At 66.2% G+C, this 56,288-nt stretch carries 56 protein-coding genes (2 of these 56 cut by a window edge); 42 read left to right on the forward strand and 14 right to left on the reverse strand.

Annotation, left to right across the window (positions count from 1 at the left end; genetic code table 11):
* From F3J14_RS03005 to F3J14_RS03035, 7 genes are all read left to right on the forward strand, one after another.
* Positions 1–209, forward strand: the 3' end of a protein-coding gene (locus F3J14_RS03005) for an ABC transporter permease subunit (protein ID WP_166721706.1). It extends 775 nt beyond the left edge of the window; only the last 209 of its 984 coding nucleotides appear in the window; its start codon lies off the left edge, out of view; the stop codon is at positions 207–209.
* A complete protein-coding gene (locus F3J14_RS03010) occupies positions 206–1,138 on the forward strand; it encodes an ABC transporter permease subunit (RefSeq protein WP_166721707.1) in 933 nt (310 codons plus the stop codon). Before F3J14_RS03005 ends, F3J14_RS03010 begins: the two co-directional genes overlap by 4 nt.
* Before the next feature lie 21 nt (positions 1,139–1,159).
* The gene (locus F3J14_RS03015; RefSeq protein ID WP_166721708.1) at positions 1,160–2,734 is read left to right on the forward strand and encodes a DUF3138 family protein; all 1,575 of its coding nucleotides are present in this window, start codon (positions 1,160–1,162) and stop codon (positions 2,732–2,734) included.
* A gap of 26 nt (positions 2,735–2,760) precedes the next feature.
* Positions 2,761–4,053 (forward strand): FAD-binding oxidoreductase, encoded by a 1,293-nt coding sequence (locus tag F3J14_RS03020; RefSeq protein WP_166721709.1) that lies wholly within the window; start codon positions 2,761–2,763, stop codon positions 4,051–4,053.
* Positions 4,054–4,128: 75 nt separating this feature from the next.
* Entirely contained in the window at positions 4,129–4,509 is a 381-nt protein-coding gene (locus F3J14_RS03025) for a cupin domain-containing protein (protein ID WP_166721710.1), read from the forward strand.
* A gap of 46 nt (positions 4,510–4,555) precedes the next feature.
* Positions 4,556–5,971 (forward strand): amidase family protein, encoded by a 1,416-nt coding sequence (locus F3J14_RS03030; RefSeq protein ID WP_166721711.1) that lies wholly within the window; start codon positions 4,556–4,558, stop codon positions 5,969–5,971.
* A 30-nt stretch (positions 5,972–6,001) separates the two neighbouring features.
* Entirely contained in the window at positions 6,002–7,492 is a 1,491-nt protein-coding gene (locus tag F3J14_RS03035; RefSeq protein ID WP_166721712.1) for an aldehyde dehydrogenase, read from the forward strand.
* Between the two features lie 45 nt (positions 7,493–7,537).
* Here the strand turns inward: F3J14_RS03035 and F3J14_RS03040 are convergent, their stop codons facing one another.
* Positions 7,538–9,391 carry an ABC transporter ATP-binding protein gene (locus F3J14_RS03040; RefSeq protein WP_166721713.1) on the reverse strand — a complete coding sequence of 618 codons (1,854 nt, stop codon included), beginning with the start codon at positions 9,389–9,391 and terminating at the stop codon, positions 7,538–7,540.
* Positions 9,392–9,597: 206 nt separating this feature from the next.
* Between F3J14_RS03040 and F3J14_RS03045 the strand changes: the two genes are divergently transcribed.
* From F3J14_RS03045 to F3J14_RS03070, 6 genes are all read left to right on the forward strand, one after another.
* The gene (locus tag F3J14_RS03045) at positions 9,598–10,164 is read left to right on the forward strand and encodes a TetR/AcrR family transcriptional regulator (protein WP_166721714.1); all 567 of its coding nucleotides are present in this window, start codon (positions 9,598–9,600) and stop codon (positions 10,162–10,164) included.
* 226 nt (positions 10,165–10,390) lie between these two features.
* Positions 10,391–10,816, forward strand: a complete 426-nt coding sequence (locus tag F3J14_RS03050; protein WP_166721715.1) for an organic hydroperoxide resistance protein — start codon at positions 10,391–10,393, stop codon at positions 10,814–10,816.
* Positions 10,817–10,872: 56 nt separating this feature from the next.
* Positions 10,873–11,907: an alpha/beta hydrolase gene (locus F3J14_RS03055; protein WP_166721716.1), complete on the forward strand. Its 1,035-nt coding sequence runs from the start codon at positions 10,873–10,875 to the stop codon at positions 11,905–11,907.
* Between the two features lie 272 nt (positions 11,908–12,179).
* Entirely contained in the window at positions 12,180–12,551 is a 372-nt protein-coding gene (locus F3J14_RS03060; protein ID WP_166721717.1) for a CidA/LrgA family protein, read from the forward strand.
* Positions 12,548–13,282: an LrgB family protein gene (locus tag F3J14_RS03065; RefSeq protein WP_166721718.1), complete on the forward strand. Its 735-nt coding sequence runs from the start codon at positions 12,548–12,550 to the stop codon at positions 13,280–13,282. Before F3J14_RS03060 ends, F3J14_RS03065 begins: the two co-directional genes overlap by 4 nt.
* A gap of 244 nt (positions 13,283–13,526) precedes the next feature.
* On the forward strand, positions 13,527–13,844 hold the full coding sequence (locus F3J14_RS03070; protein ID WP_166721719.1) for a hypothetical protein: 318 nt from the start codon (positions 13,527–13,529) through the stop codon (positions 13,842–13,844).
* 120 nt (positions 13,845–13,964) lie between these two features.
* Here F3J14_RS03070 and wrbA read toward each other — a convergent pair whose 3' ends face one another.
* Together wrbA and F3J14_RS03080 are read right to left on the reverse strand one after the other, a co-directional pair.
* On the reverse strand, positions 13,965–14,567 hold the full coding sequence (gene wrbA, locus F3J14_RS03075; RefSeq protein ID WP_011660955.1) for an NAD(P)H:quinone oxidoreductase: 603 nt from the start codon (positions 14,565–14,567) through the stop codon (positions 13,965–13,967).
* 66 nt (positions 14,568–14,633) lie between these two features.
* Entirely contained in the window at positions 14,634–15,359 is a 726-nt protein-coding gene (locus F3J14_RS03080) for a pirin family protein (protein WP_166721720.1), read from the reverse strand.
* Positions 15,360–15,486: 127 nt separating this feature from the next.
* Between F3J14_RS03080 and F3J14_RS03085 the strand changes: the two genes are divergently transcribed.
* The 12 genes from F3J14_RS03085 (at position 15,487) to F3J14_RS03140 (ending at position 29,015) form a co-directional block, all read left to right on the forward strand.
* Positions 15,487–16,371, forward strand: coding sequence for a LysR family transcriptional regulator (locus F3J14_RS03085; protein ID WP_166721721.1), 885 nt, complete (start codon positions 15,487–15,489; stop codon positions 16,369–16,371).
* Between the two features lie 208 nt (positions 16,372–16,579).
* Complete coding sequence (locus tag F3J14_RS03090) at positions 16,580–17,605, forward strand: lysozyme inhibitor LprI family protein (RefSeq protein ID WP_166721762.1); 1,026 nt, start codon at positions 16,580–16,582, stop codon at positions 17,603–17,605.
* A gap of 248 nt (positions 17,606–17,853) precedes the next feature.
* The gene (locus tag F3J14_RS03095; RefSeq protein WP_166721722.1) at positions 17,854–18,312 is read left to right on the forward strand and encodes an MEKHLA domain-containing protein; all 459 of its coding nucleotides are present in this window, start codon (positions 17,854–17,856) and stop codon (positions 18,310–18,312) included.
* Positions 18,313–19,129: 817 nt separating this feature from the next.
* Positions 19,130–19,543 (forward strand): DoxX family protein, encoded by a 414-nt coding sequence (locus tag F3J14_RS03100; protein WP_012372199.1) that lies wholly within the window; start codon positions 19,130–19,132, stop codon positions 19,541–19,543.
* 162 nt (positions 19,544–19,705) lie between these two features.
* Positions 19,706–20,650: an SDR family oxidoreductase gene (locus tag F3J14_RS03105; protein ID WP_166721723.1), complete on the forward strand. Its 945-nt coding sequence runs from the start codon at positions 19,706–19,708 to the stop codon at positions 20,648–20,650.
* A gap of 424 nt (positions 20,651–21,074) precedes the next feature.
* A complete protein-coding gene (locus F3J14_RS03110; RefSeq protein ID WP_166721724.1) occupies positions 21,075–22,424 on the forward strand; it encodes a reverse transcriptase family protein in 1,350 nt (449 codons plus the stop codon).
* Positions 22,425–22,789: 365 nt separating this feature from the next.
* Entirely contained in the window at positions 22,790–23,119 is a 330-nt protein-coding gene (locus F3J14_RS03115; protein ID WP_006750598.1) for an H-NS histone family protein, read from the forward strand.
* A gap of 265 nt (positions 23,120–23,384) precedes the next feature.
* Positions 23,385–24,632, forward strand: coding sequence for an MFS transporter (locus F3J14_RS03120; protein WP_166721725.1), 1,248 nt, complete (start codon positions 23,385–23,387; stop codon positions 24,630–24,632).
* A 153-nt stretch (positions 24,633–24,785) separates the two neighbouring features.
* Entirely contained in the window at positions 24,786–25,205 is a 420-nt protein-coding gene (locus F3J14_RS03125; protein ID WP_166721726.1) for a hypothetical protein, read from the forward strand.
* Positions 25,206–25,422: 217 nt separating this feature from the next.
* On the forward strand, positions 25,423–26,337 hold the full coding sequence (locus F3J14_RS03130; protein WP_166721727.1) for an acetoacetate decarboxylase family protein: 915 nt from the start codon (positions 25,423–25,425) through the stop codon (positions 26,335–26,337).
* A gap of 25 nt (positions 26,338–26,362) precedes the next feature.
* Positions 26,363–27,622 carry a saccharopine dehydrogenase NADP-binding domain-containing protein gene (locus tag F3J14_RS03135; RefSeq protein WP_166721728.1) on the forward strand — a complete coding sequence of 420 codons (1,260 nt, stop codon included), beginning with the start codon at positions 26,363–26,365 and terminating at the stop codon, positions 27,620–27,622.
* Between the two features lie 205 nt (positions 27,623–27,827).
* Positions 27,828–29,015 (forward strand): beta-propeller fold lactonase family protein, encoded by a 1,188-nt coding sequence (locus F3J14_RS03140; RefSeq protein ID WP_166721729.1) that lies wholly within the window; start codon positions 27,828–27,830, stop codon positions 29,013–29,015.
* A gap of 127 nt (positions 29,016–29,142) precedes the next feature.
* Here the strand turns inward: F3J14_RS03140 and F3J14_RS36060 are convergent, their stop codons facing one another.
* The gene (locus tag F3J14_RS36060; RefSeq protein ID WP_006750603.1) at positions 29,143–29,277 is read right to left on the reverse strand and encodes a hypothetical protein; all 135 of its coding nucleotides are present in this window, start codon (positions 29,275–29,277) and stop codon (positions 29,143–29,145) included.
* A 407-nt stretch (positions 29,278–29,684) separates the two neighbouring features.
* Here F3J14_RS36060 and F3J14_RS03145 point away from each other — a divergent pair, with 407 nt between their 5' ends.
* The 3 genes from F3J14_RS03145 to ampC all read left to right on the forward strand — a co-directional run bounded on the left by F3J14_RS03145 (position 29,685) and on the right by ampC (position 32,405).
* Positions 29,685–30,140, forward strand: coding sequence for a hypothetical protein (locus F3J14_RS03145; RefSeq protein ID WP_166721730.1), 456 nt, complete (start codon positions 29,685–29,687; stop codon positions 30,138–30,140).
* A gap of 97 nt (positions 30,141–30,237) precedes the next feature.
* Entirely contained in the window at positions 30,238–31,050 is an 813-nt protein-coding gene (locus F3J14_RS03150) for an alpha/beta hydrolase (protein ID WP_166721731.1), read from the forward strand.
* A gap of 185 nt (positions 31,051–31,235) precedes the next feature.
* Positions 31,236–32,405: a class C beta-lactamase gene (gene ampC / locus F3J14_RS03155; RefSeq protein WP_166721732.1), complete on the forward strand. Its 1,170-nt coding sequence runs from the start codon at positions 31,236–31,238 to the stop codon at positions 32,403–32,405.
* 24 nt (positions 32,406–32,429) lie between these two features.
* On the opposite strand, the gene shc is transcribed toward ampC, so the two are convergent.
* Positions 32,430–34,478, reverse strand: a complete 2,049-nt coding sequence (shc, locus tag F3J14_RS03160; RefSeq protein ID WP_166721733.1) for a squalene--hopene cyclase — start codon at positions 34,476–34,478, stop codon at positions 32,430–32,432.
* 52 nt (positions 34,479–34,530) lie between these two features.
* Between shc and F3J14_RS03165 the strand changes: the two genes are divergently transcribed.
* The 3 genes from F3J14_RS03165 to F3J14_RS03175 all read left to right on the forward strand — a co-directional run bounded on the left by F3J14_RS03165 (position 34,531) and on the right by F3J14_RS03175 (position 37,069).
* Positions 34,531–35,241 (forward strand): TetR/AcrR family transcriptional regulator, encoded by a 711-nt coding sequence (locus F3J14_RS03165; protein ID WP_166721734.1) that lies wholly within the window; start codon positions 34,531–34,533, stop codon positions 35,239–35,241.
* A 256-nt stretch (positions 35,242–35,497) separates the two neighbouring features.
* Entirely contained in the window at positions 35,498–35,752 is a 255-nt protein-coding gene (locus F3J14_RS36155) for a hypothetical protein (protein WP_166721763.1), read from the forward strand.
* Between the two features lie 144 nt (positions 35,753–35,896).
* On the forward strand, positions 35,897–37,069 hold the full coding sequence (locus F3J14_RS03175) for a 4-hydroxybenzoate 3-monooxygenase (protein WP_166721735.1): 1,173 nt from the start codon (positions 35,897–35,899) through the stop codon (positions 37,067–37,069).
* Between the two features lie 78 nt (positions 37,070–37,147).
* Here F3J14_RS03175 and F3J14_RS03180 read toward each other — a convergent pair whose 3' ends face one another.
* Complete coding sequence (locus tag F3J14_RS03180; protein WP_166721736.1) at positions 37,148–38,047, reverse strand: helix-turn-helix domain-containing protein; 900 nt, start codon at positions 38,045–38,047, stop codon at positions 37,148–37,150.
* A 187-nt stretch (positions 38,048–38,234) separates the two neighbouring features.
* On the opposite strand from F3J14_RS03180, the gene F3J14_RS03185 reads away from it, so the two are divergent.
* From F3J14_RS03185 to F3J14_RS03205, 5 genes are all read left to right on the forward strand, one after another.
* A complete protein-coding gene (locus tag F3J14_RS03185; protein ID WP_334044561.1) occupies positions 38,235–39,068 on the forward strand; it encodes an SDR family oxidoreductase in 834 nt (277 codons plus the stop codon).
* 85 nt (positions 39,069–39,153) lie between these two features.
* On the forward strand, positions 39,154–40,935 hold the full coding sequence (locus tag F3J14_RS03190) for an FAD-dependent oxidoreductase (protein WP_211080319.1): 1,782 nt from the start codon (positions 39,154–39,156) through the stop codon (positions 40,933–40,935).
* 14 nt (positions 40,936–40,949) lie between these two features.
* Positions 40,950–41,291, forward strand: a complete 342-nt coding sequence (locus F3J14_RS03195) for an NIPSNAP family protein (protein WP_166721739.1) — start codon at positions 40,950–40,952, stop codon at positions 41,289–41,291.
* A 28-nt stretch (positions 41,292–41,319) separates the two neighbouring features.
* A complete protein-coding gene (locus F3J14_RS03200) occupies positions 41,320–42,096 on the forward strand; it encodes a glucose 1-dehydrogenase (RefSeq protein WP_166721740.1) in 777 nt (258 codons plus the stop codon).
* A gap of 110 nt (positions 42,097–42,206) precedes the next feature.
* A complete protein-coding gene (locus F3J14_RS03205; protein ID WP_166721741.1) occupies positions 42,207–43,580 on the forward strand; it encodes an MFS transporter in 1,374 nt (457 codons plus the stop codon).
* Between the two features lie 109 nt (positions 43,581–43,689).
* Here the strand turns inward: F3J14_RS03205 and F3J14_RS03210 are convergent, their stop codons facing one another.
* Positions 43,690–44,631: a dihydrodipicolinate synthase family protein gene (locus F3J14_RS03210; protein ID WP_012372215.1), complete on the reverse strand. Its 942-nt coding sequence runs from the start codon at positions 44,629–44,631 to the stop codon at positions 43,690–43,692.
* Positions 44,632–45,221: 590 nt separating this feature from the next.
* On the opposite strand from F3J14_RS03210, the gene abaF reads away from it, so the two are divergent.
* Entirely contained in the window at positions 45,222–46,601 is a 1,380-nt protein-coding gene (gene abaF / locus F3J14_RS03215; protein WP_166721742.1) for a fosfomycin efflux MFS transporter AbaF, read from the forward strand.
* A gap of 288 nt (positions 46,602–46,889) precedes the next feature.
* On the opposite strand, the gene F3J14_RS03220 is transcribed toward abaF, so the two are convergent.
* From F3J14_RS03220 to F3J14_RS03245, 6 genes are all read right to left on the reverse strand, one after another.
* Positions 46,890–47,216, reverse strand: coding sequence for a hypothetical protein (locus F3J14_RS03220; protein WP_008923908.1), 327 nt, complete (start codon positions 47,214–47,216; stop codon positions 46,890–46,892).
* Positions 47,217–47,763: 547 nt separating this feature from the next.
* On the reverse strand, positions 47,764–48,510 hold the full coding sequence (locus F3J14_RS03225; protein ID WP_166721764.1) for a MipA/OmpV family protein: 747 nt from the start codon (positions 48,508–48,510) through the stop codon (positions 47,764–47,766).
* Between the two features lie 185 nt (positions 48,511–48,695).
* Positions 48,696–49,553, reverse strand: a complete 858-nt coding sequence (locus tag F3J14_RS03230) for an alpha/beta hydrolase (RefSeq protein WP_166721743.1) — start codon at positions 49,551–49,553, stop codon at positions 48,696–48,698.
* A gap of 53 nt (positions 49,554–49,606) precedes the next feature.
* Positions 49,607–50,629, reverse strand: coding sequence for a MerR family transcriptional regulator (locus F3J14_RS03235; protein ID WP_166721744.1), 1,023 nt, complete (start codon positions 50,627–50,629; stop codon positions 49,607–49,609).
* 123 nt (positions 50,630–50,752) lie between these two features.
* Positions 50,753–50,992 (reverse strand): hypothetical protein, encoded by a 240-nt coding sequence (locus tag F3J14_RS03240; protein WP_166721745.1) that lies wholly within the window; start codon positions 50,990–50,992, stop codon positions 50,753–50,755.
* Positions 50,993–51,008: 16 nt separating this feature from the next.
* On the reverse strand, positions 51,009–51,302 hold the full coding sequence (locus F3J14_RS03245) for a hypothetical protein (RefSeq protein ID WP_166721746.1): 294 nt from the start codon (positions 51,300–51,302) through the stop codon (positions 51,009–51,011).
* A gap of 95 nt (positions 51,303–51,397) precedes the next feature.
* Between F3J14_RS03245 and F3J14_RS03250 the strand changes: the two genes are divergently transcribed.
* Both F3J14_RS03250 and F3J14_RS03260 read left to right on the forward strand, forming a co-directional pair.
* On the forward strand, positions 51,398–52,357 hold the full coding sequence (locus F3J14_RS03250) for a helix-turn-helix domain-containing protein (protein ID WP_166721747.1): 960 nt from the start codon (positions 51,398–51,400) through the stop codon (positions 52,355–52,357).
* Positions 52,358–52,733: 376 nt separating this feature from the next.
* Positions 52,734–53,120 carry an MAPEG family protein gene (locus tag F3J14_RS03260; protein WP_166721748.1) on the forward strand — a complete coding sequence of 129 codons (387 nt, stop codon included), beginning with the start codon at positions 52,734–52,736 and terminating at the stop codon, positions 53,118–53,120.
* A 29-nt stretch (positions 53,121–53,149) separates the two neighbouring features.
* Here F3J14_RS03260 and F3J14_RS03265 read toward each other — a convergent pair whose 3' ends face one another.
* The gene (locus tag F3J14_RS03265) at positions 53,150–54,082 is read right to left on the reverse strand and encodes a LysR family transcriptional regulator (protein ID WP_166721749.1); all 933 of its coding nucleotides are present in this window, start codon (positions 54,080–54,082) and stop codon (positions 53,150–53,152) included.
* 223 nt (positions 54,083–54,305) lie between these two features.
* Between F3J14_RS03265 and F3J14_RS03270 the strand changes: the two genes are divergently transcribed.
* The 3 genes from F3J14_RS03270 to F3J14_RS03280 all read left to right on the forward strand — a co-directional run.
* Complete coding sequence (locus F3J14_RS03270; protein ID WP_166721750.1) at positions 54,306–55,172, forward strand: NmrA family NAD(P)-binding protein; 867 nt, start codon at positions 54,306–54,308, stop codon at positions 55,170–55,172.
* Between the two features lie 93 nt (positions 55,173–55,265).
* On the forward strand, positions 55,266–56,069 hold the full coding sequence (locus F3J14_RS03275; RefSeq protein ID WP_166721751.1) for a hypothetical protein: 804 nt from the start codon (positions 55,266–55,268) through the stop codon (positions 56,067–56,069).
* Positions 56,070–56,199: 130 nt separating this feature from the next.
* Positions 56,200–56,288: the 5' end (the start) of a LysR family transcriptional regulator gene (locus F3J14_RS03280; protein ID WP_166721752.1), read on the forward strand. 853 nt of this gene lie beyond the right edge of the window; the window shows 89 of its 942 coding nt (coding positions 1–89); the start codon lies at positions 56,200–56,202; the stop codon falls past the right edge of the window.

Consider the following 56,288-nt stretch of genomic DNA (forward strand, 5'->3'; position numbering starts at 1 on the left):
TCTTCATCCCGGCCGTCGGCGAATACGTGATCCCGGAACTGCTCGGCGGCGCGAACACGCTGATGCTCGGCCGCGTCATGTGGGACGAGTTCTTCAACAACATGGACTGGCCGATGGCGTCCGCCGTGACGGTGACGATGGTGGCGCTGCTGCTCGTGCCGATGGCGCTGCTCCATTACAGCCAGGCCGAAGCGGAGGGGCGCTCATGACCCGCGCGAATCGCCTGTTGTCCGCCTGCGTGCTGGGCGTGGGCTTCCTGTTCCTGTACGTGCCGATCGCGAGCCTCGTCGTCTATTCGTTCAACGCGTCGAAGCTCGTGACGGTATGGTCCGGCTTCTCGTTTCGCTGGTACGGCGCGCTGTTGCACGACGGCGAACTGCTGACGGCCGCATGGCTGTCGCTGAAGATCGCGGTGCTGACGGCGACCGCGTCGGTCGCGATCGGCACCTGGGCCGGCTTCGTGCTGGCCCGCATGGGGCGCTTTCGCGGCTTCACGCTCTATGCGGCAATGATCAACGCGCCGCTGGTGATTCCCGAAGTGATCCAGGGCATCTCGCTGCTGCTGCTGTTCGTCGCGATGCAGCAGACCTTCGGCTGGCCCGCCGGACGCGGCTGGCTGACGATCTGGATCGGCCACGTGATGCTGTGCCTGTCGTTCGTCGCGGTGATCGTGCAGTCGCGCGTGAAGGAGCTCGATCGCTCGATCGAGGAAGCCGCGCTCGACCTCGGTGCCCGGCCGCTGAAAGTGTTCTTCGTGATCACGCTGCCGCTGATTGCGCAGGCGTTGGTGTCCGGCTGGCTGCTCGCGTTCACCGTGTCGATCGACGACGTCATTCTTTCCGCCTTCCTGTCGGGCCCCGGTTCGACGACGCTGCCGCTCGTCGTGTTCTCGCGCGTGCGGCTCGGATTGAACCCGGAGATGAACGCGCTCGCGACGGTGTTCATCACGGTCGTGACGATCGGCGTCGTCGTCGTGAACCGCTCGATGCTGGCCCGCGAACGACGGCAAGCCCGCGATGCCCGTGCGTGGCACGCGGCCTGCGCGCCGGACGCACCGGCTGCACCGACGGTCTTGCCGCCCGCTCGCGCGTCAACCATGCACGCGCGCCGCGACCCCGCACCGCATCCCGTGAAGTGAAGAACGACAAGGAGACGTTGGATGAAAAAGAAGATGCTGTGCGCGCTGATTGCCGGTGCGTTGCCGGGGTTGGCCGTCGCGAGTTCGAGCGCCGAGCAGATCAGGGTGCTGCAACAGCAGCTCGCCGTGCTGCAGCGGCAGATGAGCGCGCTGCAATCGCAACTCGCCGCGAAACCGGCGGCCGCGCAGCCTTCGTCGGCTGCTGCGGCCGCGGCGACGAGTACGCCCGCGGCCGACCCGTCGGCTTCCGGCTACGGGCACGCGCCTGCGGTGCTGACCAACGACGACGTGACCGAGATCCGTCAGCAGGTCGCGAACCAGCAGCTGAAGGTCGACTCGCTCACCGACGCCGCGCGCACCGGCCCGATCGCCGGGTTGTCGGTGACCGGCTACGTCGATCCGACCTACGTGTATAACCGGGGCGCCGGCACGTCGTCGTTCCAGTTCGCGAACCACGAGAGCGCGTACACCTACTACAACAGCACGTTCGGCGACGTATTCCTCGACATCAAGAAGACGTTCGGCGTCGGGCCGAGCGCGCCGTCCGCCGAAATCACGCTGATGCCGAACCGCGGCGCCGGCCTGTCGATGATGACGGGCAGCGGCGCGAGCGGTCTCGACATCGTGAACACGGCCGTCGTCACGGTGCCGCTGTCGGGCACGACCGCGTTCATCGGCGGGCTGGTGCTCGGCTTCGGCGGCTACGAGTACCAGCAGTCGAACCAGATGCTCACGCTCACGCACAACCTGCTGTACGACTTCTCGGATCCGGGTTCGTCGATCGGCGCGGGCATCAACTACCTGAGCCCGAGCGGGCAGTGGGCGTGGAAGTTCTTCGTCGGCAACGAGCAGTTCCGCAGCGCGGGCGCGGTCACGCAGACCGGCGTGAACGCACTCGGCGATCCGATCACGACGAGCAACAAGGTGCCCACCTTCACCGCGCGCGTCGACTACATGCGCGGCAGCGCGCTCGACATCGGCGGGTCGATCAACATCGGCCGCCAGACGCTGCCGAGCGCGATCGACCCGGCCACCGGCAACGTGCATTACGGCGTGGGCGGCAATGCGCCCAGCGCATACGGTGCGTTTTTCTTCGCGGAAGCCGACGCGACCTACACGCTCGCCGACGCGCAGTACAACGCGGAGTTCGACTACGGCCAGCAGCAGCACGGCGCGTTCAACGGCGGGCTTGCGCAGTGGTTCGGGTTGTCGCTGCTCGCGCATCGCAAGTTCAACGTGCCGGTGGTCGGCCGCATGGGCGCGACGTTGCGCTATGACCTGCTCGTCAACCGCAGGAACGGCGGCGGCGGATCGTCGATCGGCCTGAACGGCAACGGGATGGATCCGTACAACGGCTTCGGCATCGACGCGGACTGCCTCGCGATGTCGAAGGCGAACGGCGGCGTCGGCTTCGAGTGCAAGGGCGCGACGCGGCAGGCGGCCGCATTCGACCTGCTGTTCTATCCGACCCAGCAAGTGACGGTCAAGGTCGAGTATCGGCACGACTGGGCGAGCAACAAGGTATTCCTGCGTCACGACGGGTCGTACGCGAAGTCGAACGACCTGCTCGCGACCCAACTCATCTACGCGTTCTGATGCGACGCCGTTAGCGATTGTCACTCATGCTCAAGTTCGAAAATCAGCAACATATTCAGTCGTACTACGCAGATACCGCCAACGACCGAACCCGCCATCCGTCGCTGGACGGCGCCGTGTCGGCCGACGTGTGCGTGATCGGCGGCGGGCTCACCGGCCTGAGCGCGGCGCTCGATCTCGCCGAGCGCGGCCATTCGGTCGCGCTCGTCGAGGCGTCGCGGATCGGCTGGGGCGCCAGCGGTCGCAACGGCGGCCAGTTGATCGCCGGGTACTCGTGCGACATCGATACGTTCTCGGCCCATCTGCCGGACGACGACGTGCGGCAGATATGGGCGATGGGGCTCGAATCGGTCGATCTCGTCCGGCAGCGGGTCGAGCGCCACGGCATCGATTGCGACCTGACCGTTGGCTATCTGACGGCCGCGAACAAGAAGCGCCACATCGACGCGCTCCGCAAATGGCGCGACACCGCCGCGAGCCGCTTCGGCTATCGCGGCTACGACATCGTCGAACGTGCCGACATGCGGCGCTTCGTCGCTTCGGACCGCTACGTCGGCGGCCTGCGTCATGAAGGCAGCGGCCACCTGCATCCGCTGAACTACACGCTCGGCCTCGCACGCGCGGCGCGCGCGGCCGGCGTGACGATCCACGAGGACACGCCGGCGCTCGCGCTCGAGCGCGCCGCGCCGTACCACCGCGTCAGGTGCGCGCGCGGCCACGTGGACGCCCGCTACGTCGTGCTGGCCGGCAATGCGTACCTCGGGCAGCTGGCGCCGGCGCTCGCACGCAAGATCATCCCGGTGGCGACCTACGTGATCGCGACGGAGCCGCTCGGCGACGCACGCGCGGCCGAAACGATGCCGGCCGACGCGGCGATCAGCGACTGCAATTCGGCGCTCGACTATTTCCGGCTGACGCGCGATCGCCGGTTGCTGTGGGGCGGCAAGGCGAGCAGCTCGACGCGCACCCCGCGCGATCTCGCGACGGCGATGCGGCACGACATGCTGAAGACGTTTCCGCAACTCGCCGACGTGCGAATCGACTACGCGTGGGGCGGCCTGATCGACGCAACGATGAATCGCGCGCCGCATTTCGGGCGGCTCGAGCCGACCGTGTATTTCGCACAGGGCTTCTCCGGGCACGGCGTGAACGTGACCGGTCTCGCGGGGCGGCTGATCGCGGAAGCGATCGACGCGCAGGCTGCGCGTTTCGACCTGTTCGGCCGCATTCGCCATCGCGATTTTCCGGGCGGCCGCGCGCTGCGCACGCCGATGCTGGCGCTCGCGATGGCGTGGCATCGGACGATGGATCTGCTTTGACCCGTGCGGTGCGGCTTGCCCGACCGTGCGGCAACGAATCGTTTTGAACCATTCACTCATGTGCTGGAGGCATTCATGACCCACGTCACCCGTCTCGTCGACCTGATGCAGGCGCCGGCCCGGCTCACGCAAAGCCGCGTGCCGGCCGGGCTGCTGCTCGACGGCAATCCGATGCAGACACTGTCGCATCACTACATCAGCCCGTGCGGGCAGTTCAGTTGCGGGATCTGGGAATGCACGCCCGGACGCTGGACGATCGACTACGACGAGTCGGAGTACTGCGAGATGCTGAGCGGCGTCGCGATCGTGCGCGGTGCGCACGGCGGCGAGCGCGTGCTGCGCGCCGGCGACCGCTTCGTGATTCCGCCGGGTTTTCGCGGCACGTGGGAGGTTGTCGAGACGTGCCGGAAGATCTACGCGTCGCATGTGCCGCAGGCCGAGCCGTCGCGTGCGTAGCGCGAGGCTGATTCCATTCGATCGAAACATCAACGAGGAGCATCCCATGACCCAGGAATTGTGGCGTCTGAGCGCGGCCGAGATGGCCGCGTACGTCGCGCGGCGCGACGTGTCGTCGACCGAACTCGTGCACAGCTGCCTGCAGCGGCTCGAGCAGGTGAACCCCGTCATCAACGCGATCGTCGACGTGCTGGCCGACAGCGCGTTGCAGGCGGCATCCGAAGCCGATGCCGCGATCGCGCGCGGCGCGCCGGTCGGCCCGCTGCACGGCGTGCCGGTCACTGTGAAGATCAACGTCGACACGGCCGGCCGCGCGACGACGAACGGGGTGCGTGCATTTGCCGGTCTGCTCGCGCAGGAAGACAGCCCGGTGACCGCGAACTTGCGCAACGCCGGTGCGATCGTGATCGGGCGCAGCAATGCGCCGGCGTTTTCGTATCGGTGGTTCACCGACAACGACCTGCACGGCCGCACGTCGAATCCGTGGAATCCGTCGCTGACGCCGGGCGGCTCCAGCGGCGGCGCGGCCGCCGCGGTCGCCGCCGGCATCGGCGCGATCGCGCACGGCAACGATCTCGGCGGTTCGATCCGCTACCCGGCCTACGCATGCGGCGTCGCGGGGTTGCGGCCGAGCACCGGCCGCGTTCCGGCCTACAACCCGACGCAATCGAAGGACCGTACGCTCGCCGTGCAGCTCGCGTCCGTGCAAGGGCCGCTGGCGCGCACGATCGGCGACCTGCGCCTCGCGCTCGACGCGATGGCGGTGGGCGACGCGCGCGATGCGTGGTGGATGCCGGTCGCGCCGGCCGGTCGCGACGCGACGTTCCCCGTACGGGTTGCCGTGTGTCCGGCGCTGCCGGGCGTGCCCTCCGACCCGGTGGTCGTCGAAGCGGTCCGGCAGGCCGCGCGCTGGCTGGAAGAGGCGGGCTGCGTCGTCGAGGAAGCGCAACCGCCGCGGATCGCCGAAGCGTGCGCGCTATGGCTCGACCTCGTGACGAACGAAGCGCGCGGCGGGCTCGGCGACGTGATCATGCAGCATGGCGACGCGGCGATCCGGACCGCGTTCGCGAGCCAGCGCAGCCTCGCGTCGCCGCTCGACCTCGCCGGCTACATGAACGGCCTGGCGCGGCGGACCGCGCTGCTGCGCGACTGGCAGCAGTTCTTCACGCGTTACCCGCTGCTGCTGATGCCGGTGTCGTGTGCGCAGCCGTTCGCGATCGATGCCGATCAACACGGCGATGACGCGATGCGCCACATCGTCGACATGCAGGGGCCGCTGCTGGCGACCGCGCTGCTCGGGCTGCCGGGGCTGTCGGTGCCGACCGGCGTGCGGGACGGCGTGCCGACGGGCGTCCAACTCGTCGCCGGGCGCTTCCAGGAGGCGCTGTGCCTTGCCGCCGGTGAGGCGATCGAGGCGCGCGCCGGCACGTTCACGCCGATCGATCCGGTGACCGGATCGTGATGACCGACCTTTGACCGGAAACGAACACCCATGAATCCATTCACATTCGAAGACTGGCAGGCCCGTGCGGCCGTGCTGCGGATCGAAGCGCGCGCGTTCATCGACGGCGACCCGTGCCACGCGCACACCGGGGCGACGTTCGCGTGCGTGAGTCCGATCGACGGCCGCGTGCTCGCGCACGTGGCCGACTGCGGCGCCGACGACGTCGATGCGGCCGTGGCGGCCGCGCGCCGCGCGTTCGACGCGCAGGCGTGGGCCGGCATGAATCCGCGTGCCCGCAAGGCTGTGCTGCAGCGCTGGGCGGCGCTGATGCGCGAGCATCGCGACGAACTTGCGCTGCTCGAGACGCTCGACACCGGCAAGCCGATTGCCGACACCACGGCCATCGACGTGCCGGCCGCCGCGCATTGCGTCGACTGGTACGCCGAGGCGATCGACAAGGTCGGCGGCGAGGTCGTGCCGGCCGACCGTCATCTCGTCGGACTCGTCACGCGCGAGCCGATCGGCGTCGTCGCGGCGGTCGTGCCGTGGAATTTTCCGCTGTTGATGGCCGCTTGGAAATTCGCGCCGGCGCTCGCGGCCGGCAACAGCGTCGTGCTCAAGCCGTCCGAGAAGTCGCCGCTGACCGCGATCCGCGTCGCGCAGCTCGCCTGCGACGCCGGTGTGCCGCCCGGCGTGTTCAGCGTCGTGCCCGGCGGCGCCGAGCCGGGACGGCTGCTGGCGCTGCATCGCGACGTCGACTGCATCGCGTTCACCGGCTCGGCGCGCACCGGGCAGCAGATCATGGCGTGCGCCGCGCAATCGAACCTGAAGCGCGTGTGGCTCGAACTGGGCGGCAAGTCGCCGAACATCGTGCTGCCCGATTGCCCGGATCTCGATCGCGCCGCGCAGGCGGCGGCCGATGCGATCTTCTTCAACATGGGAGAAGTGTGCACGGCGGGCTCGCGTCTGCTCGTGCATCGCGACATCAAGGATGCGTTCGTCGACAGGCTGGTCGCCGCGTCGCGGCGCTTCGCACCGGGGCATCCGCTCGATCCCGCGGTGGCGATGGGCGCGATCGTCGATCGCGTGCAGCTCGAGCGCGTGATGCGCTACATCGGCATCGGACGGGAGGAAGGGCGCCTCGTGACGGGCGGTGCGCGTGTGCGCGAGGACACGGGCGGGTTCTATGTCGAGCCGACCGTGTTCGAGGTCGACGCGCAGGCGACGATCGCGCGCGAGGAGATCTTCGGGCCTGTGTTGTCGGTGATCGCGTTCGACGACGTCGATACGGCCGTACGCATCGCCAACGATACCGAGTACGGGCTCGCGGCGGCCGTGTGGTCAGCCGACCTCGCGACGGCACACACGGTCGCGCGGCGCCTGCGTGCCGGCACGGTATGGGTCAACTGCTACGGCGACGGCGGCGACGACATGAACTTCCCGTTCGGTGGCTACAAGCAGTCGGGAAACGGTCGCGACAAGTCGCTGCACGCGCTCGACAAATACACTGAGTTGAAATCGACGATCGTGCGGTTGTAACGGCGGGGGCGGCACACGGACGAACACCCGACTGCCGCCCATGCGTTATTGCGCCGCCCCTTCCGCATCCGCCGTCTCGCCGAGGAACCCGCCGCTCTGGTGCGCCCACAGCGCCGCATAGATGCCGCCTGCCTGCAGCAGTTCGGCGTGGGTGCCTTCCTCGACGATGCGCCCTTCGTCGAGCACGATCAGCCGGTCCATCGCCGCGATCGTCGACAGCCGGTGCGCGATCGCGATCACCGTCTTGCCGCTCATCAGGCTGTCGAGGCTCCGCTGGATCGCCACTTCGACCTCGGAGTCGAGCGCACTGGTCGCTTCGTCGAGCACGAGGATCGGCGCGTCCTTGAGCATCACGCGCGCGATCGCGACGCGCTGCCGCTGGCCGCCCGACAGCTTCACGCCGCGCTCGCCGACCTCGACGTCGTAGCCGCTGCGCCCGTGCCGGTCGCGCAGCCGGTCGATGAAGTCGGACGCCTCCGCGCGCACCGCTGCGTCGTGCATCTCGCGTTCGGTCGCGTCGGGGCGGCCGTACAGGATGTTCTCGCGCATCGTCCGGTGCAGCAGCGACGTATCCTGCGTGACCATCCCGATCGCGGCGCGCAGGCTGTCCTGCGTCACGTGCGCGATGTCCTGCCCGTCGATCCGGATCGTGCCGCCGTCCACGTCGTAAAAGCGCAGCAGCAGGTTCACGAGCGTCGACTTGCCGGCGCCCGAGCGGCCGATCAGGCCGATCCGCTCGCCCGGCCGGATCGTGAGGTTCAGCCCGTCGAACACCGGCGTGTCGTTGTCGTCGTGCGCGAAGCGCACGTTGTCGAACACGATGCCGCCGCGTTGCACGGCGAGCGCCTTCGCGTCCGGCGCATCGACCACGCTGCGCCGCTTCGTCAGCGTGTTGATGCCGTCCTGGATCGTGCCGACGTTCTCGAACAGCTCGGTCATCTCCCACATGATCCAGTGCGAATAACTCGACAGGCGCAGCGCCATCGCGATCACGGCCGCGACCACGCCCGCGCTCGCCTCGCCGTGCATCCACAGGTAGAGCGCGAGGCCGCTCGAGCCGACCAGCAGCAGCGTCGACAGCACGTGGTTGACGACCTCGAACGCGCTGACGAGCCGCATCTGCGCATCGCCGGTCGCCTTGAACGCCTCCATCGCGCGCCGCGCGTGATCGGCTTCCCGGCGCGTGTGCGAGAACAGCTTCACGGTCGTGATGTTGGAATAGGCGTCGGTGATGCGGCCGGTCATCAGCGCGCGCGCGTCCGCCTGCTGGCTGCCGACGCGCCCGAGGCGCGGCACGAAGAACGCACAGGCGGCGCCATAGCCGAGCGCCCACAACACCAGCGGAATCATCAGCCGCCAGTCGAAGCTGGCCGCGAGCGCGAGAATGCCGATCAGGTACGCGGCGACGCCGATCACGACGTCGACCGACATGAACAGCGCGTCGCGCACCGCGAGCGCGGTCTGCATGATCTTGGTCGTCACGCGGCCCGCGAATTCGTTCGCGTAGAACGACAGGCTCTGGTCGAGCATCAGGCGGTGAAACAGCCAGCGCAGCCGCATCGGGAAGTTGATCGCGAGCACCTGGTGCTTGACCATCGTATGCAGCGCGATCAGCAGCGCGCTGCCCGCGAGGATCGCCGCGAAGCCGGCGAGCGTGCCGACATGGCGGCCGCCGAAGTCGGCCGGCGTCGCGGATGAAAGCCAGTCGACCACGCGCCCCATCATCGCGAACAGCGCGGCTTCGTACGCGGCGAGCGCGGCGGAGGTCAGCGCGATCAGCAGGATCCAGCCGCGCGCGCCTTTCGTGCATGCCCAGACGAACGAGAAGAACCCCTTCGGCGGCGTGGCGGGATCCTCGAGCGGGAATGTCGGCAAACGCCGTTCAAACCACGAAAACATCGATCTTTCTCCTTGTGCGATCCGACCAAACGCTCGGATGGCGATCGCGTTGCGGCTGCGTCGCCCGGCTGCGAGTGTCGCATTGATCCGCTTGGGCTGCAGGCCGGTTGTAAGCGGTCACGGCGATGCCTGGGGTCGCCGGGTCTTTCCTCGAACTCCACAGAAATATCTTGACTATCTATCTACCGGTAGATAAAGTTCGTTCCATGGAAACGAAACCGACCGTCCGCGAACAGATTCTCGACCACGCGATCACGCTGATGATGCTGCGCGGTTACAACGGCTTCAGCTATCGAGACCTGTCCGACCTGGTGGGCGTGAAGACGTCGAGCATCCACTACTACTTCCCGTCGAAGGACGACCTCGTGCTGGAAGCAGTCGCGGCATACAGCGACGAGGTGCTTGCGGCCATGCGGGCGATCGATCCGGCGTTGCCGGCCGACGTGAAGCTGAGCCTGTATACGAAGCTGTTCGGCCGAACGCTCGGCGACGGCAACCAGATCTGCCTGTGCGGAATGCTGGCGGCCGATATTGAATCGTTGCCGGAGCAGGTGCGGCAGGCGGTACAGGCGTTCTTCGGGGCCAACGAGAACTGGCTCGCCGAATTGCTGGCGCAGGGCGCGAAGGAAGGCACGCTGCAGTTCAGCGGCAAGCCCGAAGCGGCCGCGCGTACGTTGTACGCGGCGTTCCAGGGTAGCGTGCTGGCGAGTCGGCTGTTTCACACGCGGGCGCGCCTCGAGGATGTCGAGGCTGTCTGGAAAACCCGCTCCTGAGGGGCGGGGCAAGCGGTCAGGCGGTTCGCCGCCTTTTGTCGAGATCTGTTGTCTATCTTTGAGTAGATAGATGGCTGAGGCGGATGGGTTTGACCATCCGCGTTTTTGGGGATGTTTGTCTATCTATGAGTAGATAAGCGTGCGTGAGGGCGGGGGCAAATCCGTCAGTGCGCAATCCCGGATTGGAAAGCTGTTTCATTCACTCAACGTTGAAAGGGAGTCTGTCATGTCGATCGAAAAAGTGCTGTACCGCGCCCATGCAAAAGCCACCGGCGGCCGTGACGGCCGTGCCACGGTGCCCGAAAGCGGCCTGGACTTGAAGCTGACCACGCCGCGCGAGCTCGGCGGCGCGGGCGGTGCCGGCGCGAACCCCGAGCAACTGTTTGCGGCCGGCTATAGCGCATGCTTCATCGGCGCGATGAAGTTCGTCGCGGCCCGCGACAAGATCGCGATCCCCGCGGACGCCGCGATCGAAGGCAGCGTCGGCATCGGCGCGATTCCGAACGGCTTCGGCATCGAAGTCGAACTGAAGATTTCGCTTCCGGGCCTCGACCGCGAGATCGCGCAAACGCTGATCGACCGCGCGCACGTCGTCTGCCCGTACTCGAACGCAACGCGCGGCAACATCGCCGTGACGCTGACGCTCGTCTGATCGCACGCACCACAGCCATTCATCGCCATTCAACGTTCAAGCCAAGGAGTTGCATCATGAAGATCGTCAAGCCGCTGCTGGTCGCCGCCGCCGTTGCAGCCGCGTTGTCCATCGCGTCCACAGCCTTTGCCACCGGTGCCGAAGCCATTCGGCCCGATGCGGCGACGAGCGGGTTCCTCGCCGCGCTGAACGGCCAGAAGGGGCCCGGCCTCGAAACGCTGAGCCCCGCGAAGGCGCGCCAGGTGCTGGTCGACGCGCAGAACGGTGCGAAGCTCGACCTGTCCGGCATCGACGTCTCGAGCCGCACGATCGAACAGGACGGCGTGTCGGTGCCGATCACGATCGTCCGTCCGCAGGGTGCGACTGGCACGCCACCGGTGTTCATGTACTTCCACGGAGGCGGCTGGATTCTCGGTGATTTCCCGACGCATGAACGTCTCGTGCGCGATCTCGTCGTGCAGTCAGGTGCCGTCGCGGTGTTCGTGAACTACACGCCGTCGCCGGAAGCGCATTACCCGGTCGCGATCAACCAGGCATATGCAGCGACGAAGTGGGTCGCCGCACATGGCGCGGAAATCGGCGTCGACGGCAGCCGCCTCGCGGTGGTCGGCAACAGCGTCGGCGGGAACATGGCGGCCGTCGTGGCGCTGATGGCGAAAGACAAGGGCGGCCCCGCGATTCGCTTCCAGGGCCTCTTGTGGCCGGTCACGGACCACAACTTCAACACGGGCTCGTACAACGCGTATCAGCAAGGGCACTTCCTGACGCGGCCGATGATGAAGTGGTTCTGGGACGCCTATACGAAGAACGAAGCGCAACGCAACGAGATCTACGCGTCGCCGCTGCGGGCCAGTACCGCGCAGTTGAAAGGGCTGCCGCCCGCGCTAATCCAGGTCGCGCAGTTCGATGTGTTGCGCGACGAAGGCGAAGCATACGGCCGCAAGCTCGACGCGGCAGGCGTCGATGCAACGACCACGCGTTATGACGGCACGATTCATGATTTCGGTCTGTTGAACGCGCTGGCCGCGGATGCGCCGACGAAGGCCGCGATGAAGGCGATGGCGAACGAAATCGCGACGCGGCTGAAGTAAGTCTGCGGGTCGCATTCGAACGGGCTCGCATGCGAACGACGAAGCGGCGGGCTTGTGTCCGCCGCTTTGCATGCGAACGACAGGCGCGATGAAGCGCGACATCGCCCACCCGACTCGATCGCTCGAATCGCGATCGTGCGATCGCAGGTTCGCGACCGGCTGCCTGCATTGTTGATACGATCGCCCGTATCGTCCACGCCGGCGTCGCTCGCCGCCGGCTCATCGGCCGCGCGGCTGCACGATCGCGCGGCCACGTTCGGGAGAAGCGGTTCATGCTGCAGGCGTTCGCGGTCTTGCTGACCTTCCAGTGTCTCGGGGAAGGTGTGTCCTATCTGTTCGGCCTGCCGGTTCCGGGCCCCGTGATCGGCATGCTGCTGCTGTTCGGCTTCGTGATGCTGCGCCCGCGGGTGGCCGACGCGATCGAGCCGACCGCGCTGGAGCTGCTGCGCCATCTGTCGCTGCTGTTCGTGCCGGCCGGCGTCGGCATCATGGTGTCGGCCGACCGCTTGCGTGGCGATGCGCTCGCGGTCGTCGTCGCGCTGGCGGTGAGCACGTCGCTCGCGATCGCCGTGACGGCGCTCGTCACGCGCGCATTGCTGCGCCGCCAGCGGCGCGGGCACGGCGCGGCGGAGGGCACGCCATGACGGCCTTCCCGAAACTCGGCGCGATCTGGGTCTACCTCGCCGCGACCCCGCTGCTCGGCCTGACGATCACGCTGATCGCCTACCTGATTGCACAGGCCGTCTATGCGCGCGCACGCTTCAACCCGCTCGCGAACCCGGTGCTGATCGCGGTCGCGCTGATCGTCGTGCTGCTGACGATCACGCACACGCCGTATCCGACGTATTTCGAGGGCGCGCAGTTCGTCCACTTCCTGCTCGGCCCGGCGACCGTCGCGCTGGCGCTGCCGCTGTACCGCCAGTGGTCGAAGCTGCGGCGCACCGCGGTGCCGCTGCTCGTCGGGCTGCTGGCGGGCTCGCTGACCGCGATCGTGTCGGCGGTCGGCATCGCCGCGCTGTTCGGCGCGTCGCACCAGACGATCGCGTCGCTCGCGCCGAAATCGGCGACTACACCGATCGCGATGGCCGTCGCGCAGGCGATCGGCGGGATTCCGTCGCTGACCGCGGTGCTGGTGATCTCGACCGGGATTTTCGGCGCCGTGTGCGCACGCGGGATCCTGAACGCGCTGCGTATCGAGGAGCCGGCCGTGCGCGGTTTCGCGCTCGGCGTCGCGTCGCACGGGATCGGCACCGCGCGCGCGTTCCAGGTCAGCGAGGAGGCCGGCGCGTTCGCCGGGCTCGGGATGGGGCTGAACGGCGTGCTGACCGCGTTCGTCGTACCGATCCTGCTGCCGGTGCTGTCGCGCTGGATCTGAGCGGCGGCGCGCGCCGGCCGCGCGCGAGGCTATCGGTTTCCCTGATGGCCGCGTGCGCCGCGCCGGCCGGCCGGGCGCCTGCCGCGCACGTATCGCTGCCGTTATCAGGAGAATTCAGGAACCGGCACGGACATTCGTGCGGCGATCGGCTAACGTTGCATCGGCGCCCTCGTCGCATGCCGACATTCGTCGCGTGCGTGCCGGCGTTCGACCCACATCCAACAATCGACAAGGAGAACCGGCGATGACGAAGTTTCGCGTGGTTTCGGTGGCAGTGGCAGTAACGGCGTCGTTCGGTCTGCTGTTGACCGCGGCGCCGGCGGCATACGCGCAGGATCCGGCGTCCGCGCCGACGCAGAAGCAGCTCGACAAGGCGCAGAAGAAGGCCGCCCGCAAGGCCGCCCGCGCGCGCCATGCGAAGGACCTGAACGCGATCGGCACGGGCACCGGCTACCGGCTGACCAACGACCAGAGCAACTACCCGCAGAACGCGGTGGAAAAGGCGCCCGCGGCGAAGGCGGCGCCGGCTCCCGCTCCTGCCGCGCCGGCATCGGGCCAGTAACGGCCGGCGTTCGCGCAATGACGAACGGCGCCGGTTCGACCGGCGCCGTTCGTTCGTGTGCGTCCCGCGCAGGCGGCACGCGCCGCGGTCCCGGGCTTGCCGGGGCCGGCGGCACCCGCGTTACGACGCGAGCTTCACGGCCAGTTCCGCGACGTGCTTGCCCTGGTAGCGCGCGATGTCGAGCTCGTTCGCGCTCGGCTGACGGCTGCCGTCCGCGCCCGCGAGCGTGGTCGCGCCGTACGGCGTGCCGCCCGTGATCTCGCTCATGTTGACGAGCCCGCTGCATGCGTAGGGCACGCCCACGATCACCATCCCCTGGTGCAGCAGCGTCGTGTGGAACGACGTGATGGTCGTTTCCTGGCCGCCGTGCTGCGTGCCGGTCGACGCGAACACGCTGCCGATCTTGCCGACGAGCGCGCCCTTCATCCACAGGCCGCCGGTCTGGTCGAGGAACGTGCGCATCTGGCCGGCCATGTTGCCAAAGCGGGTCGGCGTGCCGAAGATGATCGCGTCGTAGTTCGGGAGCTCGTCCACGGTGGCGACGGGCGCGGCCTGGTCGACCTTCACGCCGATGGCCTTCGCCTGGTCGGCGGGGATGGTTTCCGGCACGCGCTTGAGCGTGACCTCGACGCCGGGCACCGATTTCGCGCCTTCCGCGATGTGCTGCGCCATCGTTTCGACGTGCCCGTAGGACGAGTAGTAAAGAACGAGTACCTTGGCCATGATGCGAATCTCCGATTGATAAGGTAAGGCCCCGCGGTCAGCGGGGCCTGGTTTTCCGAACGGGCGTTACGCCCACTCGGCCGTCACTTCGACCGGACGCAGGTCGAATACCAGCACCTCTGCATCCTTGCCGTCGGCGAACGTCAGCGCCTGTTCGTCGCGGATGCGTGCGCCGTCACCTTCGCCGAGCGTCACGCCGTTGACCGTCACGCTGCCACGTGCGACATGCACGTAGGCGAAGCGGCCCGGTGCCAGTTCGAGCGTGGCGCGCTCGTCGCCGTCGAACAGGCCCGCGTAGATCCGCGTGTCCTGGCGGATCTTCAGCGAACCGCCGGCACCGTCGGGCGATACGATCGGCGTGAGCCTGCCGCGCTTGTCGGCCTCCGCGACATTCGTCTGCTGATAGCGCGGCTCGGCACCCTTCTCGGACGGTCCGACCCAGATCTGCAGGAAATGGACGGGCGTTTCGTGCGAGTGGTTGAACTCGCTGTGACGCACGCCGGTACCCGCGCTCATCAACTGGACGTCGCCCGGCACGATCACCGACCCGGTGCCCATCGAATCCTTGTGCTCCAGCGCACCGTCGAGCACGTACGACAGGATTTCCATGTCGCGGTGCGGGTGCGTGCCGAAGCCGCGGCCCGGTGCGACGCGGTCGTCGTTGATCACCAGCAGGTCCGAGAAGCCGACTTGCTTCGGATCGTAGTAGTTCGCGAACGAAAACGTGTGACGGGAGCTGAGCCAGCCATGCTCGGCGTGGCCACGTTGGTTTGCTGCACGAGTCTCGATCATGATTTTGTCCTGGAAGTTGCCGGACCTCGAAAGTGGGCCCGGCCGTTCGTTGAGATGAATCTTAGGTCAATCGATTTGACAAATAAATGGTTGTATAGATAATGACTGTCACTTTCAGGTGGACAATATGGAACTCAACGACCTCAGGATCTTCGTGTCGACCGTCGATGCGGGCAGCTTCACGGCGGCGGCCGATCAACTGATGCTCTCCAAGCAGTTCGTGAGCCGGCGCACGATGGCGCTGGAGGCGTCGCTCGGCGTGCGCCTCCTGCATCGCAACACGCGCAATCTCGCGGTCACGGAATCGGGGCAGGAGTTCTATGCGCGCGCGCAGCGGATCCTCGCCGAGGTCGCCGACGCCGAGCAGGCGATGTCGGTGCGCAGCACCGAACTGCATGGCTCGCTGAAGATCAGCGCGCCGCTGTCGTTCGGGATCACGCACGTGTCGCCGCTGATCGCCGAATTCCTGGCCGCGCATCCGGCCGTGCGGCTGAACCTCGACCTGACCGACCGGCGCGTCGATCTCATCGGCGAGGGCTTCGACCTCGTGCTACGGATCGGCGCACTCGAGGATTCGACGCTGATCGCGCGCCCGCTCGGTGCGTGGAAGATGATCGCGTGCGCAAGCCCCGCTTACCTGAAGCGGCAGGGCACGCCCGAAACGCCGGCCGATCTCGCCGGGCACACGTGCCTGCTGTACGGCCGCGAGCGGCGCGTCGGCTGGGAATTCCGGATCGACGGGGCGGCGCGCACGTTCGACGTGCAGGGGCCGCTCGTCGCGAACAACGGCGAAGTCGTGCGCGATGCGGCGATCGCGGGGCTCGGCATCGCGCTGCTGCCGCATTTCATCGTCGGCGCGGCGCTCGACAGCGGCGCGCTCGTGCCGGTGCTCGACGCGTATGCGCCGTCGCCGATCACGCTGAACGCGGTGTTTCCGCAGCATCGGGAAGGGTTCGTCACGCTGCGCACGTTCATCGGATTTCTGGCGGAGCGGCTGGGCGTGCGGAGGTAGAGGGCGGGGGGGGCGGGCGCGATTGATCGGCGGCGCGCATTCGCGTTAGGCTTCGACGGGGCCGACGGTCCGCAGTGCATGCCGGGCCGGGCGTTTTTACCTCACATCGCATCGAGCACGTAGCTTCTACTCACTGCGATCCACGACGAGTCCAATGACAATGAAAAACCGATCGAATGCTCGCGCCGCCGAGCGAGGGCAAACCGTGATGCATGGCCGGCATGCGCGGCGCGCGAACCTGCGATCCGCCATGATCCTGGCAGTACTAACGATAGCGCCGATTGCCGCGCGCGCGGCCAGCTTCGACTGCACGAAAGCCGCTTCTCCGACCGAGAAGGCGATCTGCGCGGATCCCGGGCTGTCGTCACTCGACGGCCAGCTGGCCGCGGCGTGGAAGAAGGCGCTCGCGAAAGGCGGCGATACGGCCGCGCTGAAGGCTGCGCAGCTGCAATGGCTCAAGCAGCGCGACCGCTGCGGCACCGACGCGTCGTGCATCGGCGATCGCTATCGCGAGCGGCTCGCGAGCCTGAACGGCGCTTCGCTTGCAGCCGACCGCTGGCAGCAGACGTGGTATCGCGACAGCGACAACCCGTCGTTCGGCAGTGTACTGACGTTCACCGGCACGGCGCCGCGCCTTCACTTCGAACTGAGCGGCAACAACGGCGCGAATACCGGCGGACTCAGCGGCGATATCGAGTTGCACGGCGACCGCGGCACGTTTCGCCAGGATCGATGCCGGCTCGATTTCAGCCGCAAGGGTTCACGCATGCAGGTCGCGCAGCAGGGCAGCGATGTCGATTGCGGCGCCGGTTCCGGCGTCACGTATTCAGGTGACTACGTGACGGCATCGAAGGCGCAGGCGAGTCCGCCGGCAGATCTCGTGACCCTGAAGGTGCTGACCGACGCGCGGCAGAACGCGGTCGCGCACAAGCTGCTCGGCGCCGACTATCAGACGCTCGTCGACATGATCAACACCAGCGCGGACGAGAAGGATCTCGACGGCCTGAACGCCAGCGCGACGGCGTACTGGGTGCGCGGCATCGCGACGACGAACGCCGCGATCGTGATGCATCGGGGCACCGACCTGTGGATCGGGCTGCTCGTGTTCGATGCGCATGACCAGGTGCGAATGCGCTACTACTCGAACGTGCCGGCGTGGAAAAAGACGGTGCCGAAGACCATTCGCGCGTGGCACGACAATCTCGACAAGACGCTTCCGATCGACCTGATGTGATCCCGGCGGACGGCCGGCCGACAGGCGTGTCGGCTGTCTGTTGGTCAATCGAGCTTTTGTTTTTTTATGGCTTTCTTGTCCATTCGGTTTTTCCGAGTGGCAATTGAATTTGTCCCGCGAAAACATGTCGCCGGCACCGGCAGAGGGCATTCTGACCAGGCGACGGTGGGGGGCACGGGCAATATGATGGCGCGCCCAAAATCGTCATACCATTAGCGTTCGAAATCCTTTTCTGGAGCTTTTCTGCAATGTCATCGCCCATCGACGTTCATTTCTTCCGCGTCCTTGCGGACAGCTACCAGCGACTGCTCGACAAGTCGCTCGTTCCTGCCGGGATGGGCACGTCCGAAGCTGCGACATGGCTGTACGAGGAAGCGCCTTTCGGGATTCTCGCGCACGGTGTAGCGGTCGATCCCGTGTTCGTCTACGGCAACAAGCGCGCGCAGGCCATTTTCGGATATGACTGGGATGAACTGACCGCACTGCCTTCACGGTTCTCGGCGGAGCCGATGGAACGAAGTGAACGCCAGTCGTTTCTCGAGCAAGTCGCGCGAGACGGCTTCGTATCGGGATATCGCGGGATACGCATCACCAAGTCCGGCACACGCTTCTGGATCGATCACGCGACCGTGTGGCAACTCACCGATTCCGCCGGGAATCACTGCGGTCAGGCAGCGATGATTCCGGAGGTGCGTGCCATTGGGTAGTTTCCGCGACGCTGACGCGAGTCCCGAACCTTGCCAGTGTGACGCCTTGATCGACATCGTGGGCGACTTCGCTGCGCTTCAACATCACGATCTGTACGCGGATTGCCGCTGCAGCGTGCACGCCAACATCATGGCCCCGCCCGCCCGATGAACCCTTGAGGGCGCGGATATTCGGCGTTTCCGACAACTTCAGCGCCACCTCGAACGAATGGGCGGTTCGTCTCGCCTCGGCGCCACCCGCCCCGCGTAGGGCGTCGGCGTGATCGTCCATTCTCCGCCGTGGGTCAGCCACGGGTTCGCATCCTGGGATCGCCGTTCAAGCTCGATCCACGGCTCTTCGGATAACCGTGCGGCACATCGGTCGCATAGCAAGTGCGGCCGGTAGCACGCTTCAAGCGCATCACGAATTTCCTTTTGCAGCACCCGGACACCCCTTGAGAGCGTAGATACCGACCGGAACAATTCTCTTTGCTTAAAAAAGCGAGAAGAGGTTTGTTTGCTCCAGTCTAGGTTTCGTTTGCGATGCCCGATCGGCGCATGTGACGCGTTTGTTACGTGACAATTGTCCACTCAAGCGAGACAACGAATCTTGTTTCGATGGATTGATGATTTTCGGTGAGACAGTAGACTGCACCCGTGCTTCGCCAGAACCGATCCGCAGCGTGCCAAGACGGCAGGACCGGACGGGTTCTTCGGCAGCGGGCCGACCGGCCCGCGGTTCGATCGTGCGAGGCGGGTTCGTTGTCGATCCGTAGGTTCGCCGTTGCGGCGGACGTCGGCACCGAATGCGTCAAACCATCCATTCAAGGTGATTGCTATGCGTTACGTTTCGCTGGATTCGAAGAAGGACGAACTGCTGCTGGCGGGTCGCGTGCTGATGATGATCCTGTTCGTGCTGTTCGGCTGGCAGAAGCTGAACGGCTTCTCGGGCACGGTCGCGTACATGGCGTCGACGGGGGCGCCGTCGCCCGAGCTGTCGGCCGTGATCGCGGTGGCGGTCGAGCTGGTCGGCGGCGCGCTGATCGCGGTCGGGTTCTACACGCGTCCGCTCGCGCTGGTGTTCGCGGTCTATACGCTCGCGACCGCGTTGATCGGGCATCGCTACTGGGCACTGCAGGGCATGGACCAGTACCTCGCGATGATCAACTTCTACAAGAACATCAGCATCATCGGCGGGCTGCTGTTGCTCGCGGTCAGCGGGCCGGGGCGGTATTCGTTCGACCGGAAGTAAGCGAGCGCGAGACTTTGTTCCACACGACGGGCCCGGTGCGCGCAATCGCGCACCGGGCCTTGTTTCATCATGCGCACGTCGTCGATGTGCGACCGAAATCGACATCGGTTGCCGGTTCTCGTATAGATTGGGGCCCCTCATCCCCTTTCGTCGTTGGCTACCGTGTCGCACCTGACCATCCTTCTCATCGGCGCGTCCGGCCTGCTCGGCCGTGCGGTCGCCGCTTCGCTGTCCCGCGAATCGTCGCTGACGCAGGTCGCCACCGTCCGGAACCCGGACACCGCGGGCGCACGCCGCCTCGCGTTGCCGCCGGACAACGTCGCGCGGCTCGACGTCCTCGATCAGCCGGCGCTTGAACACCTGTTCGACACCCGGCGACCGGCCGCCGTGATCATCTGCGCCGCCGAGCGGCGCCCGGACGTCTGCGAACGCGACCCCGCGGCCGCACGCGCGATCAACGTCGACGCGCCGGCCCGCATCGGCGCACTCGCCGCGCGCTACGGCGCGTGGACGCTCGGCATTTCCACCGACTACGTGTTCGATGGCAAGGCCGCGCCGTACCGCGAAGACGCCGCGCCGAACCCGCTGAACATCTACGGCCGCACCAAGCTGGAAGGCGAGGCCGCGTTGCTTGCCGCGTCGCCGCTTGCCTGCGTGCTGCGCCTGCCGTTGCTCTACGGTCCGATCGTCGACTGGCGCGAGTCGGCCGTCACGAGCCTCGTGCCGGCGATCGTCGCGTCCGCACGACCGGGCGCGGACCCGGTCGGCATGGACGCGTGGGCGATCCGCTATCCGACCTACACGCCCGACGTCGCGGCGGTCATCCGCGACCTGACGCTGCGCCATCTCGCGGGTTCGCCCGTCACCGGCATCCGGCATTGGTCGGGCGAGGAGCCGATGACGAAGTACGACATCGCGCAGCGGATCGCGGCCGCGCTCGGCATCGACGCAGCGCTCGCGCGAATCGACACGCCGGCCGATGCGACGCCGCGTCCGTACGATTGCCATCTGGATGCGGCGCGTGTGCGCGCACTCGGGATCGAGCATGCGACGCCGTTCGCGACCGGGCTGCAAACCGTGTTGCGCGACGCGCCGCCGCTGCCGTAAATACGGCGCGTCAGGCTCGCCGATGCGCTGACGCATTCGAACAACGCACTAGAGCCAGAGCGGGCCCACGCCGACACGTCTTCGTACCGGACTCGATCGCGCACGCGACCTGCGCGACGATGCTGAACGACATGGCCGGCGTCCGCGTGCCGCCGATACCGTTCGGCGAGTTTTTCGCGCGACGGGCATGAGCGCCGCGCGACCCGCCATTTGACACCCCGCGCGCGCGGCCATTAAAGTCGCGTCGCGGGGCGGTGGGTCAAGCATACCCCCGGAACAGGCAGCCGATGTTCCAGGACCACGGGGCTACCCCGTGGATGAGATCGACAACCCGATGCGTCGCAAGAGCGCAGGTTGCGCGTTGCGCAACGACGGCTCTCGCAGCACCTGTCACGTTGACTCATCGTCCCGCCCATTCCTTGCCATGCACGCATCCCGGTTCGATACAGCCCGCATGATTGCCGAAGCGATGCTGGCCGGCCCACCCGAACGTGGCGGCATGCTCGAGCGCATCGCGACCGTGCTCGGCGCCGCACCGTCGTGGTCGCATGAGCTCGTGGATCACGCGATCGCGCACTTCGGCACGCACTGGGCCGACGTCGATACCGATCTGCTCGCCAGCGCGCTGGCCGATACGTCGGCGTTCATGATCGCGTGGTACGGCCGTGATCGGCCGGTCGTGATGCGCATCGTGCGCCGGCCGCCGGTGCAGCGGCCATTGCCGGCGCGGCTCGCCGGCGCCGACGTGCCGCAATGGCCGACGTGCGGCGACCTGGCACGCTGGCTCTGCGTGAGTGCGCCCGAGCTCGACTGGCTGTCCGAGCGCTGGCGCGTCGACGCGCGCGGCAGCGACTCGCCGCTGCATCACTACACGTACACGGGCTACGACAAGCGTCGCGGCGGCTGCCGCCTGATCGAGATCCCGAAGGGCCGGTTGCGTGAAGCGCAGCGCCGCATCCTGCACGGGCTGCTCGATCGCATCCCGCCGCACGACGCGGCGCACGGCTTTCGCAAGGGACGCGGGATCGTGTCGTTCGCGGCGCCGCATGCGGATCGCGACGTCGTCGTCCGCTTCGATCTCGCGGATTTCTTCGTGTCGGTGCGCGCGGCGCGGGTTCATGCGTTGTTCGTGACGCTCGGCTATCCGGCGGAAGTCGCGCGCACGCTCACCGCGCTGTGCACCAACCGCGTGCCGTCGGCGCGGCTGCTCGAGCCCGACCTGCGCGACCGGTTCGACTGGACCGGCCGCCAGCGCTACCGCAACCGCCACCTGCCGCAGGGCGCGCCGACCTCGCCGGCGCTGGCGAACCTGTGCGCGTTCCGCCTCGACATGCGGCTCGCCGCGCTCGCGCGCTCACTCGACGCCACCTACACGCGCTATGCGGACGATCTCGCATTCTCGGGCGGCGGCGCCCTTGCCCGCGAGGCCGGGCGGCTGCAGGCGCGGGTCGCCGCGATCGCGCTCGAGGAGGGCTTCGCGCTGCAGTTGCGCAAGACGCGCGTGATGCGGCGCGGCGTGCGGCAGCAACTGGCCGGCGTGGTCGTCAATCGTCATCCGAATCTCGCGCGCGACGAGTTCGATGTCCTGAAGGCCATCCTGACCAACTGCATCCGCCACGGACCGGCGTCGCAGAATCGTGCCGCGCACCCGGATTTCCGTGCATACCTGGGCGGACGCGTCGCCCATGCACGCGCGCTGAACGCCGCGCGCGGCGCGAAGCTGCATGCGCTGTTCGCACGGATCGCGTGGGACGGGTGCAGCTTCGGCGCGTAAATCGCCGCGCCGGCGTCGACGCTCGCGGGCCGGCGAAGCCCGGGGTGCGCCGGCCCGCAAAAGTCCTCAAACACGAGGGATGTGCACTGCTATCATTCGCGCCATGCCGCGCCCGTGCAAGGGTGCGGCGCCCGGTGGCGAGGAGGTCGCCACCGAGACGGCGCGCCGCGCGTTCGAACGCGACGCGCCCCGTGTTGCGTGCCTATGCCATGCGGCTTTCGACGATCGCGTTGCCTGCGGCATACTGCGAAAGCCTTGCAGGTCCGGGCGAATTCACACATCGCAACACAGATTGGCGGAACTTCGTGATAGGTTCGGCCATCGGAGGTTTTTTGAATAAAAACATACCCAAAGAGGATGAATACATGACCCAGGCCCTGCAGGAACTCGAAGCACAACTTCGGGACCTGAACATCAAGTTGTCGGACGCCAAGCAGAAGGAGAAGCAAGCCGCACTCGCGGCATTCAAGGAGCAGGTCGAGTTGTTGGGCATCACGCAGCAGGAAGTGCTGAGCGCCCTCGGCTACATCGTCCAGCGAAAACGCAAGGCGCCTGCCAAGTATTACGATCCGACGACCGGCCGTTCATGGTCGGGCCGCGGCCCGCGACCCAAATGGCTCGAAGGCAAGGATCTCGACACGCTGCTCGTCGACCGCGAGGCCAGGACCTGGTGGCCCGGGGACGATCAGGGCTGATGCCGCACCGGCACCGCCGAGGTGCCGTTCGACCCGCGCCGGCGGTGACGCCGGCCGCGCCACACCCGCTTCATCCCGTTTCTTCGGTGTCCCGCCTGATTGCGGGATCTCCGGCTCCGATATCTTTCAAATTCATTACCGCCGCCGCCCGTTTCCGCACCCGGAAGCGGGCGCGCGCGGCGCTTTCTGCGTGCGCACGTAGGCCGGCACGTCCTGCCCGGGAACAGGCTTTAGAATGCCGCCCGGACATTTCCGGCAGGACACCATGGCGGCAAACATGAAATCTTCGGCGCTCGGCGATCCGGCGGCGGCGCGCGCGGAGCAGGTCGGGTCGTACGCGTGGAAGGCGCTGGCCGGCTCGGCGATCGGCTACGCAATGGACGGCTTCGACCTGCTGATCCTCGGCTTCATGCTGCCCGCGATCACGGCGGCGCTGCAGCTCACACCCGGGCAGGGCGGCGCGCTTGTCACGTGGACGCTGATCGGCGCCGTCGCGGGCGGCATTCTGTTCGGTGCCCTGAGCGACCGCTACGGCCGCGTGCGGGTGCTGACCTGGACGATCATGCTGTTCGCGGTCTTCACCGGCCTGTGCGCGTTCGCGCAAGGCTTCCACGATCTGCTCGTCTACCGGACCATCGCGGGCATCGGCCTCGGCGGCGAGTTCGGGATCGGCATGGCGCTCGCGGCCGAAGCATGGCCGGCGAGCAAGCGGGCGCGCGTGTCGTGCTACGTCGCGCTCGGCTGGCAGGCCGGCGTGCTGCTGGCCGCGCTGCTGACGCCGCTGCTGCTGCTCCATATCGGCTGGCGCGGGATGTTCGTGGTCGGCGTGCTGCCCGCGCTGCTCGCATGGGTGCTGCGCAACCGGCTGCACGAGCCGGAAGTCTTCGTGCAGCGCGCGACGCAGCCGCGCGCCAATGCGTTCCGGATGCTCGTCGCCGACGCCCGCACCGCGCGCACGAGTCTCGGCATCGTGATCCTGTGCTCGGTCCAGAACTTCGGCTACTACGGGATCATGATCTGGCTGCCGACCTTCCTGTCGAAACAGATGGGCTTTTCGCTGACGAAGTCGGGGCTGTGGACGGCGGCGACCGTCGTCGGGATGATGATCGGCGTCTGGACGTTCGGACAACTCGCCGATCGGTTTGGCCGCAAGCCGACGTTCCTGCTGTACCAGCTCGGCTCGGTCGTGACGGTCGTCGCGTATGCGCGGCTGTCGGACCCGACGGCGATGCTATGGGCCGGCGCGCTGATGGGGATGTTCGTCAACGGGATGGTTGGCGGCTACGGGACGCTGATGTCCGAGGGCTATCCGACCGCCGCGCGCGCGACCGCGCAGAACGTGCTGTGGAATATCGGCCGCGCGGTCGGCGGCTTCGGGCCGGTGGCGGTCGGCGCGCTGGCCGCGCGCTACTCGTTCCAGACGGCGATCGCGCTGCTCGCCGGCCTCTACGTGCTCGACATGGTCGCGACGCTGTTCCTGATCCCGGAGCTCAAGGGCGTCGAACTCGAATGACGATGGGCGGCGGTCGGCCGAACGCACGGTCATCGTTACGCGACCCGGCTCCCGAGATTCCCGATGATCCTCGCGGCCGGGTCATACGCAGCGGATAGAGGCCTGTGCATCCGCTCGAGCGCTCACTCCTGCTGGCAACGCTCGGAGGTCAGTTTGCATGGCATCCAGACCGAAGGCCGGATCTTCGTGCCCGCGGGAACCGCGAAGGGAAGCTTTATCGACACGCGCGATGTCGCGGCGGTGGCTGCCCGGTTGCTGAGTAGCGACGACTTCTTGAACACGGCGCACGACCTGACCGGTGCCGAGGCCCTGGATCATGCGCAGGTGGCCGCGATTCTCTCGAAGGTGACGGGGCGCACGATCGCCTATACCGATATCGCCGAAGACGAGATGCGTGATGGGCTGCTGAACGCGGGCCTGTCGGCGGACTACACGGAACTGCTTCTGGTCCTCCTGCAGGAATTCAAGGCCGGTCATGCCGCGCACATCACGGACGAGGTGCGGCGTATCACGGGGAAGGCGCCCATTCGTTTCGAGCAGTATGCGCGGGAGTTCAAGTCGCACTGGGCCTGAAGCATGCGTCGTTGTGCGATTGCTCCGCGAGATGTGCCGATGGCCGGGGAACAACGGGTCATGCGGCAGGGCGCGCCCGCTTCGATAGTGTGTCCATGAACGAGTCGGGGCCTTGACCTTGAAGTCGGGTTGAATCTTAGAGTGCCTGTTGACGGCAGGAACCGGCAAGCCGCGAAGGTTGCCTGCCACGACCCATCTTCGACGAGAGGCAACACACATGGACAGGCGCTTTACACAGGTCGAATTCGGGCCGCACACGGTCGACGTGCCCGAAGGCGGGTACTACGACCGGTTCCGGATGAATCCGGATCTCGACGAGGTGGCCCGCGATCCCGCCGCGGGCAACATCGATTTTTTCCGTCGGATTCCGAAGCGTCAGGTCGCGTCGCGCGTGGGGCCGACCTGGGCGCCGAATTTCTACTATCGTTCCAGCAGCATCCAGCTGCTGTTTCTCGCGCCGCTCGAACGCCTGCGCACCATGCTGCCGGTGCCGCTCGAACCGCTGCGGGCGGTTCCCGGCTACGGCCTGGTCGCGCTGACGTTCTTTTCGTATTCGGTCTGCGACAACGATCCGTATGACGAGGTGTCCGTCGCGGTGGTGATTCGCCGGCCGGGCGCGCGCGGCTCGCACGCGCTCGAACTCCTTGACGCGATGCGGCGCCGCAGCTTCTTCGCGCACGTGCTGGCGCTGCCCGTCACGACGGAAATCGCGCGGGTGCGCGGCGTGCACGGCTATCAGCTGCCCAAATGGCTCGCCGATATCGACATGAGCATCGGCGCGCGCGTCAGCGCGCGAATTGCCGGGCCCGACGGTCGGCCCGACCTGACGCTGAACGCGCCGACCCCGGCGCTGACCGATGTGCCTTCCCAGTCGCGCATGGGCACGAATATCATGATCAATCTCGTCGACGGCGTATGGCACCAGAGTTCGGTGCAGACCAATACGCTATCGTTCGCGCAGCGTGTGTTGCCGCGCGGCGTCGAACTGGTGCGGCACGGCGGCCCGCTGAGCCAGCTGCTCGACGGGCTGGGCGTGTCCACCATCGTGCGGTTCGACGTGGTCAAGGATGCGCAGCTCGTGCTGAACCTGCCGACGCCATTGAATGTGTTCGATGAGCCCGGCTGCCGTTAGCCCACCCCTTTCAGAGGAAGCGTCGATGACCCAGCCGACCCATGATTTCGATCTCGTCGTATTCGGCGCCACCAGCTTCGTCGGGCAGATCCTGACGCGCTACCTGTCCGAATACCTGTCGGGCAGCGGCGAAACGCTGCGCTGGGCGATTGCCGGCCGCTCCGAAGCGAAGCTCCGGCACGTCAGGGATGCACTCGGCGCCGCCGGGCAGACGCTGCCGATCATCGTCGCCGATGCGGCTGATGACACGCAATTGCAGGCGTTGTGCGCGCGCACGCGCGTCGTCGTGTCGACCGTCGGTCCGTACGCGCTGTATGGCGAACCGCTGGTCCGGATCTGCGCGAAAACCGGCACGGACTACTGCGATCTCACCGGCGAGACGCAGTGGATCAAGCGGATGATCGAACGGTACGAGCCGGCAGCCCGGCAATCGGGCGCGCGCATCGTGCATTGCTGCGGTTTCGATTCGGTGCCGTCGGATATCGGCGTGCTGTTCCTGCAGCAGCACGCACGGCGGCAGTGGGGCGTGCCGGCCACGCAGGTGAAGATGCGCGTGAAGACGCTGAAGGGCGGCGCGTCGGGCGGAACGGTCGCGAGCGTGATCAACGTCGTGCGCGAAGCCGCGGCCGATCCGGCGTTGCGCCGCGAACTGCTCGATCCGTATGCGCTGTGCCCGGCGGATCATCGTTTTACGGTGCGGCAGCACGCGGTCCGCTCGGCGGAATTCGATCGCGACGGCGGCACGTGGATCGCGCCGTTCGTGATGGCGGCCGTCAACGAGCGCGTCGTGCATCGCTCGAACGCGCTCGCGGACGACGCATACGGCAGCCGGTTCGCCTATGACGAGGCGGTCATCACGGGCACGGGCCTGAAGGGCCGCCTCGCCGCGCTGACGATGGTGGCCGGCCTCGGCGCGTTCATGGCGGGCGTGCTCATCCCCCCGGTGCGCGGCCTGATGGAGCGCTTCCTGCTGCCGAAGCCCGGCGAGGGGCCGAGCGTCGCGGCGCAGCTGGCCGGCCGCTACGATCTGCGCTTCTTCGGGCGCGCCGACGACGGACGGACGCTGCGCGTGAAAGTCACCGGCGATCGCGATCCCGGTTACGGCTCGACCGGCAAGATGCTCGGTCAGGCGGCGCTCAGCCTCGCGCTGGATTGCACCCGCGACGGCGCGAAGACCGGGCGCGGCGGCGGTTTCTGGACGCCCGCGACGATGTTCGACGCGCGCTTCATCGAACGTCTCGAGCGGCATGCCGGGTTGCGTTTCGAACTGCTGCCGGATGCGTGAGCCGAGCGTGCGTCGGATGCGCGGTGTGGGCATTGCGATCGGTCGCGATCGATGCAGAACGCATCCGTGCTTGGGCGGATTGTCCGCGGCTGGCGCAAAACGCCGATTTCGCGCGCTTTAGTGCATGATGCGATGGCATCGACCCGTCGAGCAGCGGGGTCGTGCGATTCCTTGCGTCCGCAACCGATCCGGAGAACCGTCCGTCATGCATTCGAATCCTTTTCGCCTTCGTCGCGCCCGTCTGCTCGCCGCGCTGACGCTTGCCACCACCGCCGTCGCCGCGCACGCGGCCGACTGGATCGTGTCCGGCAACGACGGCAAGTACCAGCGCGTCGAAGGGCGCGACACCTTTCTCGCATCGCCGCCCGCCGACACGCTGACGCTGCTCGATGCGAGCGTGTTCCCGCCGAAGGTCGCGCTTCAGGTCGACGTCGAGAACGGCATCCAGGGGCCGCCGCAGGCCGTCGCGATCACGCCCGATGCGAAACTCGCGCTGGTCGGCGCGCCGACGCGTTACGACCCGGGCGCGAAGCAGCTCGTGTACGACACGTTCCTGCAGGTCGTGAATCTCGATGCGTCGCCGGCGGCGATCACGCGCATCGAACTCGGCACGCACCCGCAGGGGATCGCGATCGACCGGTCGGGTCGCCTCGCGCTGGTGGCGAACGTCGACGGCAGCGTATCGATCCTGCGGATCGATGGCACGCAGGTGACGCTCGACGGCAACCTGAAGATCGGCAAGAAGCGGCTCGCCGGGATCAGCTTCACGCACGACGGCAAGCATGCACTCGTGTCGCTGCGCGACGAGCAGGGCATCGCGGTGCTGAACGTCGACGACGGCAAGGTGACCGACAGCGGCGCGCGGTTGAGCACGGGCGTCGCGCCTTACACGATCGACGTGTCGAGCGACAATCACTGGGCCGTCGTCAGCAATGTCGGGCTCGCGGGGCTGCCGGGCTATACGGGCACGCTCGCGGGCGATGCCGATTCGGTCGCGCTGATCGACGTGTCGCGCACGCCGTTCCGCACGGTCCAGTACCTGAATGTACCGTCGCTGCCGGAAGGCGTCGCGATCTCGCCGAACGGCAAGTGGATCGCCGTGCAGGCGATGGACGGCTCGAACCTCACGCCCGACAACCCGGGCCGCCACAAGCTCGGCAAGGTCGTGCTGTTCGAGATCCGCAACGGCCGCGCGGTGCAGACGGGTGAAGTGCCGGGCGGCGAAGCCGCGCAGGGCATCGCATTCACCGCCGACAGCCGGCACGTGATCGTGCAGTTCAATGTCGAGCGGCAGCTCGCGCTGTATGCGGTGGAAGGCGGCCAACTGCGCGACACAGGCAAGCGCATCGCGCTGTCGGGCGGGCCTTCGTCGTTGCGAACGTTGCCGCGCTGACGTGCGGCGCCGGTGAGCCGGCCGCGGTTCGCCGTCGACGATGCGGATGGGGCGGCCTGAGGGTGTGCGAGGGGCGGCGCCGGCGCTCGTGACGGGCCGGTCGCGCCTGCGATGAACCAGCGCTCTGCTACGGACGCAGCAGATCGAACCCGCCGAACACGACCACGCCGCTGAGTGCAATCATCGCGACCGAATGCTGGCCGAAATAGAGAATCGCGGCCGCGAGCCACGTGGTCAGGCAGAAGGCGCCGATGCGGGCCATCGTAATTTCCTCGAAATGCGTGATGAAGGGGGTGCGCCGAAGCCGTCGCGTCGTCGTGTCGCTTCGGGCGCGGGGCTCGCGCAGCGACGGCGCCGGACGGCGTCGCGTGTCGCGCCCGATCGGGCGGGCGCCGGTGCGGGGCAGCCCGCAAGTCTGCCGAAAGCAGCCGGTGTGCTGCAGCGGCAGGCCAGCGCGCGATTTTACCAGCGTGGACGGCCGGTCATTCTGGCCCCTTCGCGACCATCGGCAGCCTGCCCACGAGATGGCGCGCGGCACCGGCTGCGCGGCCGCGTCGGCGCCGCGTCGAGGGCGAGACTAAAGTTTTGTCCGACGAATACCGTAAACCGGTTGCAAGGAATCCCTGTTCAACCGACCCGAGTCGCACACACTCATTACGGACCGACACGATGCAGATCGATCTCTCTTCCGCCGCGCAGACCCCGCTCGCCACCACCAACGCGGCCGCCAACTCGTCTGGCACGGGCGCCGCGGCGACGGCCACGGCGGCCGCGTCATCGCCGACCGGCGGCGCAACGAAGACGTCGGCGAGCGGCGCCGCGCCGTCCGGCGGCGCGGGCGAGACGCTGGGCGCGTCGGGATCGTCGGCCGACGATCCCGCGGTCACGCAGCTCAAACAGCTCATCGAGCGCTTGCAGAAGCAACTCGCGCAACTGCAGCAGCAAATGGCGGCCGCCGCGCAGCGCGCGAAGGATGATCCGGCCGCCGCGGTCGAGCAGCAGACGCTGAGCGCGGAAGCGAGCACGATCTCGGGTGCGCTGTCGACGGCGATCGCGCAACTCGCGCAGGCCATCCAGAAGTCGGGTGGCTCGACGTCCGGCGGCCTGGTGTCGACGCAGGCCTGACGGCACGGCGCCGCACGGCAGCACGCCAACGCGTCGCGGCACGTCACTCCGCGCATTACAATCGCAAGCTCGTCTCCCTCGACAGGACGGCAGAACGATGGCTGCGGAATTCGCCGACGACGACCTCGTCCGCTTCGACGCGCAAGGCGGCACGCCGCTGCCCGCGGCCGATGCCGAAGGATGGCTGGACCACGACGGCGCGCGTATCTGGCACGCGTCGTTCGGCCACGGCCCGCCGGTCGTGCTGCTGCATGGCGGCCTCGGCCACGGCGGCAACTGGGGCAACCAGGTGCCCGCGCTGCTCGCGTCCGGCTACCGCGCGATCGTGATCGACAGCCGCGGCCACGGCCGCAGCACGCGCGACGATCGCCCCTATTCGTACGAACGCATGGCCTCGGACGTGCTCGCGGTACTCGATGCGCTGCACATCGGGCGCGCGCGCTTCGTCGGCTGGAGCGACGGCGCGTGCGTGTCGCTCGTGCTGGCCGCCCGCGCGCCGCAGCGTGCGGCGGGCGTGTTCTTCTTCGCGTGCAACATGGATTCGGGCGGCACGAAGGAGATGGTGCCGAGCCCGCTGATCGACCGCTGCTTCGCGCGGCACCGCAAGGACTACGCGCGACTGTCCGCGACGCCCGACCAGTTCGATGCGTTCGTCGCGGCCGTCAGCGAAATGATGCGCACGCAACCGGATTACAGCGCGGCCGACCTCGCGGCGATTGCGGTGCCGGTCGCGATCGTGCAGGGCGAGCACGACGAGTTCATCCGCCCCGAGCATGCGGCATATCTCGCGCGCACGATTCCGGGCGCGACGCTGACGATCCTGCCCGGCGTGAGCCACTTCGCGCCGCTGCAGCGGCCGGCGCGCTTCAACGCCGCGATGCTGGCCTTCCTCGACCGGTTGCCTGACTGACATCGGCGTGGCCGGTGCATGCGTTGCATAAGATTTTCTTTAGGCTCGCGCAAAATATCCTCGATTGTTGGACGGCGGCCGGTGGCGGATAGTCCTGCTTCGACCGGCCGGCTGCCGCAGTCTCCGCGCGGCGCGACCGGGCCTGTTGTCCACACAACCATCCGAAAATCGAAGGAACCGCAACCATGCGATTCAACGCGATACGCATCGCCGCGACCCTGTTCGTCGCCGCGTGCGCCGCCGTCACGGCCGGCCGCACGGCCGCCGCCACGCCCGACGAGATTCACGACACCGTGACCCGCAACGTCGCGCCGCTGATGAAGCAGTTCGCCATTCCCGGCATGGCGATCGGCATCGTCGCCGACGGCAAGCCCTACGTGTTCGACTACGGCGTGATGTCGACGCAAACCGGCAAGCCGGTGACCGGCGACACGCTGTTCGAGATCGGCTCCGTCAGCAAGACGCTGACCGCGACGCTCGCGTCCGACGCGCAGGAGGGCGGCGAGCTGTCGCTGTCGGATCCTGCGGCCAAGTACCTGCCCGCGCTGCAGGGCACGCCGTTCGGCGGCGTGACGCTGCTCGAGCTCGGCACGCACACGCCGGGCGGGATGCCGCTGCAGGTGCCCGACAGCATCCGCGACGACGCGGGCCTGATGCGCTATCTCGATGCGTGGCGGCCCGCGTACACGCCGGGCACGCGCCGCACCTACTCGAACGTTGCGATCGGGATGCTCGGGCAACTCACCGCGAAGGCGATGAACCGCGACTTCGCGGCGTTGATGGAACAGCGCCTGTTCCCCGCGCTCGGGATGACGCATACCTACATCAACGTGCCCGCCGCGCGCCAGGGCGACTATGCGCAGGGCTATACGCAGGACGGCAAGCCGATCCGGATGACGGGCGGCATGCTGTGGCAGCCGGCGTATGGCGTGAGGACCACGGCGGCCGACCTGTTGCGCTTCGTGCAGGCGAACATGGGGCTGGTCGAAACGGCGCCGCGTCTGCAGCGCGCGCTCGAGCGCGCGCACACCGGCTATTTCCGTGCGGGGCCGTTCACGCAGGACCTGATCTGGGAACAGTATCCGTATCCGGTTGCGCTGCCGACGCTGCTCGAAGGCAACGGGCCGCCGATGCTCCACGACGCGACGCCCGCGACCGAACTCAAGCCGCCGCTCGCGCCGCGCCCGGACACGTGGATCAACAAGACCGGCTCGACCAACGGCTTCAGCACTTATGTCGCGTTCGTCCCCGCGAAGCGGATCGCGATCGTGATGCTCGCGAACCGCAGCTTCCCGATCGAGGATCGCGTGAAGGCCGCGTACCGGATCGTCGAGTCGCTCGACGGCAAGCCGTAACCTGCGTCGTGCCCGCGCCGTCGCTCAGGCGAGCGCGGCATCCGCGCCCGTGGACGCGGGCACGGCGTGCGCGCCGGCCGACGATGCGCCGCCGGCCAGGCGCCGATAGCGCGCGAGCGCCCACAGCGGGAAGTACGCGGTATAGCCGTGATACTTCAGGTAGAAGATGCGCGGAAAGCCCGGCGCGTTGTGCGACCGGTGCCACCAGAAGCCGTCGTCCTGCTGCACGGATTGCAGATACGCGATGCCGCGCTTGACCGATTCCGATTCGCCGTCGCCGAACGCCATCTGCGCGAGCAGCGCCCACGCGGTGCAGTTCGACGTGCTTTCACCGGCATTGGTGCCGGCGAGCGCCGGGTCGATGTAGCTGTCGTTCGTCTCGCCCCAGCCGCCGTCCGCGTGCTGACGTGCGCGCAGCCACGCGAGCGCGCGGGCGATGTACGGCTGCGACGGGTCCTCGCCCGCGAGCGCGAGCCCGGCCAGCACGCTCCACGTGCCGTACAGGTAGTTCGTGCCCCAGCGGCCCCACCAGCTGCCGTCGGGCTGCTGCGTGCGCTTCACGTAGTCGATCGCGCGCGCGAGCGACGCGCGGTCGTCCGCGCGCTTCGTGACGCCGAAGCACAGCAGCACGCGGCCCGACACGTCCTCGGTCGGCGGATCGAGCAGCGCGCCGTGATCGGCGAACGGAATCGCGTTCAGGTACAGGCGGTCGCAGTCGGCGTCGAAGGCCGCGAAGCCGCCGTTGCGCGATTGCAGACCGCGCATCCAGTCGAGCGCGCGCGCGACGCGCGCCGCATACGGATGCGAGCCGTCCGCGTTGCGATGCGTGCGGCCGCGGCGGTCGAGCATTGCGGTGACGACCGCGCTGTCGTCGATGTCGGGGTAATACGGGTTCGCGTACTGGAACGCCCAGCCGCCCGGTTGCGTGTCGGCGGGCGCGTTCTCGATCCAGTCGCCGCGCAGGTCGTTCACCTGGCGCTCGGCCAGCCAGTCGTACGCGCGCGCGATGCGTGCGTCGAGTTCGTCCAGTGCGCTCGCGGGTGCGCCGGCTTCCGGCACGGCCACGCCGCGCGCTTGTTCGAGCGCCATCGTGCTCCACGCGGTGTCCCACACAGGCGACAGGCACGGCTGGCAGTACATGCTGCCGTCGGGCCGCGTGACCAGCAGCTTCTCCAGCGCGTTCTCGCAGTCGCGGCGCAGCGGATGATCGTCCGGGTAGCCGAGCACGTCCATCATCTGGTAGCTGTACACGATCGGCGGAAAGATCCCGCCGAGGCCGTCTTCGCCGTTCATGCGCTCCGCGCACCACGCTTGCGCATGCCGGATCGCGCGCTGCCGCAGGCGTTTCGGCAGCAGCGGCTCGACATGGCGCACCACGCGGTCGAGCGCGAGGAACGCGCGGCGCATCCCGCGCGTGGGCGGGAAGTACTGGCGTTCCTCGTCGGGCGGCGTGACGAACAGCTCGGGGATCGCGATGTTGCGCGGGTTGCGCGCACGCGCTTTCAGCGAGCACAGCACGAGCAGCGGCACCATCGTCGTGCGGGCCCAGTACGCGACCTTGTACATCGAGATCGGCACCCACTTCGGGAACAGCACGAATTCGATCGGCATGAACGGCGCCGCGCGCCACGGCACCTGGCCGAACGTCGCGAGCAGGATGCGCGTGAACACGTTCGAGCGTGCCGCGCCGCCGAGCTTGAGGATCGCGTCGCGCGCGCGGACCATGTGCGGCGCATGCTCGCTGTCGCCGGCGGCCTTCAGCGCGAAGTACGCCTTCACGCTGCACGACACGTCCGGGTCGCCGTCGACGTACAGGTCCCACCCGCCGTGCGTGTCGAGCCGCTGGATCGCGCGCAGGTACCGCGCCATCTTCTCCTGGCGCGCGTCGTCGATCTTGTCCATGAAATGCATCATCAGGATGTATTCCGCGGTGATCGTCGCGTCGGATTCGAGTTCGAAACACCAGCTGCCGTCAGGCTGCTGCAGGCGCATCAGCGCGTCGCGTCCACGGGCGATCGCGGTGTCGAGCGCGGACCAGGGGGAGGGGGCGGGTTTGTTCATGCGGCGGATCATACCATCCGGCCGGAATGTTTATATCGAGACCGCGGGTGCTAACATCGCCCCCATGAAAAAACGCCTCGAACCCGCTTCGCGCGATACCGCCGCGCCTGTCGATACGGCCGGACCGGCCGCCGCACCGAGCGCGCCCGAACCCACGCCCGCTGCCGGCGTGCGGCGGAAAAAGGCGCCGGAGCAGGTGCGCGCGCAGCTGCTGGAAGCCGCGTCGGAAATCGCGACCGGTCACGGCGTGGCCGCGCTGACGCTCGACGCGGTCGCCGAGCGCGCGGGCGTGACCAAAGGCGCGCTGCAGTATCACTTCGCGAACAAGCAGGGCCTGCTCGATGCGCTGTTCGGGCAGGCGACCGAACGCTTCGCGACGCAGATGGCCGCACGCCGGGCGGCCGATTCGCACGGCGACGGCGCGGCGGCGCGTGCGTATCTGCATGCGGTGCTCGACACCGCGCAGCCGGCCGCGAGCACGGAGGTGCTGCGCGTGCTGGTCGCGTCGATGATCACCGAGCAGGAGACGCGCGCGCGCTGGTCGGTGCCGATGCGCGAGTGGACGCGGCCGGACCCGGTGCCGCTCGAGCGGGCGGCGACGCTGATGATCTGCCGGCTGGCCGCCGACGGGCTGTGGATCTCCGAGCTGCTCGACAGCGTGGAGATTTCGGCCGAGCTGCGCGCGGAGATCGTCCGCCAGTTGGACCGCATGAGCGCGGGCGAGCCGCCGGCGGGCACGAGCAAGCATACGAGCGCGCGCGGCCGGCGCGGCTGAACGCGTTCAGTCGCCGAACTGCGTGACGAGCTCGGCGATTCCGCCTGACGTTCGTCTTTGCCATGGACGTGGCGTGGGCTGCGCCGCGCGGCATAGATCCGACGATATGAACAGAATCGTCGCGCCTACCGGCGATTTCCTGACACGCGACGCGCGTACCGTAACGAGAACCGACGACGTGTCGAGCGAAAAGTCCATGCGGCGACACGCCGGTGACGACAGGCCGGATGCCGAGCTGCGGGGGAGTGGCCATCACATGCTGACAAGAGACTATGTGGAGCGCGAGCTCTCTCATATCGAGAGAATGGTCACGCTGCTGGAAAGCGATGCGAATACCGGCGCCGCGGCAATGCCGTACGCGATGCGCGTGAGTCGTCCAGGTTACTGGCGCGCACGGATCGAGACGCTGCTGGCGATTCCCGGCATGCCGCGCCACGTGACGAAACTCGGCAACGTGCTGCTCGCGAAGATCGACGGGATCGAGGCGCGGCTGGGGACGGTGAAGCCCTGACTGCGCGAGCGCGCGCCGCGCATGTCGTGAAGCGCGCTACGCTTTTATCTATTATCGAGATAGTCCGTATTCCGCATATCGCGTTGCGGGATAGCTGGCAACGCCGCCACACTTGCGCAAAATCAATTCCACCCGGAGACATTCATGCGTACGCAAGTCGGCATCATCGGCGCAGGCCCCGCGGGCCTGCTGCTTTCCCATCTTCTTCATCTGCGCGGCATCGAGTCGGTCGTTCTCGAGACGCGCGGGCGCGAACAGATCGAATCCACCATTCGCGCCGGCGTGCTCGAACAGGGCACGATGGACGTGCTGGCCGAATCGGGCGTCGGCGACCGGATGAAAGCGGAAGGCGCGCTGCATCACGGCTTCGAGCTGGCGTTCGAAGGCAAGCGCCGCCGCATCGATCTGACGGAGCTGACCGGCAAGGCGATTACCGTCTATGCGCAGCACGAAGTGCTGAAGGATCTCGTGGCCGCGCGCGTCGCAGCCGGCGGCGCGTTGTACTTCAACGTATCCGGCACGACGATTTCCGGCATCGATACCGACGCGCCGTCGATCCGCTTCATGCACCACGGCGTCGAACAGACGCTCGACTGCGATTTCGTGATCGGCTGCGATGGCTCGCAGGGTGTGTCGCGCACGATGATCCCCGCTGCATTGCGGCAGGACTACGAGCGGGTCTTCCCGTTCGGCTGGTTCGGCATTCTCGTCGAAGCGCCGCCGTCGTCGGACGAACTGATCTATGCGCGCCATGAGCGCGGCTTCGCGCTCGTCAGCACGCGTTCGCCGAACGTGCAGCGCATGTATTTCCAGTGCGACCCGAAGGATTCGGTCGACAACTGGTCCGACGATCGCATCTGGGCGGAGATGCATGCGCGCGTCGACTCCGCGGACGGCCAGCAGGTCGTGGAAGGGCGGATATTCCAGAAGAACATCGTCGGCATGCGCAGCTTCGTGTCGACGACGATGCAGCACGGCCGCCTGTTCCTCGCCGGCGATGCCGCGCATATCGTGCCCCCGACCGGCGCGAAGGGTCTCAACCTCGCCGTGTCGGACGTACGCATTCTGACGTCCGCACTGCAGGCGTTCTATGACGAACAGCGCGCCGACCTGCTCGACGCGTACAGCGAAACCGCGCTGCGCCGGATCTGGCGTGCCGAACACTTCTCGTACTGGATGACGCGCATGATGCATCGTCTCGACGACGCGTCGCCGTTCGAGCAGCGTCTGCAGGTCGCGGAGCTCGAGCACGTGACGACGTCGCGCCCGGCGGCGATGGCGATGGCCGAAAACTACGTCGGTGCCGTCGCGGTCTGACGCGGCGCGTTGGAGCCGGCTTTACCGGTCGCGGTATCCATGCGCCGCGACCGGCTCCGCCGCCCGGAACGGGGCGGCTCACGACCGGCCCGGCATCAGGTCGCGATGGGCCGATTCCCTGAATTCGCCCGGCGTCAGGCCGGTCTGCTTGCGGAAGTAGCGGCTGAAGTACGCGCTGTCCGCAAAGCCCATCTCGTGCGCGATCTGCTTCACGCTCAGGTTCGAATAAACGAGATCGCGCTGCGCTTCGCGAATCAGATGCGCATTGACGACCGCCGTCGTCGAGATCCCCAACTCCTCCCGGCAGACGCGCGCAAGCTGCGCGGCTGTCACGCCGAGCCGGTCCGCATAGAATTCCACCGGTCGATGCTCGCGAAAATGCGTGTCGATCAGCTCACGAAAGCGCCGCAGCAACATTCCGCGCCGGTCGGTGCCCGCATGCGACGGCGCTGCCGCGAGGTCGCTCACGCGCGCGATATGCACGACCAACGCCACCAGCAATGCCATCCCGGCCGCGCCGCGGCCGCGTGACGTGCTGCGGAATTCCTGTTCGAGCAACGCGAACAGGGGCATCAGCATCGACACGCTCGCGTCCGCCCCCTTGACTGGAATCACCGCCGCACGTTGCAGGATTGACAGAGCACCCGGTGCGGCCGTCTTGACCAGCGTTTCCAGCGCGCGCTGCACGACCGTGATCACGAGACCGTCGATGTGCGGCGAGAACTCGAACGCATGGACCGTCTGCGCGGGCAGCAGCACGAGGCACGGCGGCGTGAACGTGTGCTTCTCGCTCTCGATCACGACATGCCCGTTCCCGCCCCGGATGTACAAAATCTGCAATAGCGCGTCGTGACGGTGCGCGGCGATGTGCCAGTCGTTCGGCCGGCTGCGCTCCGGTATCCATTCGAAGTTGAACGCGTCGTACCAAGGCGGACGAGCCGATTCGCCATACAGATCGTAGTTAGGGATTCTCCTCATGCCGCGCGGCCTCCTGTGTACAAATTGTCCTGTTGCTTGCGGCGTTTGTCCAATTTTCGCGCGATGCGCGCTTCTATACTTTTCTCCATCGACGTCGCGCTTGCAGTCAACACATCGCGCGACGTTCGGGCAGCGTGTATCGGATCGAGCCGGACATTTCCAGCCTATTTCAAAAGGATACCTAATGATATCGCAAGCAGATCATCAGCAGCGGGACTGGCTTCGTCTCGACGGGCAGGTATGTGTCGTGACGGGGGCGGCGGGAGGCATCGGCACGTCGATCGTGGAGATGTTCGTGGCGGCCGGTGCGCGGGTCGCACTGCTCGATCGTGATGCGGACAAGACCGTCGCACTCGCCGAGCGACTGCGTACGACGGGCGGCGACGTCGTCGCGATCGGGTGCGATATCGGCGACGCCGCCAGCGTGACCCAGGCCGCCCAGCGCGTGGAACGCGATCTCGGCCCCGTCGACGTGCTCGTGAACAACGCGGGCCTGTTGCGTGCCGGCGGGATCGAGACCATCGGCCTCGACGCATGGAACGCGATGCTGCAGGTCAATCTCACCGGCTACATGCTGTGTTCGCAAGCATTCGGGCGCGCGATGCTCGCGCGCGGTTCGGGTTCGCTGGTGCATGTCGCATCCATCGCCGCCCGCTACCCGCAGACGCATAGTGGTGCGTACAGCGCGAGCAAGGCAGCGGTCGCGATGCTCGCGCGACAACTGGCGGCGGAGTGGGGGCCGCGCGGCATCCGGAGCAATACCGTGTGCCCCGGGATGATCCGCACGCCGCTGTCCGAGTCGTTCTATGCGAGCGGCGATATCGAGGCGCGCCGCAGCGCGATGACCGCGAGCCGTCGCATCGGCCGGCCCGACGACATCGCGAACGTCGTCGCCTTTCTCGCCAGTCCGCGTGCCGCGTATGTAAATGGCGCGGAACTGGTGGTCGACGGCGGCCTCGACGCGATGCTGATGGATCTCGTGCCGCGGCCTGGCTATGAGGCCGGGGCCGGCGCACGCTGATGCAACGACATTGCCGCGCTGCATGCAGGCAAGCCGTGTCCGGCGACGCGGCGGCGCGGTCATTCCATAGACGGAGGAAGACATGATGAACGATCAGCAGCGTTCGAAGCACGTCACGTGCGATCTGCTCGTAATCGGATCGGGAGCGGGCGGCTTGTCCACCGCCATTACCGCGCGAAAGGCCGGCCTCGGGGTGATCGTCGTCGAGAAGGAAGCGTGCTTCGGCGGCACCACTGCATTTTCCGGTGGCGTGCTGTGGATCCCCGGCAATCGCCACGCAAGCGCAAACGGCGTGCGGGATACGCGCGATGCGGCGCGCCTGTATTTGCGCGGCGAAACGGGCGCGTTCCACGACGACGTCGCGATCGAGGCCTTCCTCGAGCACGGCCCGCGCATGCTCGAATTCTTCGAGCGCGAAACGGAGGTGAAATTCGTCCCGACGCTGTATCCCGACTATCACCCGAACGTGCCGGGCGGGGTCGATATCGGCCGCTCGGTCGTCGCCGCGCCGTACGATGCGCGGCGGCTCGGGCGCGATCTCGAACGCCTGCGTCCGCCGTTGAAGACGATCACGTTCATCGGGATGATGTTCAATTCGTCGAATGCGGACTTGAAGCACTTCTTCAACGCGACGCGCTCGCTCAAGTCGGCGTGGTACGTGACGAAGCGGCTGGCCGCGCATCTGAAGGATCTCGCGCTGTACCGGCGCGGCGTGCAAGTCACGAGCGGCAATGCGCTCGCCGCGCGGCTCGCGAAGTCCGCGCTGGAGCTCGGGATCCCGATCCTGACCAACACGCCCGCACGCGAACTCGTCAGGCAAGGCGCGCGGATCGTCGGCGCGACGGTCGGGGCGGACGGCGCGGCCTATCGCATTACCGCGCGCCGTGCGGTCGTGCTGGCGAGCGGCGGCTTCTCACACGACGTCGCGCGAATCGCGCGAGCGTACCCGCACGTCGAGCGCGGCGGCGAGCACGTGTCGCCCGTCCCGACCGGCAACACCGGCGACGGTGCGAAACTCGCCGAGCGTGCCGGCGGCCGCGTGGAGATTCGCTATCCGCAACCGGCCGCATGGATGCCCGTTTCGCGCGTGCCGCTCGGCGACGGCCGCTTCGGTGTGTTCCCGCATCTGCTCGATCGCTACAAGCCGGGTGTCATCGGCGTGACCCGTCGCGGCACGCGCTTCACGAACGAATCGAATTCGTATCACGACGTCGGCGCCGCGATGATCGCGGCATGCCGCGACGAAACCGAGACCGCGATGTGGCTGGTGTGCGATCACGCGACGATCCGCAAATACGGGCTCGGCTTCGCGAAACCCGCACCCGTGCCGCTCGGGCCGCTGCTGCGCAACGGCTATCTGGTGCAGGGCCGCACGCTGGCGGAACTCGCGCAGCGGGCCGGCATCGATGCGGCGAATCTGGAGGCGACCGTGCGGCGCTACAACCACGACGCCGCGCGGGGCGAGGATCCTGAATTCGGGCGCGGCACGACGTCGTTCAACCGCTATCTCGGCGACGCCGACCATCGTCCGAATCCGTGCGTGGCGCCGCTCGGCGACGGCCCGTATTACGCGCTGAAAGTCGTGATGGGCGATCTCGGCACCTTCGACGGAATCCGGACCAACGCGGTCGGACAGGTGCTGGCTGCCGACGACCGGCCGATCGACGGTCTCTACGCGGTCGGCAACGATCGCGCCAGCATCATGTGCGGCAACTACCCGGGCGCGGGGATCACGCTCGGCCCGATCATGACGTTCGGCTACCTGAGCGCGCGCCATATCGCGGGGATCACCGATCAGGCCGGCCCGACCGAACCGGCGCCATCCGCTGCCGCCCCGCATCCCGTCGACACGCGCGCGACCGCCTGAACCCGGAGCAGACCATGACATCCTCGAAAGCATTCATCGACCATCGCACCTATACGATCCGCCCGCGCGGCATGGCGGAGTTCATCGAGATCTTCGACCGGCTGGCGATGCCGATCCAGGTGAAGTATCTCGGTGCGCCCGTCGGGTTCTACATGAGCGACATCGGCGCATTGAACCAGGTCGTCCATCTGTGGGGCTACGACAGCATCGCCGACTACGACGCGCGGCGCACCGCGCGCGATGCCGACCCTGACTGGCCCGCGTATCTGCAGGCGTCCGGCCATCTGATCGTCGCGCAGGAGAGCCGCATCATCCGCCGCGTCGAGTTCCCGAGCCTTGCGTATCTGACGCGCTGAGCGCACGACGATGAAATCGGAACACGACATGGACGACACACGCGTGGCAAGGGTGGCAATCGTGACGGGCGGCGCGGACGGCATCGGCTGGGCGTGCGCAATGCGTCTCGCCGCCGGCGGCTATCGCGTCGCGATCGCCGACCTGCATGGCGAGCGTGCAACGGAGCGGGCGGTCACGCTCGGGCCCGAGCATATCGGCCTGCGTGCCGATGTGGCGAGCGAAGACGATGTGGCCGCGCTGATGCGAGCCGTTGTCGGGCGCTGCGGCCGGATCGACGTGCTCGTCAACAACGCCGGGATCGGCGAGCAGAACGCGCCCACCGTCGAGCAATCGGTGGCGGCGTTCGACCGGCTGCTGGCGGTCCACGTGCGCGGCACGTTCGTCGCGAGCCGCGAAGCCGCACGCGTGATGCTCGCGCAGCGTACGGGCGCGATCGTCAATCTGTGCTCGATCGCCGGCCAGGGCGGGATTCCGACACGCAATGCGTACGGTGCGGCGAAGGCCGCGATTGCGTCACTGACCCGTTCGATGGCATGCGAGTGGGCGCGCGCAGGCGTTCGCGTCAATGCCGTCGCGCCCGGCTATGTCGCGACGGAACTGGTCGACACGCTCGCGCGCAACGGTCAGCTCGACCGCGCGGCGATCGAGCGCCGCACACCGCTCGGCCGCCTCGCCGAGCCGGACGAGATCGCGGCCGCGATCGCGTTCCTCGCATCGGACGCGGCGAGCTACGTCACCGGCACCGTGCTGAACGTCGACGGCGGCTGGCTGGCCTACGGCGCGGCGGATTCGCCGCCCGGCTGACCTGCGCCGCGCATCCGCCACCGGACTTGCAACGAAACATGCCCATGGAGATGTCCGCGCGCATGCGGCGCATCAGCGCTGCCGGGCGCCCGGACCGAAGGAGACATACGATGAAAACCCAAACGAGTACGCTCGACGTGCAGTCGTTCATTGACGCCGAGCGCTTTTCCCCCTGCCAGTGGCTGATCCTGATCCTGTGCTTTCTGGTCGTGGCCGCTGACGGCTACGACACGGCCGCGATCGGCTTTATCGCGCCCGCGCTGACGCACGACTGGGGCATCGCGCGCAGCGCGCTCGGCCCGGTGATGAGCGCGGCGCTGGCCGGGCTCGGCCTCGGCGCGCTCGCCGCCGGCGCGTGCGCGGACCGGCTCGGCCGCAAGACGGTGCTCGTGCTGTCGGTGGGCTGCTTCGGTGCGTGGAGCATGGTGTCCGCGCATGCGCAGTCGATCGAGGCACTGACCGCATTTCGCTTCTTGACCGGGCTCGGCCTCGGCGCGGCGATGCCGAATGCCGTCACGCTGATGTCGGAATACGCGCCCGCCCGGATCCGCGGCGTGGCCGTCAACGCGATGTTCTGCGGCTTCTCGTGCGGGCTCGCGGTGGGCGGTATCACGTCGGCATGGCTGATTCCCCATTTCGGCTGGCAAAGCGTGCTGACCGCGGGCGGGATCGGACCGATCGTGCTGGCGATCGCGCTCGTGATGCTGCTGCCCGAGTCCGCGCAGTATCTCGCGGCGCGACAGGGCACGCATGCGCGCATCGCGCGAATCCTCTCGCGGATCGCGCCGGACGAGCGCTTCGACGACCGCACGTTCGTGGCCGCCGGCGCGCGCAATCAAGCGGGCGGGGCGTCCGCGCTCGCGCAGGTGCTGTCCGTGCAGTTTCGTTCGCGTACGCTGATGTTGTGGGCGGCCTACTTCATGGGGCTGCTGATCTATTACCTGCTGACCAACTGGATGCCGACGCTGTTTCGTGACGCGGGCTTCAGCGCCGAAGGCGGTGCGCTGATGACGTCGTTGTTCCCGCTGGGCGGCGTGCTCGGCAACCTCGGTGTCGGGTGGCTGATGGATCGCTTCAATCCGAACCGGACGATCGTGTGCGCGTATGTCGTGGCAGCGCTGCTGGTGCTCGTGGTGAGCCGCACGATCGGACATGCCGCGTGGCTTGGCACGATCATCTTCCTGTGCGGCACCGTGGTGACGAGCGCGGTGACGTCGATGTCGGCCTATGCGGCGAGCCTGTATCCGACGCGTTGCCGTGCAACGGGCGTGGCCTGGATGCTCGGCATCGGACGGATCGGCGGCGTGGCCGGCGCGTTCGCCGGTGCGATGCTGATGGGGCTCGGCTGGCGTTTCGGCGATGTGTTCAGCCTGCTTGCGGTGCCGGCGCTCGCCGCAGCCGGCGCGTTGTATGCGATCGGCCATTGCAGGGCGGAGATCACGGAACCGGAGCGCACGAGCGGGGCGGCGGTGCAGCAGCACTGATCGGCACGCGCCTGTCGAGTGTGAGCGGATAAAGGAAAAGCCACGGATCGCTCCGTGGCTTTTTGCTTTCTCATGCAGCCGGCCGTGTCACGGCCGCATATCGCACGGCTTAGGCGATGGTCTTCGACCAGTTCGCGTACCAGTTGCGGAACAGCGTGTACTGCGCTTCCGCGTAGTTGCGTTGCGCGTCGCTCAGTGCATCGGTTTCGTTGAAGTGCAGCGTGTATTCCTTGTCGCCGTTCAGCACCATCAGATGCTTGTAGAACAGCACCAGGTCGCAGCCTTCGTCGAACGACGACAGCACGGCCAGCGCCGCTTCCAGTTCCTTCGCACGCACGCGGGCCACCGCATCGCCTTGTGCGGCCTTCTTGCACAGGTCGACCAGTTGCAGCACTTCGCGCGGCAGCGCGTTGCCGATGCCGGTGATCGCGCCTGCCGCGCCGCAGTTCACGAAGCCGTGGAACACCTGCGTGTCGACGCCGGCCATCAGCGTCACGCTGTCGTCCTGCGACGTGATGTTTTCGGCTGCATAACGCATGTCGGCCGCGCCGCCGAATTCCTTGAAGCCGATCAGGTTCGGGTGCTGGCGACGCAGTTCGAAGAACAGGTCGGCGCGGGTCGCGAAGCCGTAGTACGGGCTGTTGTAGATCACGGCCGGCAGGTTCGGCGCTGCGTTCAGGATCGCGGCGAAGTGCGCCTTCTGTGCGGCCGGCGACGCGCCGCGCGACAGCACGCGCGGGATCACCATCAGGCCGTGCGCGCCGACCTTCGCGGCATGCGCGGCGTGCGACACGGCTTCCTTCGAGTTCACCGCGCCGGTGCCGACGATCGTCGGCACGCCGGCTTCGACCAGACGCGCGACGCCTTCCTGGCGCTGCGCTTCGGTCAGCAGCGGCCAGTCGCCCATCGAGCCGCAGTACACCACCGCGCGCATGCCGAGTGCCACCAGCTCCTTGCCCTTCTTTACCAGCGCGTCGAAATCCGGCTGACGATCAGCGGTGCACGGAGTCATCAGGGCCGGAATGGTGCCGGTAAAAATGTTGTCGCTCATCTCGTTTCCTCACATTCAGATAGGGTCAACTGCCATTGCTGGCAACCTGGGCTGTACGCGCGCTCGCCGTCTCGTTGGTGCTTCACGTCACCCGGACGGCGGCTGGCCGCCTCTTGTTTGCCTCGGTGCCGAAACGTTGCCTCCGGTTTCGACCGAGAGTCAGCCATCGACGAGTGCATTCTAGCCAGTCCGCATATTTTATACAATATAAAATAAAAAGGGCGCGAGGCAGGTCGTCGGTTCGGGGCGCGGGGGAGGGTGGAGAACCGCGCCGTGGCGGCCTTCGGCGGGGATGGCGGGCGACCCGACGACGCCGGCCGATGCCCGTACCGACTCCGCCTGACGGGCTGGGAAGTCCGACCGGCGCCCCGCAAGCTTGTCCTCGCCGCACTTTCGTCCGACCAAAAACATCCGTCTCGCAGGCTTCCATCCCGGTCGGCGTACCACGCGCCCGGCATGTCGCATTTCTGCCGAAAGCATTTTTGAGATTGTGTGTATTGTGTATTGGATATTGTATAAAATCTTTCGGCGCGCTTACTCGCGAACCGCCCCGTCACGGGAAATGGAAGACAACGAGAGGAGATACGGAGATGACAAGTCAGGTCGGCGAGGCAGTCTCGCCTGGTGGTGCAGCAACCGCGCAGGACACGGCGTCGAAACGGGAATTGAAGCGGGTCGTTGCGGCGTCGATGGTGGGGTCGGTGGCGGAGTGGTACGAGTTCTTCCTGTACGGAACGGCGTCGGCGCTGGTGTTCGGCACGCACTTCTTCAAGAAGACGGGCAACCCCATCGACGGCCTGCTCGCCGCGTTCGCGTTGTATGCGGTGGGGTTCGCCGCGCGCCCGATCGGCGGGCTGGTGTTCGGCTACTACGGCGACAAGTTCGGCCGCAAGTACCTGCTGCAGGTCAGCCTGATCGTGGTCGGCATCACGACCTTCCTGATGGGCTGCCTGCCGACCTTCGATGCGATCGGCTACTGGGCGCCGGTGCTGCTGGTGTCGCTGCGGCTGATCCAGGGCTTCGCGTTCGGCGGCGAGTGGGGCGGCGCGATCCTGCTGGTCAGCGAACACGCCCCCGACAACCGCCGCGGCTACTGGGCCAGCTGGCCGCAAGCCGGCGTGCCGGCCGGCAACCTGGTCGCGACCATCATCCTGCTTGTGCTGTCGAGCTCGCTGTCCGAGGCCGACTTCCTGTCGTGGGGCTGGCGGGCGGCGTTCTGGTTCTCGGCGGTGGTCGTGCTGATCGGCTTCTGGATTCGCCGCAAGGTCGACGATGCGCCGATCTTCAAGGAAGCGCAGGCGCGCCGCGCGCAGAAGCAGGAAAAGCAGCTTGGCGTGGTCCACGTGCTGAAGTACCACTGGCGGCAGGTGCTGATCGGCATCGGCGCGCGTTTCGCCGAGAACATCCTGTACTACATGGTCGTCACGTTCTCGCTGACCTATCTGAAGCTGGTGGTCGGGGCCGACACCACGCGGATCCTGAAGCTGATGTTCGCGGCCAATGCGATCCACTTCTTCTTCATTCCGCTGATGGGGCTGCTATCGGACTTCGTCGGCCGCAAGCCCGTGTACCTGACGGGCGCGGTGCTGACCGCCGGCTGGGGCTTCGTCGCGTTTCCGATGATGGACACCGGCAACGACTGGATCATCATGGCCGCGATCGTGCTCGGTCTGTTCATTGAATCGATGACGTACTCTCCGTATTCGGCGCTGATGACCGAGATGTTTCCGACCAACGTGCGCTATACCGCGCTGTCGCTGTGCTACCAGGTCGCGCCGCTGATGGCCGGCTCGCTCGCACCGCTGATCGGGCTGTCGCTGCTCGAGCGCTATCACTCGTCGACGCCGATCGCGCTGTACCTGGTCGCCGCGGCCGTGATCTCGATCGTTTGCGTGGGCGTCGCGAAGGAAACGCGCGGCAAGTCGCTGCGCGATGTGGATGCGGAGGCGAGCCGGCGCACGCATGCGTGAAGCGCGGATGATCGCGTGATCGCAGATGGGAAGCCACCCGGGAGGGTGGCTTTTTTGTGGGGTATCGCGGGGTTCTCGGGAGCGTTGGGGAGGAATGGGCGGCGTTCGGCCAGTTTCAGTCATTCGACGCCATGGCTCAAATTTGCAACGCTAGCGCGAGATATTGTCAGCAATGCAGGAGCGGCTTGGTGCTGACTTTGGCAACGAGAAGACGACTACCGTTGCATACCTACGGCCCAGCGTGTCTGTCGGGCAGACAGCTGGAGCCGCTTCCTCGGGGCCGCCAGATCAAATAGCGCGAACAACCGCAATCTTGCCAATCAGGACCAGGTAGGAAATGGGCCAGAACATCAGCGCGCGAACTTTTGTCGAGAATACGTTTTGTAGCGTGTTATAGACTGGATGGAACGTGATCAAATTTCGCAACACCGTACGGTTCAAAAAAATACCGCAAGCGAAATAAACGACAAAGTAAACGATCGGTGCCTTGGTTGCGCCAGCTATCAATGCTCCAGCAACCAACGCAACCACGGCTCCGCCGTAAAATCCAAAAGCCTTCCCAAGTGACATCAGTCCACCGGACCCCCGTACGGCGTCGTCGCTGGCGATACTCATCTTTTTGTTCCTTATCGAGTTGGACAGATAATTTCGAGTCGCGGTAGTTCGGCGGCTCAACCCAAAAGTATCGGCACATAAAAGGAAAACTTTAGAGCGGCGCGAAATTGCGCAGCTAAGCGGTCAATCGATCCCTGAATGGTTGCGGAGTCTCCCGCTCTGCGTCTCTGTTGACGACTACCCAGCCCCAAGCGGAGCGACGCATTGTTTGGAACCATCGCTAGCTTCGTCTTATTGAATTATCGAGGGGAATGACCGCTTCGGAGAACATCGGGAGGCTGTTCAGGGTCGATAACTGCCGATCCAGAAAAGCGTAAACGTGGGTCTCGGCATAGGTTTGTGCCCTAAGCCTTGTCCGATAAGGCGCACGTACTGCTGCATCATTGGGATGATGTTTGCAGGTGCGTCGGTGGGCTGCATGCTCATGTGACCGGGGAACCTGCTTTGGCCGTCGAATGTGACAGTGGCCCCGGCATGCAGGACCGTCGTGCCCCGTTCGGCCCGTTGCCCGAGATTGCGACCGACCGCCGCCGGCCGCGTGCAGGCATCAGAATCGGAAACTGACGCCGGCCCCTCCATAGTAATTGTTGCGCGTCTGCACGATTGGGCTATCGCCGAAGCGGCCGAGGATTCGTGATATCCCGGCGGTTGCAAGAACCGACCAATGTTGCGATACCGAATGCGTCCATGCGAGCGACATTGATGCGCTATGGATTCCGCCCGTCAACGAATATGGCCGGAATCCGCTCGATGCCGCCTGCGCATTCGTTACCCCATAAAATGTCTGCGTATAGCGGCCTGTACCTGCGTTAGCGGTTCCCGTCAGTACGATCGTATTCTTGCCTGCATGCAGCAGCGGCACCGACAGATCGACGTGCCCGGCGAATCCACGAGACGCATGCGTGACCGGGGTATCGATCGTCACCGACACTTCAACCCCATCGTCATCGCGCACGCCCGCTTGCCAATGTGCGATCACCGAACCGGGCACGTCGCCCATGCCCTTCAGGTAATCCGAACCATCCCCGCTGAAACTGCGCGAATCCTTGCGTCCACGCGCGTAGCCGATCGCCGCCGACACGAACACGCCCCGCGGCGATGTATAGCGATAGCCTGCCCCGTTTGAAGTGCTGATGAAAAAACCGTTGGAAAATGCGACGGAAAATGATGGACCGATGACGCCTCGATATTGATTACTGCCTTGATACCGAGGTGCGATGCCACCGCCAAGCGAAAGCGTATATTCGCTCTCCGCGTGCGCGGCGGCAGCAAAGGTAAGGGTTGCGAGCGGAATGTAATAGCGGCAGAAAACTGGAGACATTATTTTGATTTTTGACGAAATGGAATGTGGACGAGGTCGTTTCGCGAATCCCGTGAGCGGACAACATAAATTCGGAGTCCTGCCAAAGCATGGGGCTTGGCTGGCCTTCGGGATTTCGGCGAGTCGATCGAACTCAGGTGTGTGCTGAGAGCGGGGGCTTATGAACGCGGATCGAGCCAGTTCCGGATGAGTCCGGCAACCTGCCGCCGGCGCTCGATCATCACCATATGTCCTTCGCCTGCCAGCGCATGATGGGTTGCCGACGGCACCCACGCTGACGTTTCACGGGCCGCATCCGCGAAGATTGGATCCGCGGCGCCACAGACAATCAACGTATCTGCGAGGATCCGGCTGGGCCACGGCGAACCGTCGCGCGCATCGTTACGCAATGCGCGCAAGGTACGAACAATGACGTGTCTTTCGTTGACCGATGACGTGACGTGGCGGCGTCGACCGAACAACGCCGCGCGGAGAAGCATGTTGCGCCAGCCGGCGCGGAAGCATCCGGACATCGTTTCGAGCAGACTGACGAAATCGGAGCGAGTCGCGTAGGCGATTTGCTGCTCGACGAGCCGGCAGCCCTCGGACGCCAGGCGATGCGCACTCGAGACTAGCGCCAGTCGCGAGACGAGCGCCGGGTGGGCGGCCGCGAGGCGCGCCGCGACGACGCCTCCGAACGAGATACCCATGAGCGTCGTGCACTGCCAATGCGTGGCGATGCCATGTGCAATATGCTCGACGATGTCAGTGATCCGGTATTGCGTACCGGGCTTGTCAGGGTAGCCGAGCAGGACGAATGGGGTGCCGGGCGGCAGGATACCGGCAACGCGGCGCAAGTCGCGCCGCAATCGCCGCAAGGTCGCCTTCGAGACGAAGGCTTGTCCGCCGTTCAGTACGACGACGGCAGGCGGCTCGTTACCCACCTGCGCGGCCAGAATGCCGCCGTCCAGCCGCATCGATCGAACGGGACGAGCACCGATACGGAACTCGAGCAGATCGTTCGGTATGGGGTTCATGCGCTTCCTCCATTGAAAGGTCGCCAGCATGAACCCTGACGTTCACGTGAGGGTCAAGCACCGGACTCATTATTGGCAGTGTCGCCATTGACGGCTTCTTGACGCCGCAGCCATGCGAGTACGTCGGGCCCCATCGGATGGCCGGCTTGCAGCATTGGCTCGTCAGACAGGGCCTGTAGCAGCTTGCTGCGCAGCGCGACGTCGCCGCGTGTCGTTCGTTCGAGCAGCGAGTGCCAACGGCTCACGAGCGAGGCGTCGTCGTCAGTGTCAGCGTCGCAGGCAATCGCTCGTTTGACGTCCGCGCCGAGCGTGATCCATTCTGCCGAGAGAGTCTTGTCGAGGCGTTGCATGTCGTCGTCGGTCAGGTGGCGCCTCAAGGCCGCCAGATGTAAGCGAGTCGCCTGTTCGATGTAGGCGATCAGCGCATGATCAAGCCCCGCGTGGTCGGGGGCTTGCGCCGCGTCGCCATGCAATTGCCGCCAGCGCCGCGTGGTGCCGATGTCGCCGCCCATCCATTGCATCGCGGCGCCTAACCAGCGATATGCGAGCCTCTGCGCTTCGTGGGTGTCGGGCGGCACCTGCCGATCCATTGCGTCACGCACGTCCGCAAACAACTGCGACAAGGTCGCTTCCATGCCTTTCCAACGCGCGAGGATCGTCGCAATCTCGGACGTGTTGAAGTGTTCCCGATATCGATCGAGTAACGCGAGCGTGCCAGGCCAATCCGCATCACACCAGGTCATGCCTGAATCGGACGCGGCTTGCAGCACCGTGAGCCGCTCATTCAGGGTGTTCAGCCTTGTCAGTTCCGCGTCGATTGCCCGGCGGCTCTCGGCAATCACTTCCGCCAGGGCGATCTGCCGGTTGCGCAGCATTTGTGCAATGGCGTCGAGTGTCAGGCCGAGACCACGCAGCGCCTGGATCGTCTTGATCGTCGACACGCTGGCTTCGTCGTACAGCCGGTAGCCTGAAGTAGAGCGGCCGATCGGTTTCAGCAGACCTGTTTGGTCGTAGTAGTGCAAGGCGCGAACAGTAATGCCGCAACGCCGGGCGAGCATGCCGACCGTCAATGGCATAGAGACTCCGTCAACAGGACATAACGGTGTGAATTGCAGCGCTGCTTTCTGATTTGGGCCTTGTCACACAAGGCTGCTGCATCATTGGGATGACGTTCGCAGGTAGGGCGGTGGGTTGGGTGCTCATGTGAGGGCGGGAAAGTTGCCTTGGCTGCCCGAGTTTACCAGCGGCCCCTTCGCGCAGCGTGAAGTTCGTCTTTCGGCCGGTTCGGGTTGCCGCATTCTCATGTGCGGAATCCACATGAGGACGATCACGATCGCCAGGAAGAACAGATAGTGAAGTTCCGTTGTCGGCTTCATAGTCAGCGCGCTTCCTGCCGCTTCAAAGCATCCCGGTGCGCCGTCAACAACTTGCGTCATCATTGACGGCGCTATCAGCTTACTTGCCCTGAAGCAGCATACCGAGGGGTTTGAGCGGGCCGACCGGCAGGAACTCGAAGTCGAGGAAGCCGCCAGCCGCGAGGGGCATTGCACCCACGACCGCTTTGGCTTCATCGACAGATTCGACGCTCATCAGGAAGACCACGCCCGGATGGTCGTCGATAAAGTAAAACTGCTCGATCTTGCCTTCGAGGTAGAGCTTAAGCGTGTGAGGGACTTCCTTCGGCATGATCTGTTGCCGAACGTCGTCCGTGATGGGTTTCACGCCCTTTCCGATTGCAAAAACTTTCATTTGTCGTCTCCTTGGTGAATCGACGAGGCAGAGTCTAGCCCCCGCACTCGAAAGAAGGTACAGTCGTAAATGCCAACTTTGAGGTCGTTTACGCCATGCGAATCACGCTGATTGCTCTCGATGGAGTGTTTGACACCGGGTACACGGCGATGCTCGATGCGCTCAGGATGGCGAACAGTTTTGCGGCCCGTGAAGGCAGGCAACTTCCGTTTGAAATAAGCGTCGTCGGCGTGCGCAAGAAGGTGCGGACCAATGGTGGACTGGCTATTCCCGTACAGTCCATAACATCGGCATTGATGCCGGACTGGGTGATCCTTCCCGCCCTGGCGACCTCGACACCAGAGCTTCTGATTCCGGCGCTCGAGCGGTCTGACGTAAAGCAGGCCGTTGTGGAGCTCAGGAGGTGGCATGAGCAGGGAGCCAAGATCGCCACTTCGTGTATCGGGGCGTTCGTGTTGGCCGAAACCGGTCTCCTCGATGGGCGCGAGGCGACGACGACCTGGTGGCTTGCGCCGCTGTTCCGGCAACGCTTCCCCAAGGTGCAACTCGAAGAGTCGCGAATGCTGGTGTCGACCGATATCGGCGTAACAGCCGGCGCGGCGATGGGGCATCTCGACCTTGCGCTTTGGCTGATTCGCAAGGCGAGTCCGGAGTTGGCCGTGGTGGTTTCGCGATACCTGCTCGCCGACCTGCGTTCGTCGCAGGCGCAATACATTATCCCTAACCATCTGGCGCAGGCCGATCCGCTCGTCCTGCGTTTCGAGCGCTGGGCAAGGGATCATCTGAAAGACGGGTTCTCCCTGCAGGATGCCGCTTCCGCGGTAGGGACCAGCACGCGCTCATTGCAGCGGCGATGCCAAGCCATACTGGGAAAATCCCCCCTGTCCTATTTTCAGGACTTACGCGTGGAGCACGCCCAATCGCTTCTCCATGGCGGCATGGACCTGGAAGCCGTGGCAGCTCAGGTGGGTTACGTCGACGGGGCGACGTTGGGCGCGCTCCTGCGCCAAAGGACGGGGCGCGGTGTGCGCGACCTTCGCGCAGACCTGCGCTGATGGTTTGGCAGGCGATCGGTGCGCGCAGTCAGCCGACGGTGTGCGTGGCAGGCATCTAGTACAACCTCACGTAAATGGCTTGAATAAACAGCCGCCTCGATTACCATCATCGGGATGAGCCGAGGCCGTCATGCAACGCCAGTGAAGCTGGCGAACAAAGAGCGGCAGGAACTGCTGTCGCTGGTTGAGCGGAAGACAGCTGCGCAGCGCGATGTGATGCGGGCGCGTATCGCGTAGTGGGCTCACGAGGGTCACTCCAATACGGTAATTGCGCGGGAACTGGGTGTCTCGGTGCGCACGGTCTGCCGGTGGCGTCAGCGCCTTGCCCGGCAACGTGCCGGCGCTCGTTGATGCCCTGCGAAGGAGGCTCATTCAAATGAACAACGTTGCTCTCGCATGCGTGGTAGTTCTAGGGCTACTCCTGTTCGGCCTCGGATTGTCCATCTCGGTGATGCGTTTCCGCGAAGGCACCGCATCGGGCTGCAAGCCTGACCCCGCGAACCGGCTACACAAGCTCGTCCGGGCTCATGCCAACACGGCCGAATACGCGCCGTTCCTCGCGTTGCTGTTTCTCTATCTTGGCGCGCGATCGCCGTCGACGGCGACGGTGTCGCTGATCGTCGCGGCAACCGTATGCCGCTGTTTGCTCGTCGTCGGACTGATCGCATGGCCAACGATGGCAAAGTTCAACCCTTTGCGGTTCGTCGGCGCACTGGGCACCTACCTGACCGGTATGGCGCTATGTGTGTCGCTGCTGCTTTGAGATGCGACTGACGACGAGATCGCGTGTGCTTAGCGCGTGCCGACGCGCTCGTGGTTGCCCATCAGTTCAACAACGAAGTCAAGAAAAGCCCGCGTCTTTGCCGGCAGGTGATGCCGTGACGGATAGTACGCATATAAGGGAAATCGCTCGTCTGCCCATTCGGGAAAGAGATTGATCAATTGGCCGTTCGCGATCAGGGGCTCGGCACCGAGCAGCAACATCTGCGCGATTCCGGAGCCGGCGAGGCATGCATTGAGCAGGGCGCCCGGATCGTTGACCGTGAGGCGTCCTCGAGTATCAACCACAATGCGCTTTCGCCGGCGATGGAATTCCCAAGCGAATGGCTTGCCTGTCTCCGGGTTGCGAAATTCAATGCATCTGTGGCTTCGGCTTTCCAGGTCCTCGGGTTTTGTCGGCCGTCCCCAGCGAGCGACGTACGAGGGCGCCGCGACCGTAACAATGCCGGTATCGAGCAACTTTCTCGCGATCAGCGTAGAGGCTCGAGGTTCGCCGAATCGCACGGCGATGTCGAAGCCATCCATGACGAGGTCGCCAAGACTGTCTCGCGCGATGAGCTCGATCTCGAGTTCAGGGTGCGCGTCCATGAACGCATCGAGTTGCTGCCCGAGAATGGTCCGGTAGACGACAGGATCCAGATTGACTCTCAGCTTTCCACGCACAGCGGAGGCGCTACCGGCCGCGGCAGCGGCTGCTTCCTCCAGCCCGGCGAGATGGGGCATGACCTGCTCGTAAAAGCGGCGGCCCTCTTCAGTCAGCGAGACGGAGCGCGTCGTTCGGTTGAAGAGCCGGATGTTCAGCTTTTTTTCCAGCCGCGCAATCGCGCGACTGACGCCCGGTGGCGTCATTCCTATTACCTCTGAAGCGGCCGCGAACGTCCCCATGTCCACCACGGCGGCGAACACGCTAATGCTGCCGGACAGCTTCTCGCTACTGGATCTCATGATTGCTCGAGTGAATGCGGGCGGTAGATCGCGACCGACCAACCGAAGACCAACACGCCAATGCTGCGCAATGCAGCAGCGCAGGACAACTCTGTTGATCTTGCCGCATTGATGACTCTTTGTCACTAATCTGATGCCATCCATGTCATTTTGTTTCGGTCGGCGTTTGTCCAGAATGCGTGTCACCGAGACACCCGATGTATCCACACATGGAGAACGAGCAATGTATGCAATAACAGGAATCACCGGCCAGGTTGGCGGCGCGCTGGCCCGCGAACTGCTGGCCACGGGTCAGCCGGTGCGCGCGGTCGTGCGCGACGAGGCGCGAGCAGCGTCGTGGGCAGAGCGAGGTTGCGCGATCGCGACGGCCTTCATGGAAGACGCTTCGTCGCTGGCCGCCGCCTTTGAAGGCGCGACCGGCGTTTTCATCCTGCCGCCTTCGGAGTTCGATCCGGCGCCCGGGTTTCCCGAAGCGCGGCAGGTGATCGAGGCTGTGTCCGCAGCGCTCCTGAAAGCGCGGCCAGAAAAAGTCGTTTGCCTGTCGACGATCGGCGCACAGGCTGACGAGATCAATCTGCTCACTCAACGCACGCTGATGGAGCAGGCGCTGCGCGAGATGCCGATGCCGGTGACGTTCCTGCGGCCTGGCTGGTTCATGGAAAACGCCGCATGGGATGTCGCGTCAGCGCGCGACGATGGCGTCATTGCCAGTTACCTGCAGCCGCTCGACAAGCTCGTGCCGATGGTCGCTACCGCGGACGTAGGCCGCGTTGCGGCCGAACTGCTCCAACAGACGTGGCGCGGTGTGCGTGTGGTCGAGCTTGAGGGCCCGCGCCGGGTGAGTCCCAATGATCTCGCATTGGCCTTCGCCCGCGTGCTGGGTGCGCAGGTACGCGCGGAAGTTGTCGACAGGCAGACGTGGGAAGCGCTGTTCCGCGGGCAGGGCATGAAGCATCCTCTACCCCGGATGCGCATGCTGGATGGCTTCAACGAGGGCTGGATCGATTTCGAAAGCAATCCTGACGAAATCGTGCGCGGCCGCGTCGAGCTGGAGACGGCTCTGAGGGAGCTTGTGTCGCGTGCAGTCTGACCGGAGCCTCGATCCGTCGGATTGATCGACCGCCATGCCCTGCACGGGGCAATCGGCAACTTGGAACTATACTGGGGCAACCCGGAGGTTTCCATGACTGATCACGACAGACTGCATCCGCTACGTCCGTTCCTGAAAAATTGGGTTTGGGAGCATGGCCGAATCGGGACGCGCTATCTGGACTGCGTTGACTGCGAAATCAAGTTTGACGAAGGCAAGAAGTCGCATTTCGCAGCGGAGAAATATATCTACGTGCCGCTTGGCAACGGCGCTGACGACGATGCGTCTGTGGATGGGCCTGCAATTCAGGAGGCCGGACTTGCCCGGTTTTTGCGGGCTGCGCAGTTGGGTAAGCCGGAAGAGGCCGGTTCTGTAGCGGACGTGCAGCGCGCAGTGCAGGACTGCGTGGAGATTGGCCTGTTCAGTGCGTATCAAGGGGAGGCTCGCAAGGCATTTGCCCGATACGCACAGGAACCCATGTTCGACGACGAGATCCGCGCGGCGGTTGTCGACGACATCCGGCGCATTTACGTCGGCATGCGCGAGCAACTTGCGCTGTACGATTTTAGTGTGCTCTACGGCTTGCCTCTGCCGCTGCTTATCGGCGACGCGCCCTTCGTTGACTGGCGCGTATCCGCGAGTCCGGCACTTCCGTTCGTGTCGCTGCCGCTGGGACCTTACTGCCTGCTGGTCGGCGCGCCATCGGGCAGGAAAAGCCGAATCGGCCCGGTGGTCTGGAAGGCCGCTGCCACGATGGGCCCGTTGAAAGACCACAACCGCCGGATCGAGGAGCAGGCACGTCTGTGGCTGGTGGCGACTACGGATGACCAACTCGTTGCCGTGCAAAGTCGCATGGCTGCGGCTAGAGCGGCCAGGGAAGGGGAGGGGAAGCCCTGAGTGATGTCGACGGAAGGCAGGGCATCGGCGCGGGCTGGATGATGAGCGGTAGTTCGATGAGCGGTAGTCCATTGATGCGTCAGGCGGGACGCGTTATGGCGCCTATGTAATCCCCTTGACCGAGCGCGGAATGGAACTCAGACAACTACGCTATTTTCTCAGCGTCGTCGAACACGGAAGCATGGGCAAGGCAGCGCTGGAGCTCGGCGTGGTGACCTC

This window comes from Burkholderia sp. Tr-862, assembly GCF_011753085.1.
GTDB lineage: Bacteria > Pseudomonadota > Gammaproteobacteria > Burkholderiales > Burkholderiaceae > Burkholderia > Burkholderia ambifaria.

Bases quoted from the DNA above. Each gene is read 5' to 3' on its own strand.
- F3J14_RS03240 (WP_166721745.1), bottom strand. From the start codon at position 50,992: ATGATGACGCAAGTTGTTGACGGCGCACCGGGATGCTTTGAAGCGGCA.
- shc (WP_166721733.1), bottom strand. From the start codon at position 34,478: ATGATCCGCCGCATGAACAAACCCGCCCCCTCCCCCTGGTCCGCGCTC.
- wrbA (WP_011660955.1), bottom strand. From the start codon at position 14,567: ATGGCCAAGGTACTCGTTCTTTACTACTCGTCCTACGGGCACGTCGAA.
- F3J14_RS03180 (WP_166721736.1), bottom strand. From the start codon at position 38,047: ATGAGGAGAATCCCTAACTACGATCTGTATGGCGAATCGGCTCGTCCG.
- F3J14_RS03230 (WP_166721743.1), bottom strand. From the start codon at position 49,553: ATGAACCCCATACCGAACGATCTGCTCGAGTTCCGTATCGGTGCTCGT.
- F3J14_RS03140 (WP_166721729.1), top strand. From the start codon at position 27,828: ATGCATTCGAATCCTTTTCGCCTTCGTCGCGCCCGTCTGCTCGCCGCG.
- F3J14_RS03095 (WP_166721722.1), top strand. From the start codon at position 17,854: ATGTCATCGCCCATCGACGTTCATTTCTTCCGCGTCCTTGCGGACAGC.
- F3J14_RS03150 (WP_166721731.1), top strand. From the start codon at position 30,238: ATGGCTGCGGAATTCGCCGACGACGACCTCGTCCGCTTCGACGCGCAA.
- F3J14_RS03015 (WP_166721708.1), top strand. From the start codon at position 1,160: ATGAAAAAGAAGATGCTGTGCGCGCTGATTGCCGGTGCGTTGCCGGGG.
- F3J14_RS03175 (WP_166721735.1), top strand. From the start codon at position 35,897: ATGCGTACGCAAGTCGGCATCATCGGCGCAGGCCCCGCGGGCCTGCTG.
- F3J14_RS03120 (WP_166721725.1), top strand. From the start codon at position 23,385: ATGGCGGCAAACATGAAATCTTCGGCGCTCGGCGATCCGGCGGCGGCG.
- F3J14_RS03200 (WP_166721740.1), top strand. From the start codon at position 41,320: ATGGACGACACACGCGTGGCAAGGGTGGCAATCGTGACGGGCGGCGCG.
- F3J14_RS03210 (WP_012372215.1), bottom strand. From the start codon at position 44,631: ATGAGCGACAACATTTTTACCGGCACCATTCCGGCCCTGATGACTCCG.
- F3J14_RS03030 (WP_166721711.1), top strand. From the start codon at position 4,556: ATGACCCAGGAATTGTGGCGTCTGAGCGCGGCCGAGATGGCCGCGTAC.
- F3J14_RS03040 (WP_166721713.1), bottom strand. From the start codon at position 9,391: ATGTTTTCGTGGTTTGAACGGCGTTTGCCGACATTCCCGCTCGAGGAT.
- F3J14_RS03050 (WP_166721715.1), top strand. From the start codon at position 10,391: ATGTCGATCGAAAAAGTGCTGTACCGCGCCCATGCAAAAGCCACCGGC.
- F3J14_RS03035 (WP_166721712.1), top strand. From the start codon at position 6,002: ATGAATCCATTCACATTCGAAGACTGGCAGGCCCGTGCGGCCGTGCTG.
- F3J14_RS03025 (WP_166721710.1), top strand. From the start codon at position 4,129: ATGACCCACGTCACCCGTCTCGTCGACCTGATGCAGGCGCCGGCCCGG.
- F3J14_RS03260 (WP_166721748.1), top strand. From the start codon at position 52,734: ATGAACAACGTTGCTCTCGCATGCGTGGTAGTTCTAGGGCTACTCCTG.
- F3J14_RS03090 (WP_166721762.1), top strand. From the start codon at position 16,580: ATGCATGGCCGGCATGCGCGGCGCGCGAACCTGCGATCCGCCATGATC.
- abaF (WP_166721742.1), top strand. From the start codon at position 45,222: ATGACAAGTCAGGTCGGCGAGGCAGTCTCGCCTGGTGGTGCAGCAACC.
- F3J14_RS03275 (WP_166721751.1), top strand. From the start codon at position 55,266: ATGACTGATCACGACAGACTGCATCCGCTACGTCCGTTCCTGAAAAAT.
- F3J14_RS03110 (WP_166721724.1), top strand. From the start codon at position 21,075: ATGCACGCATCCCGGTTCGATACAGCCCGCATGATTGCCGAAGCGATG.
- F3J14_RS03020 (WP_166721709.1), top strand. From the start codon at position 2,761: ATGCTCAAGTTCGAAAATCAGCAACATATTCAGTCGTACTACGCAGAT.
- F3J14_RS03250 (WP_166721747.1), top strand. From the start codon at position 51,398: ATGCGAATCACGCTGATTGCTCTCGATGGAGTGTTTGACACCGGGTAC.
- F3J14_RS03010 (WP_166721707.1), top strand. From the start codon at position 206: ATGACCCGCGCGAATCGCCTGTTGTCCGCCTGCGTGCTGGGCGTGGGC.
- ampC (WP_166721732.1), top strand. From the start codon at position 31,236: ATGCGATTCAACGCGATACGCATCGCCGCGACCCTGTTCGTCGCCGCG.
- F3J14_RS03195 (WP_166721739.1), top strand. From the start codon at position 40,950: ATGACATCCTCGAAAGCATTCATCGACCATCGCACCTATACGATCCGC.
- F3J14_RS03265 (WP_166721749.1), bottom strand. From the start codon at position 54,082: ATGAGATCCAGTAGCGAGAAGCTGTCCGGCAGCATTAGCGTGTTCGCC.
- F3J14_RS03270 (WP_166721750.1), top strand. From the start codon at position 54,306: ATGTATGCAATAACAGGAATCACCGGCCAGGTTGGCGGCGCGCTGGCC.
- F3J14_RS03070 (WP_166721719.1), top strand. From the start codon at position 13,527: ATGACGAAGTTTCGCGTGGTTTCGGTGGCAGTGGCAGTAACGGCGTCG.
- F3J14_RS03145 (WP_166721730.1), top strand. From the start codon at position 29,685: ATGCAGATCGATCTCTCTTCCGCCGCGCAGACCCCGCTCGCCACCACC.
- F3J14_RS36155 (WP_166721763.1), top strand. From the start codon at position 35,498: ATGCTGACAAGAGACTATGTGGAGCGCGAGCTCTCTCATATCGAGAGA.
- F3J14_RS03165 (WP_166721734.1), top strand. From the start codon at position 34,531: ATGAAAAAACGCCTCGAACCCGCTTCGCGCGATACCGCCGCGCCTGTC.
- F3J14_RS03055 (WP_166721716.1), top strand. From the start codon at position 10,873: ATGAAGATCGTCAAGCCGCTGCTGGTCGCCGCCGCCGTTGCAGCCGCG.
- F3J14_RS03115 (WP_006750598.1), top strand. From the start codon at position 22,790: ATGACCCAGGCCCTGCAGGAACTCGAAGCACAACTTCGGGACCTGAAC.
- F3J14_RS03065 (WP_166721718.1), top strand. From the start codon at position 12,548: ATGACGGCCTTCCCGAAACTCGGCGCGATCTGGGTCTACCTCGCCGCG.
- F3J14_RS03130 (WP_166721727.1), top strand. From the start codon at position 25,423: ATGGACAGGCGCTTTACACAGGTCGAATTCGGGCCGCACACGGTCGAC.
- F3J14_RS03220 (WP_008923908.1), bottom strand. From the start codon at position 47,216: ATGAGTATCGCCAGCGACGACGCCGTACGGGGGTCCGGTGGACTGATG.
- F3J14_RS03080 (WP_166721720.1), bottom strand. From the start codon at position 15,359: ATGATCGAGACTCGTGCAGCAAACCAACGTGGCCACGCCGAGCATGGC.
- F3J14_RS03100 (WP_012372199.1), top strand. From the start codon at position 19,130: ATGCGTTACGTTTCGCTGGATTCGAAGAAGGACGAACTGCTGCTGGCG.
- F3J14_RS36060 (WP_006750603.1), bottom strand. From the start codon at position 29,277: ATGGCCCGCATCGGCGCCTTCTGCCTGACCACGTGGCTCGCGGCCGCG.
- F3J14_RS03060 (WP_166721717.1), top strand. From the start codon at position 12,180: ATGCTGCAGGCGTTCGCGGTCTTGCTGACCTTCCAGTGTCTCGGGGAA.
- F3J14_RS03085 (WP_166721721.1), top strand. From the start codon at position 15,487: ATGGAACTCAACGACCTCAGGATCTTCGTGTCGACCGTCGATGCGGGC.
- F3J14_RS03235 (WP_166721744.1), bottom strand. From the start codon at position 50,629: ATGCCATTGACGGTCGGCATGCTCGCCCGGCGTTGCGGCATTACTGTT.
- F3J14_RS03205 (WP_166721741.1), top strand. From the start codon at position 42,207: ATGAAAACCCAAACGAGTACGCTCGACGTGCAGTCGTTCATTGACGCC.
- F3J14_RS03045 (WP_166721714.1), top strand. From the start codon at position 9,598: ATGGAAACGAAACCGACCGTCCGCGAACAGATTCTCGACCACGCGATC.
- F3J14_RS03190 (WP_211080319.1), top strand. From the start codon at position 39,154: ATGAACGATCAGCAGCGTTCGAAGCACGTCACGTGCGATCTGCTCGTA.
- F3J14_RS03135 (WP_166721728.1), top strand. From the start codon at position 26,363: ATGACCCAGCCGACCCATGATTTCGATCTCGTCGTATTCGGCGCCACC.
- F3J14_RS03245 (WP_166721746.1), bottom strand. From the start codon at position 51,302: ATGAAAGTTTTTGCAATCGGAAAGGGCGTGAAACCCATCACGGACGAC.